Origin of the sequence: Bradyrhizobium sp. LCT2 (assembly GCF_009931255.1) — a bacterium.
Taxonomy (GTDB): domain Bacteria; phylum Pseudomonadota; class Alphaproteobacteria; order Rhizobiales; family Xanthobacteraceae; genus Bradyrhizobium; species Bradyrhizobium diazoefficiens.
The window spans coordinates 4,275,298-4,332,968 of the sequence record NZ_CP034432.1; the positions used below are offsets into that span (position 1 = coordinate 4,275,298).

The window sequence follows — 57,671 nt, forward strand, 5'->3', positions numbered from 1 at the left end:
TTCGTACCGGTGGCGATTGAATTGGAACCCACGGCCGTATTGCTCAAGTTGTTGCCATTGGCAGCGGCGTTCACGCCGATTGCGATGTTGGTCCCATTGTTGCCGCTGGCATTGGCATGGTCGCCCGTGGCGACGTTCTTTCCGCCGATTCCGGCGGCGTTGGCGCCGAAGCCGGTCGCCACGCTCGTGCCGGAATCGCCGGCGGCGCTGGCGCCGTTGCCGATTGCGACGTTGTTGCTGTTGTCGCCGGTCGCGCTTGCATTCACGCCCGCGGCGAAGTTCGAGCTGGCGTCTCCGCTGGCGTCGGAGTTGACGCCGGCGGCGAAATTGGCGCTAACGAGGCCAAAGGCGTTGGCGTTCGGTCCACAGGCGAAGTTGGTGCTGGCGAGACCGCCCGCGGAGGCGCCCATCGTCGCACCGCCGGACGTGTCGCAGACGAACTGCGCTGTCGCCGGCCGTTTTCCGGACAGCAGACAAAGCGCCGACAAAGCAAAGACCGCGACCAGGCGCACAATGCGGACCGGGCAGGATCGGCCTCGGGCATTGGATGCGCGCCACCTGCGATCCTCGGTTGATCGATACGCTGTCAGCCCCGCCCAATTCAACATCATGTCGCTCTCGCCCATGCCCGCAGCAGGGGCGTCGTCCTCGTTGCGGCACGCTATCGCGATGCGAATGTCGTGCTGCATCGGGCCGAGGCCTGCGACTGCAATGATTTGTGGCTGACGAAATTATCGCCCCGGCCGGTCCGCCTCTACCGCTTGGCACGCAACCACATTGCGTCTATTGCAAATTATTGCCGGAAGATGCGCCGTTCTTCTTCTTCCGTGTTATTTTTTCGTTTGCAACTGGGGCGGGGGGATGTCGGTCTTTCAGAGCCTGATTTTCGATACGACTGTGCTTGACGGCATTACCGATCCCGCCATTCGCGCTCGCGTGTGGGCCGAGTGTTTCGAGCAGATCGTCACCGGCATGGACATGGGGTTTGCCGAGGGGGATGCCCGCATCATCGGGACGCACAAATTCCTCATGAACGAGACGGTCGCGCTGGGGGAGATGTTCAGCTCCTCCTTTATCGGCGCGCGGACCAAAAAGCACATCAACCGCGACGACGAGGACCACGTCTATCTGAGCTTCAACATCGGCGCGACAACTCATATCGGCCGCCAGCTCGGGCGCGAGATCGATGTCCAGCCGGGACAGGCGGGGCTGCTCGTACTGGACGCGAGCACACAGGCCATTGCCCCGAACAACGGCCATTGCATCAGCCTGAAATTGCCGAACGCGATCTTCAGGGAGTGGGGCCTGTCCCCGGTCGACCTGGCCTGCCGCCCGCTCGATTGCACCGGTGCCGACTATCAGCTCCTGACCGGTTATGCGCGGCTGTTGATCGCGAACGGGGCGGGGCTGGACGAAGGCGGCGCTGCGGAGGCGACGCAGCACCTGATCAAACTCACTGGCCGCTGGCTCGGCGCCAGGGACGGCGTGCAGGGAGTGGACGGTGAGGAGGCCGTCTACCGCGCGCGGCTCGCCTTGGTTCGGCAGACGATCAGCAAGCAGGCGTTCGATCCCGAGGTCAGCCTCGAGCGGGTGGCGCGGCGGCTCGGCATGCCCTCGCGCACCGTGCAGCACATGCTTGCGAAGGCCGGCGAGAGCTTCTCGCAGGTGGTGATGGCGGCGCGGCTGCGGCGGGCTCGCGTCCATCTGCTCGATCCCGTCTACGCCGATCTGTCGGTCGCGGACATTGCGTTCCGCTGCGGCTTTCTCGACGTCTCGAGCTTCTACCGCGCGTTTCGCGCCGCCTATAACGTCACGCCGAAATCGCTGCGCGAGCAGGCCGGGACGATTCCACCGGAATAAGGCGGGCCGCCGGCGCCATCCGGGCTACGAGACCTTGCGTTGCCCGTCGGGCAAGACACGCAAGATGGCGGTCAACGCGCCTTGTCGAAAATATTCCACTTTACCGAAATTCGGAAACGGCGTATGTGTCGCCTCACTCCGGCCCAAGGAAGAGGGGCGTATCGCGATCGTCACGAACGCGGGCCGGGCGGCGGTGGACGCTAGTTGCATCGGCGCGAAGGGTTTCGCAGGGCGGGCAACCGTGAGCGAGGACGTCGCGCGCACGACCGGTGTGATCGGCGTACGGCCAAATCGTGTCGTCCTGGCGCCCGGGGTCTGTGCGCCAAGTCCTGCGGTGATGTGTGCGGCCCGACCGGACCGCGCGCGTCAGCCATCCGCAGGGCGACGGGGGCAATAGTGCATCGCTCCCCGGGGAGAGCACGACATAAGCCGTTCCAACCACTGCGCAGGGAAGGCCGGGATGTCTCCGGTTGCCCTGTTTCCCGCTGTGCATCGTAGCGCAATCCGCTTCTCGCATGGCGGTCAGTAGGAGCCAGCCGGCTCCCGGCCTTCCCTGCGCCCTCTTTCATCCGAGGGTGAGGTGACGAAGCAAAGCTCGGGCGAAACAAGCCGCGAGAGGGTGAAGGTGTGTCTGCGATGGGAATGCGAGTTGAAAGAGCGACGCCGTCTCCCACACTCCGTCATTGCGAGCGCAGCGAAGCAATCCAGAATCCCTCCGCACCCCGGTCAGCGTTGCCGAAGCGCGATGTGGCCACCAGCGTTCGCAGCAACCAAATTCGGCGGCTATGGGTCCTGGCTTGCGCCAGGACGACGGCGAGGGTGTTGCCGCGGTCTCGCGCAAAACGCCGGTCCGAAAATGGCCGGGCTCGCCCGGCCATTTTCAACGTAGAGAACGACTTTGCTAAACCGGCTTGCCCGCATACGGCATCGATGCCGTCAGACCGCCGTCCACCGGGAACGCCTGGCCGTTGACATACGAGGCTTCGTCGCTGGCCAGGAACAATCCCATCGCCGCGAGCTCGTGCGGCTGGCCGGGGCGCTTCAGCGGGTTGAGCTGGCCGATCTTGTCGGCGGTGCCGCGCTCCTTGGCGCGGTCGAAGATCGGTTTCGTCATGCCGGTTTCGATCAGGCCGGGGCAGACCGCGTTGATGCGCACGCCGGTGCCGGAGAGCGAATAGGCCGTGGTCTGCACCAGGCTGATCACGCCGGCCTTGCTCGCGGCATAGGGATGACCGCTGGCGCCGGCCTTGAGGCCGGCGACCGACGCCGTCAGCACGATTGCGCCGGACTGCTGCTTCACCATGTGCGGCATCGCGTGCTTCACCGCGAGGAACGGACCGATCAGGTTGACGCGCAGCACCTCCTGCCAGTGTTCCACGGTTTGCTCGCCGAGCGGGATGAGCCCGCCGGAGACGCCGGCATTGGCCCAGATCACGTCGAGCCGGCCGTGCGTCTTCACCGCCCTGTCGATGACGGCGATCACGTCCTTCTCGGAACCCGCATCCGCGACCATCGCTTCCACGACACCGCCGGCCTTCTTCACCTCCTCGACGGTCTCCTTCACCGCCTCGGTGCGATCGACCGCAATCAGCCTGGCGCCTTCCCTGGTGAACAACAGCGCAGCGGCGCGACCGATGCCGCTGCCGGCGCCGGTGATGATGACGGATTTGCCTTGCAGACGGCCCATGCGTTTCTCCCTTTGAGGCGTGCGCGACGCTTGCCGCGCGACGGAATTTCAAACAAGATTTCAAACGGTAAAGTGTCTTGAGACACGTTCACACCTGACGTACAGCGACATCACACGGGATGGAAGGGTTTCGATGGCAGGCGCAGACAAGCCGAATGTGGTCACGACACGGTGGTGGTGGGTCCGTCACGCGCCGGTGCGCAATGACGGCGGCAATATCTACGGTCAGAGCGACATCGCCTGCGACACCAGCGATACCTACGTGTTCAATGCTGTCGCCAAGGTGCTGCCACGCAAGGCGGTCTGGTATTCGAGCAATCTGATGCGGACGCATCAAACGGCCGAAGCGATCTGGGCGGCCGGCTTTCCAAGGCCTGCATCCATGACGTGGGAAGCGGACCTCGCCGAGCAGAATCTCGGCCGCTGGCAGGGCATGAACCGCGCCCAGTTCATCGCCAGCCGTCCGGTGGGCACGAGCTGGTTCGCCGACATCAATGAGCCCGCGCCCGGCGGCGAAAGCTTCATGGATCTCTACAGCCGCACGCGCCGCACCATCGAGCGGATCAACAGCGAGGCGGCGGGGCTGGACATCATCGCGGTCGCGCATGGCGGCACCATCAAGGCCGCGCTGGGACTCGCGCTCGACGGCCAGCCGGAGCGGGGGCTGTCGTTCGACATCGACAATTGCTCGGTCACGCGGCTCGACTATTTTGCGAGTCCCGAGCGCACGGTCTGGCGGCTGCCGATGGTCAATCAGCAGCCGTGGATCGCGGATGATGCGCACGCGGCGATGCATCAACTGGCGGGGCCGGAAGTCAAGAAGCTCGCCTGAGCAAGCTGTCATTCCGGGACGGTCCGCAGGACCGGACCGGGAATCTCGAGATTCTCAGGTGCGCAACCGCGCACCATAGTTCGATGCTTCGTATCGCCTCGGAACGACACTGAATACGTAAATCAATCTGGGAGAGAAACATGACCTTGTTCGACATGAAGGGGAAAGTTGCCGTCATCACCGGCTCGACGCGCGGCATCGGGCTCGCGATCGCCGAGCGCATGGCCGAGCACGGCGCCAAAGTCGTGATTTCCTCACGCAAGGCCGACGTCTGCGACCAGGTGGCCAAGGGCATCAACGACAGGTTCGGCAAGGGCACGGCGGTCGCGATCGCCGCCAACATCTCCTCGAAGGAAAATCTGCAAAACCTGATCGACGAGAGCAACCGAGCGTTCGGCAAGATCGACGTGCTGGTCTGCAACGCGGCGTCGAACCCGTATTACGGTCCGCTCGCCGGCATCTCCGACGATCAGTTCCGCAAGATCCTCGACAACAACATCGTCGCCAACAACTGGCTGATCTCGATGGTGGTGCCGCAGATGATCGAGCGCAAGGACGGCTCGATCATCATCGTGTCCTCGATCGGCGGCCTCAAAGGTTCGACCATCCTCGGCGCCTACGCGATCTCGAAAGCCGCCGACATGCAGCTCGCGCGCAACCTCGCCTGCGAATACGGCAAGCACAACATCCGCGTGAACTGCATCGCGCCCGGCCTGATCAAGACCGATTTCGCCAAGGCGCTGTGGGACAATCCGGAGAACCTGAAGGCCTCGACCTCGCGTTCGCCGCTGCTCCGCATCGGCATCCCCGACGAGATCGCCGGCGCGGCCGTGTTCCTGGGCTCGAAGGCCGGCGACTTCATGACCGGCCAGACCATGGTGATAGACGGCGGCGCAACGATCAGTTGACGCGATAGAGCGTCATCCCGGGGCGCGCTTAGCGCGAACCCGGGATTTCGAGATTCTCAGGTGCGCAATTGCGCACCATCGTTCGATGCTTTGTATCGCCCCGGAATGACCCTTCGGGTCAATCCACCGCCGCGTAAACCAGATCCCGCACCAGCGTGCGCGTGTAGTCGCGCTGGCCCGGACCCTGGCTCATGAACACCGCGAGCAGATCCTCCTTCGGGTCGATCCAGAAGAACGTTCCCGCAATGCCGCTCCAGAAATACTGGCCGACGCTGCCGGGGAAGGGCGCGATTCCGGCCTCGCGGCGCACGGCGAAGCCGAGGCCGAAGCCGTGGCCGGGCGAGAGCAGGGTGCCGTTGGTCTTCACCTCGGGCCCGAGGTGGTCGGAGGCCATCAGCTCCAGCGTCTTGCGGCCGATGATCCTGTTGCCGTCGAGCGTGCCGCCGTTGCGCAACATCAGCGCGAAACGGGCGTAGTCCATCGTGGTGGAGACGAGGCCGCCGCCGCCGGATTCCATCACCGGCTGCTCCAGCATGTTGAACAGCGCGACCTTGTCGCCGGTCCAGGGATCGGCCGCGAACGGTTCGGCGAGCCGGCCGGCTTTGGCCTCGGATGTCGAGAAGCCGGTCTCGGCCATCTGGAGCGGCGCAAGCACGCGTTCGGCGAGGAAGGTGCCGAGCGACTTGCCGCTGACGACCTCGATGATGTGGCCGAGGATGTCGGTGGAGCGGCTGTAGTTGAACTCGTCGCCGGGTTGGCAGACCAGCGGGAAGCTCGCCACCAGTGCGGCGTGCTCGGCATTGGTGATCTTGCGGCTGCGCACCCGCGAGTCCTGGTAGATCTTGTGCACGGGCCCGTCGCCCTGGTGCTCGTAGGTGAGGCCAGAGGTGTGGCGGAGCAGGTCCTGCACCGTCATCGGCCGCTTCGGCGGAACCAGGTCCAGCTTGCCACCGCTGACGATCCCAACCTTCTGGTCGGCAAACTCCGGAATGAACTTGGCGACGGGATCGCCGAGCATGAGGTGGCCGTCCTCGACCAGCGCCATGACGGCGACGGAGACGATCGGCTTGGTCATCGAGAAGATCCGGAAGATCGAATCGAGCGCCATCGGCGTTGATGCGGCTGGGCTCTGGCGGCCCAGCGCCTCGAACCAGCCGACCTGGCCGCGGCGGGCCACCAGCACGGTGATTCCGGGGACGGTGCCCTTGTCGATCTCGCGCTTGAAGGCGTCCGACATCGCCTGGAGGCGCGGTCGCGACAGGCCCAGTGTCTCGGGCTTGGCCTCGGGCAAAGGCGGTGTTTTCGGCGCGGTTGCGGGGCTAAGGGCGGCTGTCGCGGTCATGGTCACTCCCGGGGGCACATTATTATCGGGAGCGAAATGTGGCCCAGAAGGTGCGGCACAAACAAGCGAAGGGAGCGCGCTTCTCCCTTGCAATCCGGCCGTCCCCTGTGCTTGAAAGCGGCCGTGATCCTAAGGCGACGCAGGGTCCGTAGGAGTGTAGCTCAATTGGTAGAGCACCGGTCTCCAAAACCGGGGGTCGCAGGTTCGAGCCCTGCCACTCCTGCCAGCGAAATCAACCACTTAGACTAGATACTGGCGGGATGGGGCAAGATTGCCCCGGCAGGCGCTCGCGGCCGCCCGCAGCGATGAGGGCCTCGGCCGGGGACTAGCGTGCGGGGGTCCGTCCGGCGTCAACCGGAACCTGATCGCGATCGACATCCCGGATGGGAACGCGGCGGAGCAGCGAGACGATGGTCCCGATGAGCTCCAAATAGGTGCGCAGCCGCAGCGCGCGCGATGACCCCTTCAACTCCGCGTTCAGGCTCACGGGGACCTGGACATAGGTGAGGCCGAGTTGGAGCAGCGAGATCAACGCGCAGATCTGATAGCCGTAGCCGTCGGCCCTGACCGCGATCTGGCGCAGCCATTTCACGGGGTAGACGATCATGCTGTGGTAGTCGGACAGCCAGAAGCCGAACATGCAGTTCAGGACGAAGCGCAGCGAATGCGACTGGATCGAGCGGTTGACGGAACGGTCCGACTGGTTGTCACGATAGGTGATCACCATGTCGGCGGCGCCCAACGCCTTTAACATCCTGGCAATGCCTTCGTTCTGGAAGGCATGATCGCCGGGGATCAGGGTAATGGCATCGAACTTCGCGCGTGACAGGGCGTATTCGAAGCCGGCGCCGACGCCCCGCCGCTCGGCGTTATGATGAACGGTGATCCGCCGGTCGCTGGCTGCGAATTCGTCCATGATCGCGCCGGTGGCATCGGTGCTGCCGTCGTCGATCAGGAAAATCTCGAAATCGTCCAGCAATTCGCGGGCGAGCGGCAACACGCCGTCGATGGTGTCGGCGATCTTGTCCTGCTCGTTCAGCGCAGGGATGACGATCGTAAGACTTTTTTCCGCCCTGGAAGGTGTCATCACATACCGCCGTCGCCGGCCACTCAGTACTGTTGGAACCTCACCTGCAACGCTAGGTGATCAAAATCCGGCCAACAATATCGGTCCAGTCAATCAGGTCAACGCAACTGCGTTGCATTCGGGCAACTAGTCGGCAAAATCGTAGAGTCCGGTATCGCCGATGCCGAAGGCACGCCGTAGCCGCGCGATCCGTTTTGCCATGGTCTGTCCGGCCGCCGTCGCGGCAAACCGCGGATCGACCTGCTCGACCAGACCCCCGTCAATCAAGATCTTGGTCCGTCCGCGGAACAGTTCTGGAACTTGCCCTTCGACGACGTCCGACAGCGGAGCCGCCCGGTCGGGCCGCTCGGCAAGACCCAGCAGGATGTCCAGCGAGACCGATTTGTAGACTGCGCCGAAGGCGAAAACGTAACCCATGACGCCAAAGCCGAAAATCGATGCGGCGTCCCAATAGCGGAATTGCGGAAGGATCAGAACGCCGAGCAGCACGCCGAGAAGATGCGCAACGACTGCGGCGATCGCGAGCACGATCACCGGTGCCAGCGACCATGCCCGAGCGCGAGCGACGAACTGCAGGACAGGCGCCAGCACGGCAAATGCGACGGCAGCGATGAGACCGACAGCAAATGACATCGTGTCGCTATCCAAGACCCGTTGAGAAACGAACGAACTTGACGAGATGCGCCACCGCAAGTCCTTTGGCCGTCGGCGCCAATTTGCCGTCGGCTATCATCACCATCCCCGAACCGATCAGCAGCTTCAATCGATTGTGTGCGAAGGTGCCGAGATCACCCCCCTGCATGTAGGCCGCAGCCCATTGCTCCAAGGTGAGGGGAGATCCGGCCCGGACGAGTGCCGTGAGCAGCGTCAGGGTGAAGCCCCAGGCCAGCAGGCTGAACAGGACGTAGCAAAGCATCATCGCCGTCGCCAGAAGGAAGAGGCCGCTGACCACGTCGTCGAGAAGCCTTGGACCCGGAATTGCGATGCAGGCGATCACAAAGAGCACGACCACGCTGAGACAGCCCAGCCGAAAACGGCGGCCGGCACCTCGAATGGCGGCGATACGTGCATAGCAAAGCAAGAGCAGTGGAAGCGCGGCACTGAGACAAATCGCAGTGGTCTGCGCCGGGCCCGGTAGGAAATTCATCGCGGAAATCGCCTCGGACGCCTCTGTGGTGCCCAGCCTGTACGGCGTCTATAGGAGGTCGCATTTTGGGGGTCAATGCCCGTCATCCGGCCCTTGCGGCGGTCGGGTGGGCGTGCGAATTCTTGCCGTCGATGCCATCTCTCTCCCGTCCCAGCACATCCGCGACGCTGCGCGCGACAGTCGTTCTGCTGGCGCTGCTGCTGGTCGCGCATGCGCCGATGCTGCTGAACGACGGCCTCTTCATGGACGACTGGCTGGTGCTCAAGCCGCGTCCGGATTTCGTGATCGACATCGATTTTCTCCTGAGCGCTGCGGGCCATCCGATCTTCTTCAGCTACGACACCTTCGCCAACTGGACCGGCGCGCCCATCGCCGTGATGGTGGCGCTGGCGCTCGCCGGAATTCTCCTCGGTGCGATGTTCCTGGCTCTGACCGCAACGCGTCTCGGTCTGCTTGACCGTGCGGAGGCGGTCGGCTTCGCGCTGATCGTCTGGACCTATCCCGGCTATCAGCTCTGGGCTGGCAAGGCGAACGCGGTCTACGTGTTTAGTTTCGGGCTGCTGTTCACCGGTGCCTGGCTGTTGACGCTCGCCTTCACTGCTCGCGGCCTGCGACGTGTTCTGCTTCGTGTCGCCGCTGCGCTCGTGTTCCTGCTGAGCTTCGCGCTCAACTCGACGATCGTGCTCTATGCCTTCATGGTGCTCGGCCTCTTCGTCGCGATATGGCGGGGCGGGGATGCGGCGCATGGCTTCGTTCGCCGCACATGGCTCGCGGCCTGGCGCTGCGCTCTGGGCTATCCGGAATTGATGGTGCTCCCTCTGGTCTATTGGGGCACGCTCAATATCTGGTTCAAGCGGATCGGCGCGTACGCGCAGCACTATGGCGCCCATTTTCCGACGCTCGGCGAGTTGGCGAGCGGCTGGAAGGCGTTTTTCATCACGAGCTATTGGGACGTTGTGGCTGGCGCGCTCAAGATGACGATCGAGGTACCGGCGCCGCTCGGCGTTGCCGCACTTCTCGTCGGCGCCGCCCTATTGTTGTTGCGGTCCGAGACGGAGCCGACCACCGCGAAATATACGGTTGCCGCGCCGCTCCTGCTCGCCGTCGTGTTGTTTCTGGCCTTGTCGTTTCCCTATCTGGTCGCCGGCCTGCGGCCCTCCAGCTTGCACTTTTATGAGAGCCGTCATCTGCTGATGTTCGGCCTGCCATTGGCGTTGATCCTTCTCGGTCTCAAGCGATGGGTCGAACACGCGATCGGTCCGAAGGCAGCCTTCGCGGTCGTGCTGGGATTTGGATCGGTGCTGTCGATCGGCCTGCTGTGGGACACATACATCTTCATGCAGGCGAGAACCCTAAAACAAGAGGCCCTGGCGAACGAGCTCGTCAGCCGCGCCCAGCCGGCAGCAACGGTGTTCGCGCTCGATGACGGATTCGTCGACTACCCGTCGCGCCACGTGCCGTTCGGCTTCGCGGAGGTCACCGGCATGCTCCGCCTTGCCTGGGGCAATCAGCCATTTGTCGGCTTCGCCTTGCGCGGCGAGAGGTCGAGCGTTCTCCAGGACGTCGAACTGGCCCGGACAGCGCCAGGAAGTGCGTTTCATCATGTCGACCCGTCGGGCCCCCAGGCGACGATCTCGTTCCAGCCGGGGCCCGGCGCGGCGCCAAACTGGGTTCTGGTGCGCAAGTACTATGCATGCCGGCTGCTGGCGCGCTGCGACGTATCGCAGCTTCTGCGTCAACTTGCCGAGGTCACCATCAAGCCAGGGCCGATCGCGGGGATAACGCCGCTCGATCGCCCGAAAGCGGATGCGATGCCTAGCCGCTGACCTGCCGCTTCCAGATCGCCTCGGCGAGCGCGATGTCGGCCACCGAATCTTGGCCGGACGCCAGGGGCGTTCCTTGTTCGACAATATCGGCGACGAAAGCGTCGGCCTGGCGCCGAAACGCCCAACTCCCTTCGCGCACCAGCCGCGTGCGTTGTCCGCCTTGGTCGAGAATGACCTCCGCCTCCTGCTCGGCAAAGGGCGGGGGCAGTTCGATGGTCAATGCGCCCCGCTCGAAATCGATCGTCAATCCCTCGCGCCACGCACCTTCGGATCCATTCACCAGATCCAGCGCGCACGCGACGCCGTCGAAGTCGAGGGTTATGCGCGCCGCGCCCGCGATCTCGACGGTGCTTTCGGTGACTGCCGGCGACGATCCGAGCAGGTAGCGCGCCAGATTGATGATATGGCTGAACACGTTCAGAAAATTATCGTAGCCGGGCCGCATCGCGTTCGGCATCCAGTCGGGGCCATCCTGCCAGAGCTCGAGCCCGTCCGGCCGGGTTTCGCCGGTCATGACGAAATTGTCGTGCGATCGGCCAGTGTCGCCGCCGAAGCACCAGCCCCTTGCTCCGACAACGCATCCGAGCGAACCGTCTGTGTGCAAACGCGCCAGCTCGGCCAACGCGCGCGCTACGCCGGCGTCGTGACGCTTCATGTAGCCGATGCTGTAGACGAGGCGCTGCCGCCGCGCAGCCTCGACCAGCGACGCGGCCTGAACCGTCGTGTAGGCCATCGGCTTCTCCGACAGCACGTGCCGGCCGCTGTTTAACGCGTCCAGCACGATCGGGCCGGTGGCGCGACGCTTGGTCACGACGACGACGGCGGATACCTCGCTGTCCGCGAGCAATTCCAGGTGCGTGCCGTAGACCCGCGAGATGCCGAATTTCTGCGCCGCGGCGGTTGCCAGGTCAGGTCGGAGATCTGCTATCGCAACGACGCGGCAGGCCGGATTGGCGACGAAATTGGCGAGGTGGCACATCTGGCCGACCATGCCCGTTCCGATGATGCCAATGCCTGGCCTCACTTGCTACGATCCCTCGATGCGCTTCCGGACGACGAGGAAATGCGCCGGCTGCCCCCAGGTGTTGATGAACGCCTGGTCTGACTGGGTGAGGGCGGCGATCGCGGACGCATCGCGCCGTCCGATCGCGCTGAAGATGCGATGGAAACTGTCGAGCGTTGCGGTGATGGCTTCGATGTCGGAAGCATCGTCGGCGAGAATGTCCGTCGTCAGGATCGTCTCGCGTAACGAGGCGAGGCTGGTGATCACGCGGGGCAGGCTGTCGCCGAAGGGCTCGTCGATCATCCTGTCCACATCGAGCACCAGAGCTTCGATCGAAGCCGAGATCGCGCTCACCGCGTCGGCCTTGCCGACCAGATAAAGCTTTCGTCCCCCGAGGAAGCTCAGACGGCTGCGGTCGAGATGGCGCGTGGCGCGACGCAGTTTCTCGTCCGCCGACACGACCTTCTTGTGCCAGTAGACGTCCAGGCTGTCGCGATAGGCGGGCCATGCCGAATGGATGTCGAACCCCTGCTCATTCGCCGCCGTACAGAGGGCCTCCGCATCGAGGAAGTAGCGGTACCGGACGAACGGATTCTCGAGCACGTCCATCAACCAGGATTCGAAGCTGCGGGTGTGCGGAATGCTGTTCCACTTCGGCTCGAACAGCAGCTTCGCCGTCTCCAGCGCGGAGCGGCCCGTCAAGACCTTGCCGGCGGCATGGATCGCCTTGAGTGCGAGCTCGAAGAAGCCGCCGTAACGTTCGTAATAGGAAACGACGGCGTAACCGTCCGGATTGAGCAACCGATGGAAGATGCCGAGCCATTTTTCGCTCGGCTGCACCGTGTAGATGAACCCTTCGGCGTCGATGACGTCGAAACGGCGGTCGCTGCGAAACCCCTCGACGTCGGACAATGCGAGTTCGCGAAGACGTTCCGCCTGGCCGAAATGCGCGAAGTAAGCCTCAATCTTCGGGTGCGCATGCCGGTTCGGTTCGGCGAGCGTCATGTTCGCGCCCCAGCCGGCAAACACCAGGGCGTTCTCACCGGAGTCAGGACCGAATTCGAGAACCTCCGTATCGCGGAACAGCCGCGCAGGCAGCACCAGCTTGTCCGAAAAAAGCTCGCGACGCTGGCCGGCGTAGGCGGTGAGTTCGGCAGAGGATTTGAAATTGCCGAACGTCGGCAGGATGTCCTGGCGTTCGTAGTAGTTGAAGAGCTTGTCGTCAGCCATGCTGCGACCCTGCGGCCGCCTCGAGGCGATCGAGCTCGCTCCAGATATCAGACGGCGCGAAGATGGAGACTATGTGCAGCGGACGCTTCACGTTTTCGCGCAGCCGGCTGCTGACCTTGGCTTCGTTCTCCTGGTTCACGGCAAGAAGGCAGACGAGCGGTTCGGACTTGCCAGCGAGATCCTCGGGCGATCGGATCGGAATCCCGGTGCCGGGCAGGAACAGTCCCTGACGCTCCTTCTGATCGTCGACCGAGAGATCGACGAGATCCGCAAGTTCGTGGGCATTGGTGAAGGTGCAGGCGCGGCAGCCCGCGCCGTAGATGGCGATCTCGGCGCCGCTGGCGCGGGCCTTGGCGAGAATCGGTCGCAGGCGGGCGCCATACTCCCTCGCGCGCTGGCCGAATTTCTCGCCGACGCCGGCGGGGGCGGGCGGTGGCGTCACGTCGCGCGTCGCACGGCGGGCCGCGATCGCGAGGGTGCCGCCGCTGAAATTGTATTTCTTCACGGACACCGCCTCGAAGCCGTGGCGCGCCAGCAGCGCGACCAGGGTCGGCTCGGTGAAATAGCTGACGTGCTCCTCCCAGAGGACTGAGAGGTCGCCGGCCGTCGAGCCCGGCGCGAAATCCGGCACGTCGATGAACAGCAGCCCGTCGTCGCTGAGCGCGATCTTCACGCAATCGAAAAAGTTCTCGAAATCGACGATGTGCTCCAGCACCTGGCGCGAGACGACGAGATCGAACTTGCCGGCCTGCGCCACGGCGTCGTGACACATCGCAGGGCTGATCATGTCGGCATAGACCTTGATGCCGCGCTCGCGGGCGATCTTGCCCGACACCGGGTTGGGCTCCACGCCGACCAAAACCTTCGCGCCGCGCTCGCGAAGCTTGTCCATGAACAGGCCGTCGTTGCAGCCGATCTCGAACACGGATTGATGGCTCGAGAATTTCGCGATGGTATCGAGCTCGTCGACCTGGTGCGGCTCAGGCTTCCAGCTGCTGAAATTGTAGTTGAACTGGCGATACAGGATGTCGGGATCGATCGGCTTGACGATCTGCGGCAGACCGCAATCGCCGCAGGCGAGCACCTCGAACGGATACCGTTCCTCCTGCTCGTTCCGGCTGTGCCGGAGCCGATGCGCAATCGGCATCTGCCCGAGGTCGATGACCGGTCGAAGGTTGGTCGAATGGCAGAGGCGGCAATGGTCGGTCACTGGTTGTTCTCGCATTTGGCAGGTCTGACGAAGCGATGTTCAATGAAACCGGCGCGGCCCGCAATGAGATGGTCCCGGATACATCCAACCCGGGGTGCACGGCGCAGCCCTCTGGCCGTTGCGTCCTCAACCAATGCAGGTAGCAGTCGTCGGTAGGTCCCGCAAGACGCGCGGCAGTCCATTGAAGGGAAGCGGGTACGGCGTGGCTTCCGCCGTGTCGGCGGTCCCCAATGCGATCTTTCTGAAGTCGCGCGTAACGTAGGCAGCTTCATCGGGTAGGTCTTCCTCGAACGTTCAAGGCGGTATAGTCGAGTAGCGGTATCAGTCGAAATCTAACGTCCCGCCAGATGCTCCGCGGCGAGCACGCCAGTCTTCGCGACATAGTCCTGAACCGCGGCGGCATCGCTGCCATCCGGTGCCCAGTCGGGAAAAGCCGTGCGGGAGGGGTCGAAGGGACCGGCGGTGGTTTCGTGAAACACCAGCCACTCCGAGGTGATCAGGATCGAGTGGAAGACCTGTTCGGGCATCCGGTAGTAGCAGCGCTTGCCCTGGCCGTAGGGCGCCATCTCGAGCACGTCGCGAATGCGGCCGTCATCCTCGAAGATCACGACCTGCGCGGTGCCCTCGATCACGTGAAACGATTCAGGTTTGCCAAGATGCATGTGGGGTCGCACATAGGCCTCGCGATGATGCACGATCAGCATCTCATGCAGGCCGGACGAGGGATCGGGATGCGTGCACAGCCGGCTGCGCAGGCGCGGGTTGCCGGCGGCAATACGCTTCAGCTCCGCGATCGTGGCGTCGTCCGCCGTGACGATGGCGTCGTCCGAATAGTAGACTTCCGGATTTTGCGCGCGCAGCGAAGTCGGTGGGCGCGGACGCGCCGTCTCATTCGAAGAAGATGAACCCATGGTCGCCCCGATAGCCGCATTTATCGTAGATCCAGGCCCATGTGTCCGGGCCATGGAAGCTCAGGCAGGTGAGTTGCCAGTAGAGGAGATTTGCCTTCTCGCGCTCGTTGCGGAACGATTCCACCATCAGATATTTCGAGGTGCCGCGTCCGACACGCTCGATCTCCGACACCGCGCGGAAGACGTCCTCGAGTGGAAGGTTGTGCAGCACGCCGAGCGACACTACGAGATCGAAGCTGTGATCGGGGTAGGGCAGCTCGACGGCGCTGCCGACCCTCAACTGCGGCCGCACGTCCTCCTTGGCGTTGGCGATGCCATACTCGGAGACGTCGATGCCGGCGATCGTGAGGTCGGGGACGAGTTGGGTGAACTCGTAGAGCAGATAGCCCTTGCCGCAGCCGACATCGAGCACGCTCATGCCCGGCTTGATGCCGTAGCGGTCGATCAGGGTCTGGGCGAGCGGGCGCCACCGTCCGTCGTAGCGATAGCCGCCATAGCCGTAACGGCGGTCGCCGTCCCAATAGTCGCGCCCCCATTGCCGCGCCACGGCGGCGGATTCGGCCTTGTCATGCTCGAGCACGCGCTGAACGTAGTCCCGCTTGGTCGATGCGTGCATCGGCTGGAGCAGGTTGATCTCGGTCATGATCGTCAACCGGTCCGCGGCATCGTCACAGGATGGTCGCGAATTTATTGACGAGCAGGATGTCCTCGACGGCCTGGATGTCTTTCTGCGACGAGAGCGTGATCTCCTCCACGGCCGCGTGCAGATCGCAGCCCTCGCGCAGCACGCGGTCGTAGATCTCCCGCCGCCGTGCCTCGTCGGGCGGCAGCATGAAGATGCTGTAAAGGATCAGGCCACGCAGCCTCGGCAGCTCATCCAGGATATCCTCGAGCACCATGTAGCTGCCGGGCATGGTGTGCTCGGCGGCGCTGAGCAGATAGTGCAGGTTCTTCCGCCGGGCATAGTCGCGGATCACGATGTTCTGGACGTGCTGCGGGGTACGGCTGCCGTTCAGCGGGCGGGCGCCGATATAGCCGCGATGGCCGGCTCGCTCAGCCATGGAAGCCTCCGGGCAGCTTGTATTGCATGCCGACCCGTGTCGCCGGGCGCAGCAGGATCGGTTCGAAGAATTCGCCGAAGCGCTTGTCCGCGTAGGGGGACATGATGCTCTTGAAGCGGCAGTTCATGCTCCAGCGTGTGCCGGGCTCCTCGTTGATGCGATTGCCGTGCATCAGGGTCTGGTTGAACAGCATCACGTGGCCGTAGGGGATCTCGATGAAGGTCGCGTGCGGCTTGATCGTCTTGTACAGCTCCTCGGCGCTGCGCAGGCTGGCCATCCGGTCCTGCATCTCGCCGTTCAGGGACGGCGGCAGCAGGTACATCGACTTGGTGTGGCGGACGTCGACCAGCGGCACCCACACCACGACCTCGAACGGCGAGTCCCCCGACCAGACGTCGGAATGGGTGGCGAGCAGCGATGAGCTGTCGCCGGGAAGCTGGATGCTGAGATTGACGCGGCGCTGCATGCAGAGCTCGTTGCCGACGATGGTCTCGATCGTCGAGCGCGCCAGACGGAAATAGGTCGGCCGGAACCAGGGCTCGGCGTTGAGGCCGTTGAAGACGTGCAGCCGCAATCCGTTGAGATCATCCACGTTCACGCGCGTGTGGATGGTGTCGAGCATCGCATAGGGATCGTTGCTGTGCGGCAGCTTGAGATAGTCCGCCGCGAGTTCGGCGGCGCGCCGCTGGATGCGGTCGAGCCCGGCGCGGTCGTCGGCCGGCGTGGTGACAAAACCATCGTCGATGAAGCGCTGCGCCAGCGCCTGCTCATCGGCCTCGAGGAAGTCCGTATCCGTCATGCGAAGTACTCCCGGGCGGTCGCGCAGATATAGCTGATATCGGCGGCCGAGAGGAACTGGTTGATGGGAAGGGTGAGGATCTGGTTGGCCTGCTGCTCGGTCACCGGAAATGCGCCGCGACCATGACCCAGATGCGCTGCCGCCGGCTGCAGGTGGATCGGGACCGGATAATGGATCGCGGTCTCGATGCCGTTGTCGGCAAGATATTTCTGGAAGTCGTTGCGGCGGTCGGTCTGCACCACGAAGGTGTGGAACGTGTTGAACTCGATGTTGCGGCAGGGCGGAATGAACAGCGGCAGGCCTGCGAGCTCGGCGCGGTATTGCGCGGCGTTGCGCCGCCGGCGCTCGATCACCGAGGGCAGGTTGCGCAGGCGAATGCGAAGCAGCTCGGCCTGCAGCGTGTCGAGCCGCGATACGATGCCCCATTCCTGGACGTCGCTGCGGTTGATCAGACCGTGATTACGCAGGCGGCGAATTCGTGCGGCAAGCTCGGCGTCGGCGGTGACGAGGAAGCCGGCATCGCCCGCGGCATTGAGGTTCTTCAGCGGATGCGCGGAGAAGCAGCCGAAGGTTCCGATGGTGCCGCTCATTCGCCCGTCATAGGTCGAGCCGACGGCCTGCGCGCTATCCTCGATCACTGCGAGGGCGTGCTTGCTTGCGATCGCCATCAGCGGGTTCATGTCGGCCATGCGCCCGGTCAGGTGCACCGGCATGATCGCCTTGGTCCGCGGCGTGACGGCGGCCTCGACCGCGGCCGGATCGATGTTCTGGTCCGGCAGCACGTCCGCAAAGACCGGCGAGGCGCCGACTGCGATGATCGCGGCGGTCGATGCCACGAACGAATTCGGCGGGGTGATGACCTCGTCGCCGGGACCGATGTCGAGCGCCCTCATCGCGAGGATCAGCGCATCGGTGCCGGAATTCAGCGTCACGACATGCGGCGAGCCGAGATAGGCGGACAATTCCTCTTCGAGCTTTCCGACCGCCGCACCGCCGATGAAATCGCCGCGCTGGAACACGCCCTCGACCGCCTGCATGATCTCGGCGCGCTCTTCCTCGAATTGCGCCGGAAGGTTGACGTAACCGATGCGCCGGCGGCCGGTGTCAGCGTCCATGGCAGAACTTCCGAACAGTCTCGATGACGCGGTCCTGCTGCGCGCGTGTCAGGTGCTGGTCCACCGGGAAGCTGATGACTTCCTTGGCATGACGGTCGGTAACCGGGAACGTTCCGGGGGCGTAACCGAGATGCTTGAGGCCTTCCTGCTGATACAGCGGGATCGGATAGTGGATCTTGGCTTCGATGCCGTTGTCCAGGCAGTACTTGTAAAGCTCGTCGCGGCGTTCGGCGAACACCATGTAGAGGTGATAGACGTGCTTCACGTTGGGCCGGCGCGGCGGGACGCGCAGGCCGGGCAGGCCGGCGAGGCCTGCGTCGTAATAGGCCGCGTTCTCGATCCGGCGCCGCGTGATCTCGCTGGTCTGGCCGATCAGCCAGTTGCCGACGACGGCCTGCAAGGAATCGAGCCGCGAGTTGCAGCCGAGGATCGCGATCTCGTCGCGGTTCTTCATGCCGTGGTTGCGGATGAGCCGGAGCTTCTCGTTCATGCCGTCGTCATTGGTGACGACGACGCCGGCATCGCCCCAGACGTTCAGGTTCTTGAGCGGGTGCAGGGAAAAGCCGGCCGCGATGCCGTGGGTGCCGGAGCGCTTTCCCGCGAACTCAGACAGGATGCCCTGGCAGGCGTCCTCGACGACGGGGATGTTGTGGCGCTGCGCGATCGCCATCAGCTTGCCCATGTCGGTGACCTCGCCGGTCAACTGAACCGGCATGATCGCCTTGGTCTTCGCTGTGATCGCGGCTTCGACATAGTCGACGTTCATGCAGAACGAATCGTCGCAGTCGACCAGCACGGGCTTCGCCCCGGTCTCCGCGATGGCGCCGACGGTCGCGATGAACGTATTGGCGGCGGTGATGACTTCATCGCCATGGCCAATGCCGAGCGCCTTGAGCGGCAGTTTGAGCGCGTCGGTGCCCGATCCGACGCCGATGGCGTGGCGCACGCCGATCAGCTCGGCAAAGCGCTTCTCGAATTCGGCGACGGGCTTGCCAAGGGTGAAGTCCCCGGTCGCGACCAGCCGGCCGATCTCGGCCAGGATGGGGGCAGGATCGGAGAATTGCTCGAGCAGATAGGAATATCGAACGTCGTACATGTGGCCCGTCAGGTGGAATGGAGTTGAGGGGAGGCGGTGTGCGAGGCGGCAAGCGCGCGCTCGATCGAGGCGGCAATGGCGCCGGCGGAAAGCCCGTGCTTCTTCAGCAGCGAGTCCTGCGAGCCGTAATTGTGCATGAAGCTGTCCGGCAGCGACAGCCGCAGCATCGCCGGCAGGCCTGCCCCGAGCTTGTCGATCAGCGTCTCCGCGACCGCGCTGCCGAGGCCGCCGGACGGGACATGCTCCTCGAGAGTTGCCACAAGCTTGATGCCGCGGATCGCTTGCAGCAGCGCCTCGGTGTCGAGCGGCTTGACGGTATGCATGTGCAGGATGCCCGCGCGGACGCCTTGTGCCGCCAGCAGGTCGGCTGCAGCCAGCGCCCGCTGAAGCATGATTCCGGTGGTCACCATGAGGACGTCACCCGGCGGCCGCATCAGGATGGCCTTGCCGATCTCAAAGCCGTGCTCGGCCTTCGAGACGACGGCATCGCCGCCCTTGCCCAGGCGGATGTAGATCGGTCCCTTCCAGTCGAGGGTCTGCTCCATCATGCGCGCCGCCTCGTCGGCATCGCACGGGCAGACCACCGTCATGTTGGGCAGCGCCCGCATGATGGCGATGTCCTCGATCGCCTGGTGGGTGGGGCCGAGCGGCGCATAGACGAGCCCGCCGCCATTGGCGATCAGCCGCACCGGCAGATTGTGCAGGCAGAGGTCGACGGCGACCTGCTCGTAGCAGCGGCGAGTGAGGAATGTCGCGATTGTGTTGACGTAGGGCACGAAGCCTTCCATCGCGAGGCCAGCCGACATGCCGATGATGTGCGCTTCCGAGATGCCTTCGATCAGATGGCGCTTCGGAAACTCCTTGCTCATCGCGCGCAAGGTGCCCGCGCCGGGATCGGAGCCGATGTAAAGCACACGCTCGTCGCGCGCGGCGAGCTTGTGGACCATGTTCATGGCGGTGTTGCGCATGGGGTGCCGATCAAAAATCGCCGACAGCAACGCGTATCGCGTCGAGCTCGCTGTCGGTCAGCTTGTTCTTGTGATGCCAGTCGGCGTTGGATTCTGCGGCCGGCAGACCCTTGCCCTTGACGGTATGGCAGATGATCGCGGTGGGTTTCCCCGCAACGGGCGGGACTTGCTTCAGGACGGTGCGCAGGGCGCCGACGTCGTGGCCGTTGAGCTCCTGCACGGCAAAGCCGAAGCTGCGCCACTTGTCCGCAAGCGGCTCCAGCGGCAGCACGTAGTCGGTGGGTCCGTAGCTCTGGAGCTTGTTGTAGTCGATCAGCGCGACGAGGTTGTCGAGCCCGGGCTTGGCCGCGCCCATCGCCGCCTCCCACACCGATCCCTCGTTGATCTCGCCGTCGCCGAGCAGGACGAAGGTGCGGTAAGTGCGTTCGCGCATGCGTGCGGCGAGCGCAAGGCCGACACCGATCGACAGACCATGTCCAAGCGCGCCAGTCGAGGCCTCGACCCCAGGCACCATTCCGTATTCGGGATGTCCGCCCAGAATACTGTCCGGGCCGCAAAAGCCGTCCAGCTCCGACAGGGGGAAGAAGCCGCGATCGGCCAGGAGCGCGTAGAGCGCCAGACAACCGTGTCCCTTGCTGAGAATCGCGCGGTCGCGGTTCGGATCGCGCGGGTTCTTCGGATCGATCCGCAGCACATCGTCGTAGAGCACGCGGACCATCTCGATCAGCGACAGGGCCGGACCGACATGTCCGCGTCCCGCCGAACGGACAGAACCGAGGACCAGGCGGCGCAGGTAAAGGCTGCGCTCGTCGAGCGTGCAGGTGAGGGCGGCTTCAGCGTGGGGTGAGATCTGGATCACGTTGGCAAATCGTTTGATGGAGCTGGCGGGCTTTGTCGAGCTGACCGGCGAGGCGGACCGTCAGGTCGCCACCTTGCGCAGCCAAGGCGCGCCGGGAGCGGCTTTCCGGCAAATAGGCATTCAGGACAATCAGGCACCAAATCGCTCCAAAGAGAGGATACAGTACGTCAAGGCGGATCGCAAACGCGTCATCCCTAGCCGCGAAGGCTTGCGCGAGGCGTTCGGTCAATCGATTTGCTTTGGCTTCAGGCAGATTGCTACCGGGGTGAATCGCGGTGTCCGACACCAGCTTGACCGGATCGTCCCAGCCGAAATATTCGAAGTCGATGAAGCGCAGCCGGCCGTCCGCGGCGCGCAGCGCATTGTGTAGTCCGAAATCCGACGGGCTCAACGCGCGATGCGCGGGCGCAAGGTCCGCTGCGGGATCCCGGCCGAGTTCCGCATAGCGCTGGCGGAGCCGCCGAATCGCGATGGCAGTGCTGGGAACCAGGCTGTCGTCCATGAACGCGCGCAGGTCCGGATGATCATCCGAAGCGCGCCTCAGTCCGTCCAGGCGCTGCTCGTACTGGGCGACGGCTTCCTCGGGCGAGAAGATGCTGGCCGAAGCGTTCCGCAAAGTTTGCGCCCCGTCGGCGTTGCGCAGTTTCTGCAACGCGATCAGGAAATCAGCCAGTTGATCGGCATCGCCGTCCTGAGGGCGCAGCACCGCCGCTTCGCCGTCGAACCATTGATACAGCGCGCAGAACGCACCCGAATCCTTCGCGATCGGGCGCGGTGTCGACATGATGCCGTGGCGCGACAGAAACGACAGCGCGTCATATTCCTGTCCCAGGCGATCGCGCCCGTCGGACGGATAATGCTTGAGGGCGAGGGGCGGTCCCTCCGCCATCTCCAGCCGAAACACCCTGTTGTTGCCGCCGGCCCGCGCCGGTTGGGCGGCCGCGACCCGCGCTCCGGCCAGGCGGCTGCCGATCGCCATTGCATCCGGCTCGCTGATCTCGGGCTCGCTCATTCCGCAAACACCTCGTGGCGGATGCCGGTCCATGTCGCGATCGGCTTGCAGTGGTCGGGGTGGGGAGGCTGCGAACGCGTGAACAGGATCGATCGCGTGCCCTTCGGAAAATGCGGTTGCTCGAACACCTCGACGAGATCGTCGATGAAAATGTCGAGCTCCAGGCTCACGAGTCGCTCGACCTTGGCGGCCATCGTGTCCTCGAAATACACGTCGCCGGCAGCCACCGCCGCATCCGTAGCGTCGATCAGGCCGGCACCACGCAGCCAGCCGCGCGCGGCTTCACGCAGGTCGGTATGGTCGGGATCCTGATGACCGAATCGGGTCTTGTGGCTGACGATGTACACCTTCGCGCCAGCCTGTCTGCACGCCGCCAGGAATTCCCGCACGCCCGGATAGATTTCGGCGCCGCCAATGCCCTTGCCGTAGACGAAGCCTTGCAGCCCTTGCCAAGCGAGCTCGCCGCCAGTGCGGGATCGCAGATGATCCCGCACATCGGTCTTCGGCCCCTCCCAGCCCTCGGGCACCAGCCCGCGCTGACGCGCGACGGCGGCAAAGACCTTGTCGTAGCAGATGATTGTGTTGTCGAAATCGATGCCGATCCGCACGCCGCTCACTTCAGGCTGATATTCTGCATCATCTTGATGTTGAAGTACCGGGGGTCGTTGAGCGAGTTCGGCAGGCGGCCGGCCTTGAAGGCGTCCACCAGTCCGGACACGGCTTGTTCGATCGTGTGCGTCGGCGCAAATCCGAGTTCGCGGCGGATCTTCTCCGAGGACACATGGTAGGAGCGCAGGTCGTCGGTCGGCTCGACCGCGATGTCGACGTTGTTGCCCACCACCGATTTCACGATGTCGGCGATCTTCATGAGCGAGTGGTTTTCGTAGCCGATATTGTAGGTCTTTCCGTCGATCTTCGCGTCGTCCTGCTGAAGCAGGAACAGATAGGCCGCGGACATGTCCTCGATGTGCAGGTTGGGCCGGCGCTGCGTTCCGCCGAACACGCGGATGCGGCCGGTGTTGACCGCGAGATTGGTCAGGATGTTGACGACGACGTCGAGCCGCTGCCGCGGTGCGTAGCCGCAGACGGTGGCGGGACGAACGGTGCACGCGACGAACCCGGACGCCGCCTCGTCGGCAAGGTCGGTCTCGCACATCGCCTTGAACTTGGAGTAGTCCGTGAGCGGCTCGCAGGACAGCTCCTCGGTCACCTCGGCCTCGTCCTTGATGCCGTAGACGCTCGAGGAGGAGGCATAGATGAAGCGCTTGATGCCCGCCTTCTTCGCGGCGCGCACCATCGGCCGGAAACAGTCGTAGTTGATGGACTTGCCGAGCGCCGGATCCAGCTCGAACGAGGGGTCGTTGGAGATGCAGGCGAGGTGGATCACCGCGTTGTTGCCGCGCAGGGCCTCGTTGATCGCGGCCTCATCGCGGATGTCGCCCTTGATCAGCCGGAGATTCGGATTGTTGCGAACCGCGTCGAAGACGGATTCGCCATACATGAACAGGTCGAGCACGGTGACCTTGTGGCCCGCGGCCAGCAAGTGGGGAACCAGCACGCTGCCGACATAGCCGGCGCCACCGGTGACCATCACGTTCCATTTCTGATCAATCACTGTCGTTCTCCAGAATTCTTTGCGCTACTTCAGCAACGCGGTGACAAACTTGACCAGGGGGGCCTTTTCGACCGAGTTGCGGTGACCGACGATGCCGACCTTGATCGCGCCTGCGGCATTGCCGATGAAGGCGACGTCCTCGATATTGCCCCCCGCGGCAACCAGCGGCGCCGTGATCGTCAGGAAGGCATCGCCCGCGCCGACGGTGTCGACGACGGTCTTGGTGAAAGCGGGGACACGCGCGACACCCGTCTTCGACGAGAAGGGGTAGCAGCCGAAGGAGCCGTGCGTGATGATCATGTTGTTGCAGTCGATCTTGCGGTGCAGGCCGTTCTCGATCACCGATGCGATGTCGTTGAACTTGTCGGTGGCCGCCAGGCGCGCTTCCGGCGCGTCGATGCAGATGTAGTCGGCGCGCGGATACTTCGTGATCAGATTGTAGCCGTGGTTTCCGCTGTTGCTCTGGGCGTTGATCGCCAGGAACCTGGAGTTCGCGATCAGCGTGTCGATCGTGCTGGGTGCGATCATGCCGTGACCGAAGTCGGTGACGATCACCACATCCCCGCCGCGAACGCGCTCGGCGGTGATGCGGTCGATCTCCGTCCGCTCGGTCTCGTCGAGCGGCGTGTCGTCCATGGTGTAGACTTCGAAGAGCTTGTGCAGATAGCCCAGCTCGACGTATCGCAATTTGCGGGTCGTCGGACGGCCCTGAACGCGGATCGGCGTGAGCGTGACATTCGGGCGGACATGGGCGCGGATGAACTCTTCAGGGTAGTCGTTGCCACCCAGCGTCGTGACGATCTCCACCGACTTGCAGAAGCTCGCCACGTGATTGGCCGCGGCGATGACGCCGCCGGCAAATTGCTCGCCGTTCTTGAGCAGGGTGGCGACGATGTTTTCCTTCGAGGCCTTTCCGAGCGCCGTGACGTACTGGTATTCGTCGATGATGGTGTCGCCGACCAGCACGACGTGCATGTCCTGGATCTTGTCGATCAGCTTCAGCAGTCGTTCGGCGCCACCGCCTTCGCGCACCTTCTGGAGGTAGTCGCGCAGAGGGGGATCGTAGATGTCGAAGTAGCGGTTCATCAGCGACGACGAGCTGAAGGTCACGTCGCGCGTGAAGACGATGCGACCGCCATGACGTTCGACGGCCTCTCGCTCGGTGGCGATCTTGCCGGTGACGTCATCCTCGGGGTTTTCGTAGTCAGAACCCTTCACGTAGATGTCGGGGCGCACGGTATCGAGGATCGGCTCGGCGCTCGATGTCTGGTTGATGCCGACCCAGTCGACCGTGCCGAGCGCGGCCAGCATCTCGGCGCGCATGTTCTCCGGGAAGATCGGCCGCCCGGGGCCCTTGTTGACAAAACGGTCGGCCGTAACGGTCACGATGACGACGTCGGCCTCGTTGCGCGCCGCCAGGATGTGCCGGACGTGGCCGAGATGCACCAGATCGAACACGCCGTGGCAGAGCGCAACGGTGCGGCCCTCGGCCTGCGCGGCGCGCGCGACCGCTCCCAGTTCCTCGATCGTCTTGATCTTCTCGTGCGGCGCCGGATGGACGGCCGCCTTGTCTGTCGCAGAATTGCCCATGTGAGTTACCCAAAAGCGCCGGCCGGCCTCAGCCGGCTGGTCCGAAATTGATCGATTCGCGGTAATGATACCCGGCGAACCTGTTCAATAGCTTGCCTTCTGCGGGGTACCGGGCGCCGAATCGCTGTCGTCACCGAGATATTTGAACCAGTCCTTGGTGGCGTCGGCAATCTTGTCCACCGTCCACAGGGGAGCGTCCTTGTACTGGTCCATCGACTTCAGCATCGTCGCGACGCCGTCCTCGAATTTCACCTTCGGCGTCCACTTCAGGACCCGCTTGATCTTGGTGATGTCGGCGTAGGTGCAGTCGGGCTCGCCGGGGCGCTTGGGAATGTGGACCTTGTCGCCGCCGAGCAACTCGACCAGCCGGTTGACGCTGTAGGTGTTGTCCGAGCCGACGTTGAAGATCTCGTGCGAGACGTCGGAACGCGCTGCCGTGACGAAGGCGTCGGCGACATCGCTGACGAAGGTGAAATCGCGGGTCTGCTCGCCGTCGCCGACCACCGTGAAAGGCTTGCCGGCGAGCTTCTGCGCCATGAACACGCCGAACACGGCACCATAGGTCCCCGTGGTGCGATGGCGTGGCCCGAACACGTTGAACAGACGGAGCGCCACCGCCGGAAGCTTGTAGACCTGGCACCAGTGCATGACGCACTGCTCGCCGAGATTCTTGGTGAGCGCGTAGGGGTACATCGGCCGGATCTCGGCGCTCTCCGGCGTCGGATAGATGTCGGGGATGCCGTAGCAGGACGACGACGCCGCATACACGAAGCGGCTGACGCCTGCCTCCCGCGCAGCCTCGAGAACGTTGACCGTGCCGTCGACATTGGCGCGGTGATACGGGATCGGCGATTCGATCGAGGGAACGATGTCGGCGAGTGCCGCGAGGTGAAACACCCAATCGATACCGGAGAAATACGGGCTGATCGACTCGCGGTCAGTGACGTCGGCACGGACGATCTTCAGCCGGCTCGAATCGGCGCGCGACGACAGATTTTCGGAACGTCCGATGACGAAATTGTCGAGCGCGATCACCTCGTGGCCGTCATCGAGGAGGCGATCAACGAGGTGACTGCCGATGAAACCGGCGCCGCCAGTGACGATGCATTTCATAGGAACATCCGTAGCGCGAATGCCCTGCGGGCGTCGCCAATGTTGAGTGAAACCCTGAAGCCGACTAACAGTCGGTCGCAACTTTTGCAAGTATTATACCTTTGCAATCGCTAGTAATAGCCGGTATCAGGGCGTCATGTTGCAGTCGAGCCGTCACGCCATGCCCGCCGAATCTCTCGATCCCGATCACAAGGCTTTCCTCGACGATTACGTCGGACGCCTTCATCGCGCGACGGCGATTGACGACGGTGTTTTTGCCGGCATCTCTGCCACTCGCACGGCCTGGTTGCGCACGCGCGAGCAGGGCGGTCGAGTCATCTTCATCGGTAATGGCGGCTCGGCCGGCATCGCCTCGCATCTGGCGATCGACCTCGCAAAGAACGCATCGGTGCCTGCGCTGTGCTTCAGCGATGCAAGCATGATGTCGTGCCTCGCCAACGACTACGGTTTTGAGGACTGGATCGCGCACGCCGTGCGGCTGAGCGCCCGCGCCGGCGACTGCCTCGTTGCGATCAGTTCGTCGGGGCGCTCGAAGAACATTCTCAATGCGGTCGCGCAGGCGCGTTCGATGAAGCTCGATGTGATTACGATGTCGGGCATGAATGCGGACAATCCCCTGCGTAATCTCGGCGACGTCAATTTCTGGGTGGACAGCCGCAGCTACAACATTGTCGAGACCACGCACCAGTTCTGGATGATGGCAGCGATCGACCTCGTCATCGGTCGCGCGGAATACCCGGCGTCCTGAGGCGGGTATCGGATGCAGTCGCGCTTTAAACAGACAGCTTTGTTTTCGGTGAAGCTGTTGCTGTCGATCGCGGTGCTGGCCTATATCGCGCGCGGCCTCGATCTGGGCCGGTTGCGGACTCATCTCGTCTCCGTCGACCCCTTCCTGTTCGCTCTCGCGCTGGCGCTGATCTTCTTTCAGACCTTCGTGCTCAACGGCCGGTGGGAGCTGATCATGCGTGCGCTCGGCGTGTCGCTGGACTGGTTCGCCGGCTGGCGGATACTCATGATCAGCCTCTGGTTCAATCAGGTGCTGCCGTCGTCGGTAGGCGGTGACGCGGTTCGGATATGGCTGCTGCGCCAGCGTGGCGTGCAGTGGCCGGAGGCGGTCAAGGGGGTTGCCGCAGACCGTTTCACGGCGTTGATCGGGCTGATCGTGCTGATGGCGGCGGGATTGCCGCTCCTGATGTCGCGCGTGTCCAACGAGGCCGCGATCCTGGCGATCGGCGGGCTGACGCTGGCGGGTGTCGCCGGCACCGTGGTCCTGTTGACGCTCGATCGCCTGCCGAAGCGTTTCATCGCGCTTCCCGCGATCGCAAGCTTCGTCCGGTTCGGAACGCTCGTCAGGTTTCTTCTCGTGCGATCCGAATGCCGCGGTTTGCTGCTCGGATCGGCGCTCCTCATCCATCTCGCGACGGCAGCGGCCTGCTACGTCCTGGCGCGCGGCGTCGGAGCGCAGCTCTCGGTGCTGGACGCCGGCATCCTGATTCCGCCGGTGGTGCTGTTGACGGCCGTTCCGATCTCGATCAGCGGCTGGGGCGTTCGCGAGGGGGCCATGGTCGCCTGCCTTGGCCTTGCGGGCGTTCCTTCCGAGGAGGCGCTGTCGGTTTCGCTCCTGCTGGGTGCCGTCAGCGTGGTCATCGGTCTTGCAGGCGGCGTGATCTGGCTGGCAAGTCCGGAGCGCGGCTCGTATTCCGCGGACAAGGCGGCGAAGGCTGCGGAAGAATCACCGAACTACGGGCTGGCGAAGGCCGAGGAGGTATCGAGCCACCCTTGACCCGCTTGAACCAGTTCTGTCCATCTGATCTTCACAGGGTGGGATTGCCCCACCTGCGCGCATCTCTCCGTTTTCCGGTTCCACGATGAAAAACCTGTTCTACGTCCGTCATACCTGCCGCCTCTGTCACTCGGACAAGCAAGAGCTGGTCGTCCCGATGGCCGGCATGCCCATTGGCACGCCGAACTTCCAGGTGCCGGACGCCAGCGTTGACGATCCCGTCTTCAGGGCCGCGGTGCCGATGGCGCTGCATCTGTGCAGGGACTGCGGCCACCTCCAGATTCTCCATGTCGGCAATCCGGAGGTCCAGTACCGCAACTACGTCTACACGACCTCGCTCTCGCTCGGCCTGCGGCAGCATTTCGAAGGCTATGCCAGCGACGTCGTCAGCCGCTTCGGAATCGCGCCGGGCTCGCTGGTGGTCGAACTCGGCAGCAACGACGGATCGCTGCTCGGCTTCTTCAAGGAGCGTGGCATGCGGGTGCTGGGCGTCGATCCCGCCGTCGACATCGCGCGGCGCGCGACTGAGGCGGGCATCGAGACCATCGGCGATTTCTTCACCGACGCTGTCGGGCACCGCATCCTGAAAAGCCATGGTGCGGCGAGCGTCGTGATCGCCAACAACATGATCGCGAATGTCGACAATCTCGATCCGCTGGTGATCGGGGTTCGCGACGTGCTTGCGCCGGACGGGTTGTTCGTCTTCGAAACGCAATATGGCGTCGACGTCACCGAGAAGAACCTGCTCGACACCGTCTATCACGAGCATCTGTCGTATTTTAACATCAAGCCGCTGACGCGCTTCTTCGCGCGGCTCGGGATGGAAGTGATCGACGTCCAGCACATCTGGACCAAGGGCGGCTCGATCCGCGTGACGGTGCAGCGCGCGGGCGGCGCGAAGAAGCCGTCGGCGGAGGTCGCGCGGTTCATCGCCGAGGAAGACCGGCTCGGCGTCGATCAGCCGGCCTATTATGCGCCCTATGTGAAGCGGATCGCGGCGATTCGCGACGAGTTGGTCGCGATGGCCGATGCCGCCCATGCGCGCGGTCAATCTGTCGCCGGCTATGGCGTCTCCGTCGGCACCACGACGTTGCTTCCGCAGTTCGGCCTGGAGGGCAAGATCGACTTCCTGGTGGATGACGATCCCAAGAAGGGGAACGTGATGGCCGGCCCCGGCTACGACATCCCGATCCTGCCGCCCGCCGCCCTTTACGAGCGCAAGCCGGCGTTCGTCGTCGTGTTCGCCTGGCGCTACGTCGACCCGATCCGGGCCAAGCATGCCGGTTATTTCGCTGACGGCGGAAAGTTCGTGGTGCCGTTGCCGGGCATTTCCATGGTCGACCGGGCCGATTGACGCGCCTCCTGCGGGCGCCGTCAGCGTGAGGCGGGTGGTGAGGTCGGTCCGAGCGTCAGGAGGACGCTCGACCCGGCCCGGTAAACCGTTGATTCGCATGGGCTCTGCCGTAGTCCGTCCGGGGACGAGGGACGCTGGACGGGTGAGCCGTGACCTTGACGTTTGGCCCCGTTCGCAGTAGATACCCGCCACCTGCAGCCGGCCCGTTAGACGCGGATCTCCGGCGCGGCTTTGAAATCCCCCGAACAATCGAGCCCGGTTTCCGGCTCATCCTTCGAGACAGAGGGCTGGGCCAACGGCGGCTGTTCGGATCCCTGAAATTCATTCGCGTCTGTCGACGGACGTTGGACATCAAACGATGGCAGTCAGCCCGTTCAAGTTCTTGCAGGAAGTGCGCTCGGAGACCGCCAAGGTCACCTGGCCGACCCGTCGCGAGACCACGATCACCACCATCATGGTGTTCGTCATGGTCGCCGTGGCCTCGATCTTCTTCTTCGCCGCCGACCAGATCATCCGTTACCTCATTACCTTCCTCTTGGGCATTCACTGATGGCTACAGCAACCGCTCAATTGTCCGACAAGCGCTGGTACATCGTCCACGCCTATTCGAACTTCGAGAAGAAGGTCGCCGAATCGATCCGCGAGCAGGCCAAGCAGCGCGGGCTCGAGGAGCTGTTCGAGCTGGTGCTGGTTCCGACCGAGAAGGTCACGGAAGTGCGTCGCGGCCGCAAGATCGACGCCGAGCGCAAGTTCTTCCCGGGCTACGTGCTGGTGAAGATGAAGCTGACCGACGAGGCGTTTCATCTGATCAAGAACACGCCGAAGGTGACCGGCTTCCTCGGCGCGGAAAACAAGCCGATGCCGATCTCGGAAGCCGAGGCCATGCGCATCCTGCACCAGGTGCAGGAAGGCGTGGAACGGCCGAAGGCGTCGGTGTCGTTCGAGATCGGCGAGAACGTGCGCGTGGCCGACGGCCCGTTCGCCTCGTTCTCGGGTGTGGTCGAGGAAATCGACGAGGCGCGCTCGCGCGTGAAGGTCGCGGTGTCGATCTTCGGCCGCGCCACGCCGGTCGAGCTGGAATTCGGTCAGGTCGAGAAGGTCTGATCGGGTCGCGCGTGAAGCCGAAGGCTTCGCGCAAAGAGAGGCCGTGGGAGGGAGAGGGCGGTTGCCAGCCGCATCCGACCCAGACCACGAACCTGAAACCGCCGGCGACATGCCGGCACAACAGGAGTGATACATGGCAAAGAAAGTGACCGGATACCTGAAGCTTCAGGTCCCGGCCGGTGCGGCGAATCCTTCGCCCCCGATCGGTCCCGCGCTTGGTCAGCGCGGTCTCAACATCATGGAGTTCTGCAAGGCGTTCAACGCCCAGACCCAGAAGGAAGAGAAGAACACCCCGATCCCGGTGATCATCACCATCTATGCGGACCGCTCCTTCACCTTCGAGATGAAGACGCCGCCGATGTCCTACTTCCTCAAGCAGGCCGCCAAGATCCAGTCCGGCTCGAAGGCGCCGGGCCGCGACAAGGCCGGCAAGGTGACCAAGGCGCAGGTGCGCGAGATCGCCGAGAAGAAGATGAAGGACCTGAATTGCGACACCATCGAATCGGCCATGAAGATGGTCGAGGGCTCTGCCCGTTCGATGGGTCTGGAAGTGGCGGGGTAAGCGGTCATGGCAATCGGAAAGCGTTTGAACAAAGCCCGCGAAGGTGTTGACCGCGAAAAGCTTTACCCGCTCGCGGAAGCCATCAAGATGGTCAAGGAACGCGCGAAGGCGAAGTTCGACGAGACCATCGAGGTCGCGATCAATCTCGGCGTCGATCCCCGTCACGCCGACCAGATGGTCCGTGGCGTCGTAACCCTGCCGAACGGCACCGGCCGTACGCTGCGCGTCGGCGTGTTCGCCCGTGGCGCCAAGGCCGATGAGGCCAAGGCGGCAGGTGCCGATGTCGTCGGCGCCGAAGACCTGGTCGAGAAGGTGCAGAACGGCTCGATCGATTTCGACCGCTGTATCGCCACCCCCGACATGATGCCGCTGGTCGGCCGTCTCGGTAAGGTGCTGGGCCCGCGCGGCCTGATGCCGAACCCTAAGATCGGTACCGTGACCATGGACGTCACCGGTGCGGTGAAGGGTGCCAAGGGCGGCTCGGTCGAGTTCCGCGTCGAGAAGGCCGGCATCCTGCAGGCCGGCGTCGGCAAGGCCTCGTTCTCCGAGGAGAAGCTGGTCGAGAACATCAAGGCCCTGGCTGACGCTGTCTCCAAGGCGAAGCCGGCCGGTTCCAAGGGGACCTACATCCAGCGCGTTGCGGTGTCCTCGACGATGGGCCCCGGCGTGAAGGTCGAGCCGGGCACCATTCTCGGCTAAGGTTTGCCTCGGCTAGAGGTTTGGAAATTGCACGAGGCGAGGGGCGGAATTGGGCAACCGATTCCGCCCCTCTTCGTTTGTGGCGGCGTTCACTGGAAACGAGAACAATGGCTGACAAGGTCCTGATCTACTCGCGCTTCCCCAAGACGATGATGGCGCGCTTCGCCGAGCGGTTCGAGCTGCTCGACACCGGCGGCAAGCCCGTGCGGGAGGTGTTTTCGGCGGACGAGCTCGGCGGCATTCGCGCGATGCTGACTGGGGGCGGCACCCCGCTCGGGGCCGAGGCGATGGACCTGTTTCCGAATCTCGGCGCCATCGTCTGCTACGGCACCGGCTATGATGGCGTCGACCTGAAAGCGGCCGCCGCGCGTGACATCGCGGTCGGCCACAGCCCGGGGGCCAATGCGGCCTCGGTTGCCGATATCGCGATGACCCTGATGCTGGCGACGACGCGGCGGATCCTGGTCGCCGACCAGTATGTCCGCAGTGGCGATTGGGCCGCGTCAAAGCCCTCGCAGATGATGCGTCCGCAGGCCGGCATGCCCGGCCGCCGTATCGGCGTCTACGGCATGGGCGAGATCGGCCGCAAGATCGCCGCGCGCTGCGCCGCCTTCGAGAGCGAGGTCGGCTATTTCAGCCGCAGCAAATACGATCTGGCCTATCAATATTTCCCGACGCTGGAGGCGCTCGCCGACTGGTGCAGCGTGCTGATGATCGCGGTCCGGGCAGGGGCCGAGACCCAGCACGTCGTCAACGCCGATATCCTGGGGCGCCTCGGGGCGGACGGCTATGTCGTCAACATCTCCCGCGGCTCCGTCATCGACGAGAAGGCCCTGGTTGCGGCGCTGACCGACAAGACCATCGCCGGCGCCGGCCTCGACGTCTTCGAGCAGGAACCGCACACGCCCGACGCGCTGACCGCGCTCCCGAACGTCGTGTTCGCCCCCCATATCGGCGGCCACACCCTGGACTCGCACGTCGCCATGCAGAACTGTGTACTTGCGAACTTGACCGCGTTCTTCGCGGGCAAGCCGCTGCCTTACGCGGTCAAATCGGCCTGAATCGGTCCTTGTTGGGCCATCTCAAGCCCGCCCGGCAACGGATTGGAACTGGTGTGAATTTTGCTCTTGGCAAGCAGGCCCGGAGCGGTTAAAGAACCGCCTCCGGACGTGCCGGCCTCGGCTGGCGCGTTCGTGCACGCATTCCGAAAACCCGACAAGACAGGAGATCATTCCTTTTCAGGACGTCCGCAAGGATTTGCCGGAAAAGGAAGGAAAACCCGTCGGTTGGTGGAATGCGGGCAGGGGTCGGGCGGTTCGCCGGCTGACCTTGTCCTGTCCAAGACTGCAGGCGCCCGCGGGAAATTTCGATTTCTCAACGGCTTAATCGCATGGCCTGCATAGACGGGTGAAGACCGGATTTCACTTCGCATCCAGCTTTAAGGGCTGGCTTGCGGAACGGGTCTGGTTCGGACCTCGACACGCCGTGGGCTCTAGCGGGCTCCCGGAGGGCAGGCTTTGAATTGTCGTCTTGCCCGGCGTGTCCGAAGGGTTTGCCCCCTGAGGTTCAGGTTTGGGCGGGACGATGGGTGCAACCCGGCGGTCCCGCTTTCGCGATGACCGCCAACCGGAAAGAGCTTGCTGTGGAACGAGCGGCAAAAAAAGAAGCGGTCGAACAGCTCAATGGGGTCTTCAAGACCACGAGCGTCGCGGTCGTTGCTCAATATTCCGGCCTCACCGTCGCCCAGATGCAGAAGCTGCGCCAGCAGATGAAGCAGGCGGGTGCCTCGGTGAAGGTCTCGAAGAACCGTCTCGCCAAAATTGCTCTTGAAGGCACTGACGTCGTTGCCATCGGCCCCATGCTGAAGGGACCGACCGTGATCGCCACTTCGAACGATCCGGTAGCGGCGCCAAAGGTCGCCATCGAATTCGCCAAGGCGAACGAAAAGTTCGTCATCGTCGGCGGCTCGATGGGGAAGACCGTCCTGAATGTCGACGGCGTGAAGGCGCTTGCCTCGCTGCCGTCGCTTGACGAACTGCGCGGCAAGATCGTCGGCCTGATTGTGGCCCCGGCGACCAAGCTCGCTCAGCTCGCCAACGCGCCCGCGGGCAAGCTCGCGCGTGTCATCCAGGCTCATGCCTCAAAGGGCGAAGCGGCCTGACGCCCTTCGCAAAACTCAAACCCGAACCAGACTTACACGTAAGGAAACTGAACAATGGCTGACTTGCAGAAGATCGTTGACGACCTCTCGAGCCTCACCGTGCTCGAAGCTGCCGAACTCGCGAAGCTCCTCGAAGAGAAGTGGGGCGTTTCGGCTGCCGCGGCTGTCGCCGTGGCCGGCCCGGCTGGTGGTGGCGCTGCCGCCGCTCCGGCGGAAGAGAAGACCGAGTTCACGGTCGTTCTCGCCAGCGCCGGCGACAAGAAGATCGAGGTCATCAAGGAAGTCCGCGCCATCACCGGTCTCGGCCTGAAGGAAGCAAAGGACCTCGTCGAGGGTGCTCCGAAGCCGGTCAAGGAAGGCGTGAACAAGGAAGAAGCCGACAAGATCAAGGCCCAGCTCGAGAAGGCTGGCGCGAAGGTCGAGCTCAAGTAAGCGCAAGCTTGCTGGCATGAGATCCCGGGCGAGCGCCAAGCGAGGCCCGGGATCTTGGTCCACCCTTACGAGGGCGGGCCAGATGCAAAAGGCGTGCGACGGAACGTCCCGACGCGGGCCGAACACGAAAAAGTGTGGGGATTTGAGGGTTTACCCCTCGAATCTGCACTATTGTCGCCCCATATCGGGTCGGCAGCACGAAAGCGCGGTGGGCAGGGATGCGGGATTTCCCTGTAAGCCGTTGGGAGAGCAGGCTATTTCGGGCTTTTGCAGTCCGTGAAGACAATCGTTGTGACGGGCGGGCGTGCCTATGCGCCCCGCGCGTCGTTTTGCGTTTTGAAGGTCTGAAGAACAGATTCAGGACATGACGGCCTGAAACTGGATTTTTGGTCCCCAAAACGGGTTCGAAAAATTCAACCCGGGGAGCGGCGGCAGCTGCGTCCTGGACGGCGCGCCCAGAGCGGGCGACGAAATGAGAGGCCACGATGGCGCAGCAGACATTCACCGGTCGCAAACGCGTTCGCAAGTTCTTCGGACACATCAAGGAAGTCGCCGAGATGCCGAACCTCATCGAGGTTCAAAAGGCGTCCTATGATCAGTTCCTGATGGTCGACGAACCCCAGGGCGGGCGTCTCGACGAGGGTCTGCAGGCGGTGTTCCGCTCGGTGTTTCCGATCTCCGACTTCTCGGGCACCTCGATGCTGGAATTCGTCCGCTACGAGTTCGAGCAGCCGAAGTATGACGTCGACGAGTGCCGCCAGCGCGGCATGACCTTCGCGGCGCCCCTCAAGGTGACGCTGCGCCTCATCGTGTTCGATATCGACGAGGAAACCGGCGCCAAGTCGGTGAAGGACATCAAGGAGCAGGACGTCTACATGGGCGACATCCCGCTCATGACGATGAACGGCACCTTCATCGTCAACGGCACCGAGCGCGTGATCGTCTCGCAGATGCACCGTTCGCCCGGCGTGTTCTTCGACCACGACAAGGGCAAGACCCATTCCTCGGGCAAGCTGCTGTTCGCCGCCCGCGTGATTCCGTATCGCGGCTCCTGGCTCGACATCGAGTTCGACGCCAAGGACATCGTCTATGCGCGTATCGACCGTCGCCGCAAGATTCCGGTGACGTCGCTGATGTTCGCGCTCGGCCTTGACGGCGAGGCGATCCTGTCCACGTTCTACAAGAAGATCCTCTACAAGCGGACCAAGGAAGGCTGGCGCGTTCCGTTCGACGCCAACCGTTTCCGCGGCTACTCGACCATCAACGACCTGATCGACGCCGACACCGGCAAGGTCGTGCTCGAGGCCGGCAAGAAGCTCACCGTCCGTGCCGCCCGCCAGCTCCAGGAGAAGGGGCTGAAGGCGCTGCGCCTGTCGGATGAGGAACTCGTCGGCAACTACCTCGCCGAGGATCTCGTCAATCCGAAGACCGGCGAGATCCACGCCGAGGCCGGCGAGGAGATCACCGACAAGAACATGAAGGCCCTCAACGAGCAGGGCTACAAGGAGCTGCCGCTGCTCGACATCGACCACGTCAATGTCGGCGCCTACATCCGCAACACGCTCTCGGCCGACAAGAACATGACGCGCGAGGACGCGCTGTTCGACATCTACCGCGTGATGCGTCCGGGCGAGCCGCCGACGCTGGATTCGGCGCAGGCCATGTTCCAGTCGCTGTTCTTCGACGCCGAGCGCTATGACCTTTCCGCGGTCGGCCGCGTCAAGATGAACATGCGCCTCGACCTCGATGCGCCGGACACCCAGCGCACGCTGCGCAAGGAAGACATCCTCTCCGTCATCAAGACGCTGGTGGACCTTCGCGACGGCAAGGGCGAGATCGACGACATCGACCATCTCGGCAACCGCCGTGTGCGTTCGGTCGGCGAGCTCATGGAGAATCAGTACCGTATCGGCCTGCTGCGTATGGAGCGCGCGATCAAGGAGCGCATGTCCTCGGTCGACATCGACACGGTCATGCCCCAGGACCTGATCAACGCGAAGCCCGCGGCTGCCGCGGTGCGCGAGTTCTTCGGCTCCTCGCAGCTTTCGCAGTTCATGGACCAGACCAACCCGCTGTCGGAGATCACCCACAAGCGCCGCCTGTCGGCGCTTGGACCGGGCGGTCTGACCCGCGAGCGCGCCGGCTTCGAGGTGCGCGACGTGCATCCGACGCATTACGGCCGCATCTGCCCGATCGAGACGCCGGAAGGTCCGAACATCGGCCTGATCAACTCGCTCGCGACCTTCGCGCGCGTGAACAAGTACGGCTTCGTCGAGACGCCGTACCGCAAGGTCAAGGACGGCCGCGTCACCGACGAGGTCGTGTACCTCTCGGCGATGGAGGAGGGCCGCTACACGGTCGCGCAGGCCAACGTGCCGCTCGACCCGAAGGGCCGCTTCACCGAAGACCTCGTGGTCTGCCGTCACGCCGGCGAAGTCTTGCCGGTGACGCCGGACAAGGTCGACTACATGGACGTGTCGCCGAAGCAGCTCGTTTCGGTCGCCGCGGCGTTGATCCCGTTCCTCGAGAACGACGACGCCAACCGCGCGCTGATGGGCTCGAACATGCAGCGCCAGGCGGTGCCGCTGGTTCGCGCCGAGGCGCCGTTCGTCGGCACCGGCATGGAAGGCGTCGTTGCCCGTGACTCGGGCGCCGCGATCGCGGCGCGCCGCTCGGGCGTGATCGACCAGATCGACGCCACCCGCGTCGTGATCCGCGCCACCGAAGATCTCGATCCGACCAAGTCGGGCGTCGATATCTACCGGCTGATGAAGTACCAGCGCTCCAACCAGTCGACCTGCATCAACCAGCGTCCGCTGGTGAAGGTCGGCGACATCGTCAAGAAGGGCGACATCATCGCGGACGGTCCGTCGACCGATCTCGGCGAGCTCGCGCTCGGCCGGAACGTGCTGGTCGCGTTCATGCCGTGGAACGGCTACAACTTCGAAGACTCGATCCTGCTCTCCGAGCGGATCGTGAAGGAAGACGTCTTCACCTCGATCCACATCGAGGAGTTCGAGGTGATGGCCCGCGACACCAAGCTCGGGCCTGAGGAAATCACCCGCGACATTCCGAACGTCTCGGAAGAAGCGCTCAAGAACCTCGACGAAGCCGGTATCGTCTACATCGGCGCGGAAGTGCGCGCCGGCGACATCCTGGTCGGCAAGATCACGCCGAAGGGTGAAAGCCCGATGACGCCGGAAGAAAAGCTCCTGCGCGCCATCTTCGGCGAGAAGGCCTCCGACGTTCGCGACACCTCGCTGCGCGTTCCTCCGGGCGTGCAGGGCACGATCGTGGAAGTGCGCGTGTTCAACCGTCACGGCGTCGACAAGGACGAACGTGCGCTGGCGATCGAGCGGGAAGAGATCGAGCGTCTGGCCAAGGACCGCGACGACGAGCAGGCGATCCTGGACCGCAACGTCTACAACCGTCTTGCCGAGCTCCTCGAGGGGCGGCAGGGCATTGCGGGTCCGAAGGGCTTCAAGAAGGACACCAAGATCACCCGTGCGGTGCTCGAGGAGTACCCGAAGTCGCAGTGGTGGCTGTTCGCGTCGCCGAACGACAAGCTGATGGCCGAGATCGAGGCCATGCGGAAGCAGTACGACGAGTCGAAGAAGGGGCTCGAGCAGCGCTTTCTCGACAAGGTCGAGAAGCTCCAGCGCGGTGACGAATTGCCGCCCGGCGTGATGAAGATGGTCAAGGTCTTCGTCGCGGTGAAGCGCAAGATCCAGCCCGGCGACAAGATGGCTGGCCGCCACGGCAACAAGGGCGTGGTGTCGAAGATCGTGCCGATCGAGGACATGCCGTTCCTCGAAGACGGCACGCACGCCGACATCGTGCTCAATCCGCTCGGCGTGCCCTCGCGCATGAACGTCGGACAGATCCTCGAGACCCATCTCGGCTGGGCTTGCGCCGGCCTCGGCAAGCGCATCGGCCAGACGGTCGATGCCTACCTGTCGAAGCAGGACATCAAGCCGCTGAAGGAAACCTTGAAGAAGGTCTACGGCGAGGACGAGACGATCAAGTCGCTCAACGACAACGAACTGATCGAGCTCGGCCACAATCTGAGCCGCGGCGTGCCGATCGCGACGCCGGTGTTCGACGGCGCCAAGGAAGCCGACATCGAGGAGATGCTGAAGCTTGCCGGTCTCGACGCTTCGGGTCAGTCGACCGTCTATGACGGCCGCACCGGCGATCCGTTCGATCGCAAGGTGACGGTGGGCTACATCTACATGCTCAAGCTGCACCATCTGGTCGACGACAAGATCCATGCGCGTTCGATCGGTCCGTACTCGCTCGTTACCCAGCAACCGCTGGGCGGCAAGGCGCAGTTCGGCGGCCAGCGCTTCGGCGAAATGGAGGTGTGGGCGCTCGAGGCTTACGGCGCGGCGTACACGCTCCAGGAGATGCTGACGGTGAAGTCGGACGACGTCGCCGGCCGCACCAAGGTGTACGAGGCGATCGTGCGCGGCGACGACACGTTCGAGGCCGGTATTCCGGAATCGTTCAACGTGCTGGTCAAGGAAATGCGCTCGCTCGGCCTCAACGTCGACCTGCACAACTCCAAGATGGGACCGGCGCCGACGTCGGAAGCGGCCGAGTAATTCGACCTTTCATGCCCGGCCTTTAGCGGCCGGGCATCGGTGCCCCTTCCCAATGCCTTGAGGGCAGGGCGCCCCGCTTGAGTGATTTTCGAATTTGCGGCCGGAGGCGACCGGCACGCGAGGAGAAGACGATGAACCAAGAAATTATGAATCTCTTCAATCCGACGACTCCGGCTCAGGTCTTCGACCAGATCCGGATCTCGATCGCGTCTCCAGAGAAGATTCTGTCCTGGTCCTACGGCGAGATCAAGAAGCCGGAGACCATCAACTACCGTACCTTCAAGCCCGAGCGCGACGGCCTGTTCTGCGCCCGCATCTTCGGGCCGATCAAGGACTACGAGTGCTTGTGCGGCAAGTACAAGCGCATGAAGTACAAGGGCATCATCTGCGAGAAGTGCTCGGTCGAGGTCACGCTGTCGCGCGTGCGGCGCGAGCGCATGGGCCATATCGAGCTCGCAGCCCCGGTCGCCCACATCTGGTTCCTGAAGTCGCTGCCCTCGCGCATCGGCCTCCTGCTCGACATGACGCTGAAGGATCTCGAGCGGATCCTCTACTTCGAATACTACGTCGTGCTGGAGCCGGGCCTCACCGCGCTGAAGGACCGTCAGCTGCTGTCGGAAGACGAGTATCTGAAGGCGCAGGACGAGTACGGCCAGGATTCCTTCACCGCCATGATCGGCGCCGAAGCGATCCGCGAGCTGCTCAAGGGCATGGACCTCGAGAAGCTCGAGGCCTCCTTGCGCGTCGAGATGCAGGAGACCGACTCCGACATCAAGCACAAGAAGCTCGCAAAGCGCCTGAAGATCGTCGAAGCGTTCCGCCACTCCGGCAACAAGCCGGAATGGATGATCATGACCGTGGTTCCGGTGATCCCGCCGGACCTGCGTCCGCTGGTGCCGCTGGACGGCGGCCGCTTCGCGACCTCGGACCTCAACGACCTCTACCGCCGCGTCATCAACCGCAACAACCGCTTGAAGCGGCTGATGGAGCTGCGCGCGCCCGACATCATCATCCGCAACGAGAAGCGCATGCTTCAGGAAGCGGTCGATGCTCTGTTCGACAACGGCCGCCGCGGCCGCGTCATCACGGGCGCCAACAAGCGCCCGCTGAAGTCGCTCGCCGACATGCTCAAGGGCAAGCAGGGCCGCTTCCGCCAGAACCTGCTCGGCAAGCGCGTCGACTATTCGGGCCGTTCGGTGATCGTGGTCGGTCCCGAGCTGCGCCTGCATCAGTGCGGCCTGCCGAAGAAGATGGCGCTCGAGCTGTTCAAGCCGTTCATCTATTCGCGGCTTGACGCCAAGGGCCTGTCCACCACCGTGAAGCAGGCCAAGAAGCTGGTCGAGAAGGAGCGGCCCGAGGTCTGGGACATCCTGGACGAGGTGATCCGCGAGCATCCGGTGCTGCTCAACCGCGCGCCGACGCTGCATCGTCTCGGCATTCAGGCGTTCGAGCCCGTGCTGATCGAGGGTAAGGCGATCCAACTGCATCCGCTGGTCTGCGCCGCGTTCAACGCCGACTTCGACGGCGACCAGATGGCCGTGCACGTTCCGCTGTCGCTTGAAGCGCAGCTGGAAGCGCGCGTCCTGATGATGTCGACCAACAACATCCTGCATCCCGCGAACGGCCAGCCGATCATCGTGCCGTCGCAGGACATCGTGCTCGGTCTCTACTACGTCTCGATCATGCGCGAAGGCCTGCCCGGCGAGGGCAAGATCTTCGGCGACATGGCCGAGCTCGAGCACGCGCTGCACGCGAAGGTCATCCACCTCCACACCAAGATCAAGTACCGGTGGCAGGGCATGGACGAGACCGGCAAGGTCTCGACGCGCTGGATCGAGACCACCGCGGGCCGCGTCATGCTCGGCAACCTGCTGCCGAAAAACCCGCGGATTTCGTACGAGATCATCAACAAGCTGATGACCAAGCGCGAGATCTCGGGTGTGATCGACCAGGTCTATCGTCACTGCGGCCAAAAGGAGACGGTGATCTTCTGCGACCGCATCATGGCGCTCGGCTTCTACAACGCGTTCAAGGCCGGCATCTCGTTCGGCAAGGACGACATGGTCGTGCCGCACGGCAAGTGGAAGATCGTCGACACCACCCGTACGCTGGCGAAGGACTTCGAGCAGCAGTACAACGACGGCCTGATCACCCATGGCGAGAAGTACAACAAGGTCGTCGACGCCTGGTCGAAGGCCACGGAAGAAATCGCCAAGGCGATGATGAAGGAGATCTCCGCCACCAAGAAGACGGCGAGCGGAGCCGATGCCGACATCAACTCGATCTACATGATGGCTCACTCCGGCGCCCGCGGTTCGCCGGCCCAGATGCGCCAGCTCGCCGGCATGCGCGGCCTGATGGCCAAGCCGTCGGGCGAGATCATCGAGACGCCGATCATCTCGAACTTCAAGGAAGGCCTCTCGGTGCTCGAGTACTTCAACTCGACCCACGGCGCCCGCAAGGGCCTCGCGGACACCGCGTTGAAGACCGCGAACTCGGGCTACCTGACCCGTCGTCTCGTCGACGTCGCGCAGGACTGCATCATCACGCAGGACGACTGCGGCACCAAGCTCGGCATCAAGATGCGCGCCATCGTCGATGCCGGCACCGTGGTCGCTTCGCTCGGCTCGCGCATCCTCGGACGCACGGCCTGCGAAGACGTGCGTGACAGCTCGGGCAAGGTGATCATCAAGCGCGGTACGCTGATGGAAGAGAGCCACCTCGATGCCATCCACCAGGGTGGCGTCCAGGAGGTGAAGATCCGCTCGGCACTGACCTGCGAACTCGTCAACGGCATCTGCGGCAAGTGCTACGGCCGCGACCTCGCCCGCGGCACGCCGGTCAACCACGGCGAAGCGGTCGGCGTCATCGCGGCGCAGTCGATCGGCGAGCCGGGCACCCAGCTCACCATGCGCACCTTCCACATCGGTGGTGCGGCGCAGCTCAACGAGCAGTCGTTCGTCGAATCCAACTTCGACGGCAAGATCGTGATCCGGAACAAGGCCATCGCCCGCAACAGCGAAGGCCACCTGATCGCGATGGTGCGCAACATGGTGGTGGCGATCGTCGATGCCGACGGCACCGAGCGCGCGACGCACCGTATCCAGTACGGCTCGCGCCTGCACGTCGACGAGGGCGACACGGTCAAGCGTGGCCAGCGCATCGTCGAGTGGGATCCCTACACCCGTCCGCTGCTCACCGAAGTCGAAGGTACCATCGGCTTCGAGGATCTGGTCGAGGGGCAGTCGATCTCGGAAACGCTCGACGAAGCCACCGGCATCGCCAAGCGCGTGGTCATCGACTGGCGCTCGACCCGCGGCGGCTCGGACCTGCGTCCGGCCATCGTGGTCAAGGGCAAGGACGGCAAGGTGCTCAAGCTCGCCCGTGGCGGCGATGCCCGCTACATGCTGTCGGTCGACGCCATTCTCTCGGTCGACATCGGAGCCAAGGTTGCGCCGGGCGACATCCTCGCTCGTGTCTCGACCGAAAGCGCCAAGACGCGTGACATCACCGGCGGTCTGCCGCGGGTGGCGGAACTGTTCGAGGCACGGCGTCCGAAGGATGCGGCGATCATCGCCGAAATCGCGGGCACCATCCGGTTCGGGCGCGACTACAAGAACAAGCGTCGCATCTCGATCGAGCCGATGGACAAGACCGACGAACCGCGCGAGTACCTGATCCCGAAGGGCAAGCACATCCACCTTCAGGACGGCGACGTCGTCGAAAAGGGCGACTTCATCGTGGAAGGCAACCCGGCGCCGCACGACATCCTGGCGGTCAAGGGCATCGAGGAACTCGCGGCCTATCTGGTCAACGAGATCCAGGAGGTCTACCGGCTCCAGGGCGTGCTCATCAACGACAAGCACATCGAGGTGATTGTCCGTCAGATGCTCCAGAAGGTGGAAGTCACCGACCAGGGCGACACGGACATGATCTCCGGCGAGCAGGTCGACAAGATCGAGTTCGACGCGCTCAACGAGAAGGCCAAGGAAGAGGGCAAGAAGATCGCCACGGGTACGCCGGTTCTGCTCGGCATCACCAAGGCGAGCCTCCAGACCCGCTCCTTCTTCTCGGCGGCCTCGTTCCAGGAGACCACCCGCGTCCTCACGGAAGCGGCGGTCAACGGCAAGGTCGATCCGCTCGAAGGCCTCAAGGAGAACGTCATCGTCGGCCGGTTGATCCCGGCGGGCACCGGCGCCTCCATGGCCAAGATCCGCGAAGTCGCGATGAAGCGCGACAAGCTGATCCTGGACGAGCGCGAGAAGCAGGCGGCCGTCGTGTCGCCGGCGCCGGAAGCGGAGCTTCCTGCGCTGCCGCCTGCGGAATGATCGTTCATCCGTAGGAATACCGAGGACAATGAAAAGGCCGGCGCAAGCCGGCCTTTTTGCTGCTTTGTTTCCCTGTTGCGGTGCAGGATCAACCTTTGTTCATCTTTCCTTCAGGCGTAAAAGCGCTTCTGCTAGGGGAGTTTAGACCGGTGGTCCCGTGACGGGGGCAGGGCCGGAGACCACGGAACTCACATGCTTGATCTCGCAATCGTAGGCGGCGGCCCCGGCGGGCTGATGAGCGCCTGGTATCTGAAGCGTAAGCTCGGCGACCTCTGCCGCGTCACCATCTACGAGGCGTCCGATCGGCTCGGCGGCAAGATCGTCACCCGCAAATTCGATTCGGCGCCGGCGATGTACGAGGCCGGCGTTGCCGAGATCTACGACTACTCGATGACCGGTCCGGATCCGCTGCGCGAGCTGATCCAGCATTTCGGGCTTCAGACCATTCCGATGGATGCCGAGCAGGTGCAGTTCGGCGGCGAGCTGCTGAACGACGTGCCGGGCATGCGCCGCAAATATGGCGCCAAGACCGCGGCCGCGATCGAGGCGTTCCGCAAGCGCTGCACCGAGGCGATGTCGCCGATCGAATATTACGAGGGCGTCGGCGCGCACGACAACGAGAATCCCTGGGCCTACAAGACCGCCGAGCAGGTGCTCGACGAGGAGGTCGAGGACGAGACCGCAAAGCGCTTCTTCAAGGTGATGGCGCGCTCCGACATCGCGACCGAGAGCCACAACACCAATGGCCTCAACGCGCTCAAGAACTACCTGATGGATGTCGACGGCTATATCGGCCTCTATTCGATCCAGAACGGCAACGAGCAGTTGATCGAGTGCCTGCAGTCGGAGGTCAATGCCGACATCCAGCTCAATCACCGCGTGCTCGCCGTCGGCAAGGCGCCGACCGGCCGCTACCAGCTCAAGATGATGAACGGCAAGGGGCCGGAGACGCGCGATTTCGATCTCGTGCTGGTCTGCCTGCCGCATTCCTGGCTCGCGACCATGGGCTGGGAAGGCGAGCAGCTCCGCAAGTCGATGGTCAAGCACGTCTCGTATTTCGACCGTCCGGCGCATTATCTGCGCGTCTCGATCCTGTTCGACACGCCGTTCTGGGGCGACAAGATTGCCGGCGCCTGGTTCATGTCGGAGGCCTTCGGCGGTTGCTGCGTCTACAACGAGGGCGCGCGCCACGACGTCGGCAAGCACGGCGTGTTGAACTGGCTCATTCCCGGCTCCGACGCGCTGGCCTTCGCCAACCTGTCGGACCAGGAGTTGATCGACGCCGCGCTGAAATCGCTGCCGGCCTCGCTCGGCGATGCGCGCGCGCATTTCATGGAAGGCAAGATCCACCGCTGGCTGTCGTCGGTGAACGCGATTCCCGGCGGCCTGCCGGTGCGCGACGTCATGACCAACCACCGGCCCGAGCCGAAGGAGCATCCCGGCATCGTCGTGGTCGGCGACTATCTGTTCGACTCGACGCTGAACGGCTTGCTCGACTCCTCGGACGCGGCGACCGACATTATCCTCACCGAGATGATGCGCCTGCGCCGCGAGCGCGCGCAGGACGACAAGCCGCTCTCCGACAGGATCGATCGCGACTATTTCGAGAACTATCGCGGCCTCGGCCCCTATAGCGAGGCATGGCGCCATTTCACCGATCCCGATTACCTCACCAAGCTGATCGGTATCGTCTGGGGCAAGGCCAAGGGCGCGAAGCTGCTGATCGCGGGCTCGGCCAGTGGCGAGCTGGTTGGCGCGCTGCGCGAGCGCGGCATCGATGCCTTCGGCATCGAGAACAACCGCGCCATCCACGCCAAAACGCCGAAGGCGCTGAAGAAATACAACAAGCTCGGCTCGATCACCGACATGCCGTTCAAGGACGGCGCCTTCGACTTCGTGTTCGAGACCAGTCTTTGCCACGTTTCCCCGAAGCAGGTAGTCCGCGCGATCCGCGAGCTCAACCGCGTCGTCAAGACCGGCCTCGTGTTCGGCTCGATCACCTCGGACATGGCCTCGGCCGTGATCGACCGCTACGACCTCCTGCGCGGGGTCAAGAAGCTCGGCACCTGGTGGGAGTGGTCCGAACTGTTCTTCGGCAATGGGTTCGATCTGTCGATGCACCGCAGGGACTGCACCGATGCGCTCTGGGAGGCGACGCTCGCCGCCAACAAGGGGCCGGGCCAGTGGTATGCCGACGCCGACAGTCTGCGCTACTCCTTCTTCGACAAGGTCGAAAACGAGGACGACGACTAGCCGCAACGATCGGACCGGATTCGCCAATTGCTTTGCCGAATTCATTCTGATCGCATAGAATCAGTGCAATAGCGGTTGCCGCTATTTCCTGCTTTCTCTGCGGTCATGCCGGCCGTCAGCATCCGTTGGTTTCATGGCGTCCAAGCCTCCTTCTCCCGACAAACAGAAGCCCCCCGTGGAAGAGGCGGCCGAGCTCGACAAGCTTGCCCCCACCGCCAAGCCGGACCTCGAAGACGACGAGGACGACGAAGGCGAGGAGGATGACGAGCTGGAGCTCGATGACGACGACGAGGACGAGGACCTCGTCGTCTTTACCGCGCGCGAGGCCGCCGGCGCGCTCGCCACCATCCTGGGTTTCGTCAAGCCCTATCTGGCCAACTACAAGCGGATGCTGTCATTCGTGGCGTTCGGCGTCGTCGTCGAGACGCTGTTCAACGTCATCATGCCGCTCAGCCTGAAGTTCCTGATCGACGACGCGCTCGGCGAGGAGGATTTCCAGGCGCTGTACAAGATCCTCGGCGTGCTCGCGGCCGCCGGCATCTTCACCTCGATCGTGGCGGTCTGGTATGAGCGCTGGGATGCGCGGCTCGCGGCCTGCATCATCTCCGACGTCCGCAAGCACCTGTTCGAGCACGTCCAGGACCTGCCGGCGGCCTATTTCGGCCGCACCAAGCGCGGCGAGATCCTGTCGCGCTTTTCCGTCGACCTCGCGGCCTTCGAGGGCTCGGTCAAGACCTTCGCCAACAGCGCGGCGCTGCCGTTCCTGGAGTTGTTCGCCGGCATCATCCTGATGGTGTTCCTGAACTGGCAGCTCGCGGTGGTCGCGCTCCTGGTGTTTCCGATCACGCTGATCGGGCCGCGCATGCTCACGCCGAAGGCGGTGCAGGCCAATTACGAGCAGAAGCTCAATGAATCCGCGCTGCTCGGCATGGTGCAGGAGAACGTGGCTGCGCAGGCCGTGATCAAGGCGTTCAGCCTGCAACGCCGGATGTTCGGCTTCTTCACCTTCCGCAACGACGAAACCCGCAACAGGATCGCCTCAGCCGCGTTCCTGTCGACCATGGTGGAGCGGACGGTCACCATCTCGGTGCTGCTCCTGCATCTCGTTGTGCTGGCAATCGGTGCGTATCTGGCGACCAAGGGCCAGATCACCATCGGCACCTTCGTCACCTTCGAGAGCGCGTTCTGGGAGGTCTCCTACAACATCGCCCATGTGATGCATTTCATCCCGGTGTCGATCTCCTCGGCCGCCGCGATCCGGCACATCCAGGAGCTGCTCGACGAGCCGACGCGCGGGGCCGATCGTGCCGGCGCGCCCGATCTGCCGCGCATTACCCACGACATCACCTTCGACCGCGTCACCTTCCAGTACGAAGGCAGCCAGACGCCGGTGCTGGACAATCTCAGCCTCAAGCTCAATGTCGGCAAGAGCATCGCCATCGTCGGCCCCTCGGGCTCCGGCAAGAGCACGCTGCTCAACCTGATCCTGCGGCTCTACGTGCCCGACGAGGGGCGCGTCACCATCGACGGCGTCGACGTCCGCAAGGTGACGCTGGATTCGCTGCGCCGGAGCATGGCGGTGGTGTTCCAGGAGAACATGCTCTTCAACATGTCGATCCGCGAGAACATCCGGCTCGGCAAGGAGGGCGCGACCGACGCGGAGGTGGAGGAGGCGGCCAAGAAGGCCGAGATCCATCGCTACATCATGAGCCTGCCGCAACGCTACGACACGCCGGTCGGCGAGCGCGGCGATACTCTGTCGGGCGGCCAGCGCCAGCGCATCGCGATCGCGCGCGCGATCATCCGCAACCCGTCCGTGCTGCTGCTGGACGAAGCCACCTCGGCGCTCGACCAGACCACGGAGGCCGCGATCAACCGCACGTTGCTCAAGGTCGCCAAGGGCCGCACCATGATCTGGTCGACCCACCGCCTGACCTCGGTGGTCGAGATGGACGAGATCATCGTGATTTCAGGGGGCAGGGCGATCGAGCGCGGGTCGCATGCCGAACTGCTCGCCAGGAACGGTACCTATCGCAAGCTGTGGAACGACCAGATCCACCAGCCGCATGGCGCTGTGGCTCAGGCCGACGACGACAGCGACGATGACGAGGATGAAGACGACCTCGAGGATGATGAGGACGAGGACGACGAGGAGGAGTGACCGAGGAAGTTCGGCTCCAGATGGAACGCTCCTCCAAGCGGCCGCAGCAGCCCTTGAGCCGACCAGGCGATGAAGCGCGCCCAGCGCTGCGCCGTCCAGTAAGGGCTCGTCGCGATCGAGACTGAGCGGAAGTCGAACGCCTTCGCCGCCGACCATTGATCGCAAGCTTGCTTGACCGGATCGGCGTAGAAGCCGGCGATCTTGGCCGCATTCATCCCGTCGGAGGAAAGCCACTGCGGGATGTAGACGTTGCAGAGCCGCTCGACGTCGGTGAAGACCTTGTCGCAGCCGGTGCCGGCGACGGGGCACGAGGTCGCGAAGGCATCCCCGACCAGCACGATTCCCGGCTGGCTGCGAGGGTCGTTCACGTAGAGATCGACCGGGCGGACCTTCAGCTCACCGGGGATGTCGAAGGCGCCGGTGATGCGCTTGAGCCGGGGCAGGGTGGCGTCCAGCGTCTCAGCTGGTGCACGGCGCAGCTCGCGCAGCCAGGGATCGTCGAAGCTTCGGTAGACGAACAGATTGGCGCGCATCCGCGTGCCGACCGGAAACAGCGAGATGTAGGGGGTGCGGTCGCTCGGCCGCTCCGAGAAATAGGTCAGCGCCGGGAAATCGAACGAATTCCGACCTGCCGGCATCACGTCGAACCCGATCGAGATCGAATGGCAGGCGCTGACGACCTTGCGGGCGATGCCGAGCTGGTGGCGCAGGCCGACGTTCAGGCCGTTGGCGAGCACGACCAGGCGGGCCGAGATCGTCTCGCCGTTGGCGAGCGTGATCCTCTGCCGCTCCGGACTGGTCTCGACCGCCAGGGCCTTGACGCAGACGCGCTCGACGGTGGCGGGGATTTCGTCGCGGACGGCGTTGACCAGCGAATCGTAGAGGATGTTGAACTGCCGGCTCGGCGCCTTGTCGAGCAGGCGGCCGAATCGGGCGATCCAGTTCTCACCGGCGAAGGTCGCGCGGCGCAGCACTGATTCTGCGATTCCGGTCTTCAGGAATCGCTCGACTTGCACGTGACCGCTGAGTTTTTCGACTCGAAAGTCCGCCGGATAGCTCTCATGCGGATCGATCAGCACCGTCGAAATGCCGGCGCGGCCGAGCATTGCGGCGGCGGTTGAGCCGGACAATCCCCCGCCGATAATGGCAATGTCGGTGTACCGCATGGCGCCAATCCCCGCCGAAGGCGGCAGTTTGACGCATCAACAGGAAAAAAAGCCTTAGCGCGGGTTATAAAAGTATATTTCACCCGGGCACAAATGGATCTAGGGCTAGCGGAATGGGCTCGTCGTTCCCACATCGTGGAAGCGCGGTGAGGGCGGCAAACGGGCGAATTCCATAGGCGCGAGAAGCGCTTTGTGACTGTCGTTTCGCCTTGACTTGATCGATTCCCACTTATAGAAAGCGCCTCACTTAACGACAGGCGGTGAGCATCGCCAACGTCGGAACGGGCCACCCGTTGATCCCCAAGGATTAGATCCACAAGGGGTCGTTGAAGACGGGCACCAACCTCGACGAATGCCGCTCAAACGCTGTCGATCATAGCTAGGCAATGCCAGTGCGATTCTAGTTCTCTTGAGCTTGTTCTCTTGAGATCGAATTCGGATGCATGACCTCGGTGCGCGGGCCACAGCTTTACGCTGATTGACCCGGAAACTGCGGTCCTCTGTGGCGTCGTAACGCTTTCCGCTCGGTGATGGAGCGGTTGGCGCAATTTCGCTTTGTGCGGATTGTTCCGCGGAAGGCGGGTCCATCGAGCGGGTGGCTCGAAACGAATTTGCGGTTCCGGCAACGGGCCGCGGCAAGACAGCGGGCCCGGAAGGGGCCGCGGCAGAACAAAGGGTAAGGCCAGGATGCCGACGATCAACCAGCTGATCGCTCAACCACGGGAAGTGCAGAAGTCGCGCAAGAAGGTGCCGGCGCTGCAGCAGTCGCCTCAGAAGCGTGGTGTTTGCACCCGCGTCTACACCACGACCCCGAAGAAGCCGAACTCGGCGCTTCGTAAGGTTGCCAAGGTGCGCCTGACCAACGGCTTCGAGGTGATCGGCTACATCCCCGGCGAGGGCCATAACCTCCAGGAGCACTCGGTGGTCATGATCCGCGGCGGTCGCGTCAAGGATTTGCCCGGCGTGCGCTACCACATCCTCCGCGGCGTTCTGGATACCCAGGGCGTCAAGAACCGTAAGCAGCGCCGTTCGAAGTACGGCGCCAAGCGTCCGAAGTAAGCGGGAACCACGTCCATGTCTCGTCGCCACTCAGCGGAAAAGCGCGAAGTTCTCCCGGATCCGAAGTTCGGGAACATTGTGATCACGAAGTTCATGAACTCGGTGATGTACGCCGGCAAGAAGTCGGTCGCCGAAGGCATCGTCTACGGTGCGCTCGGCATCATCGAAACCAAGACCAAGCAGAACCCGCTCGGCGTGTTCGAGCAGGCGCTCGAGAACGTCATGCCGACGATCGAGGTTCGCTCCCGCCGCGTCGGCGGCGCGACCTACCAGGTCCCGGTCGAGGTTCGTTCGACCCGCCGGCAGGCCCTGGGCATTCGCTGGCTGATCTCGGCCGCGCGCGAGCGCAACGAGAAGACGATGACCGAGCGGCTCTCGGCGGAGCTCTTGGACGCATCGAATAACCGGGGGAACGCCGTCAAGAAGCGTGAAGACGTGCACCGGATGGCGGAAGCCAACCGCGCCTTCTCGCACTATCGCTGGTAACGGCGACACACTCGGACTCGCAAGGAACGACCCATGCCCCGCCAACATGCCATCGAGGACTACCGTAATTTCGGTATCATGGCGCATATCGACGCCGGCAAGACCACGACGACCGAGCGCATCCTCTATTACACCGGCAAGAGCCACAAGATCGGCGAAGTGCACGAAGGTGCCGCGACGATGGACTGGATGGAGCAGGAGCAGGAGCGTGGCATCACGATCACCTCGGCTGCGACCACCGCCTTCTGGGCCGGCAAGCGCCTGAACATCATCGACACTCCCGGCCACGTCGACTTCACCATCGAAGTCGAGCGTTCGCTGCGCGTGCTCGACGGCGCCGTCTGCGTGCTGGACTCGAACCAGGGCGTCGAGCCCCAGACCGAGACCGTCTGGCGCCAGGGCGACAAGTACAAGGTTCCGCGCATCGTCTTCGCCAACAAGATGGACAAGACCGGCGCCGACTTCTTCAAGTGTCTGGCCGACATCGTTGACCGCCTCGGCGCCAAGCCGATCGCAATCCAGCTTCCGATCGGTGCCGAGAACAACTTCAAGGGTCTCGTCGACCTCGTGAAGATGAAGGGCATCGTCTGGAACGATGAATCGCTCGGCGCGAAGTTCGACTATGTCGACATTCCGGAAGACATCGTCGAGCAGGCCAAGGAATACCGCGAGAAGATGGTGGAAGCCGCAGTCGAGCTCGACGACGACGCATTGGCCGCCTTCCTCGACGGCAACGAGCCGGACGAAGCGACCCTGAAGCGCCTGATCCGCAAGGCGGTGCTGACCGGCGCGTTCTATCCCGTGCTGTGCGGCTCGGCCTTCAAGAACAAGGGCGTGCAGCCGCTGCTCGACGCCGTCGTCGACTACCTGCCGTCGCCGATCGACGTGCCCGCGATCAAGGGCACCGACGACCGCGGCAACGAGGTCGTGCGCAAGGCCGACGACAAGGAGCCGCTCGCGCTGCTCGCGTTCAAGATCATGGACGACCCGTTCGTCGGCACCATCACCTTCTGCCGCATCTACTCCGGCATTCTCCAGAGCGGCACCGGCGTCGTGAACTCGACCCGCGAGAAGAAGGAGCGCATCGGGCGCATGCTGCTGATGCATGCGAACAACCGCGAAGACATCAAGGAAGCCTATGCCGGCGACATCGTCGCCCTGGCCGGCCTGAAGGAAGCGCGCACCGGTGACACGCTGTGCGATCCCGACAAGCAGGTGATCCTGGAGAAGATGGAATTCCCCGAGCCGGTCATCGAGATCGCGATCGAGCCGAAGTCCAAGGCCGACCAGGAGAAGCTGGGCGTGGCGCTGGCCAAGCTCGCCGCGGAGGATCCGTCCTTCCGCGTGTCGACCGACCAGGAGTCCGGCCAGACCATCCTCAAGGGCATGGGCGAACTCCATCTCGACATCAAGGTCGACATCCTCAAGCGCACCTACAAGGTCGACGCCAACATCGGCGCGCCGCAGGTTGCGTTCCGTGAGCGCGTCACCAAGAAGGCCGAGGTCAAGTACACCCACAAGAAGCAGACCGGCGGTACCGGTCAGTTCGCGGAAGTGTCGATCGTGGTCGAGCCGAACGAGCCCGGCAAGGGCTACGAGTTCGAGTCCAAGATCGTCGGCGGTGCGGTTCCGAAGGAATACATCCCCGGCGTCGAAAAGGGCCTCAACAGCGTGATGAGCTCTGGTGTCGTCGCGGGCTTCCCCGTGGTCGACGTCAAGGTTCAGCTCGTCGACGGCAAGTACCACGACGTCGACTCGTCGGCGCTCGCCTTCGAAATCGCATCGCGCGCGGCATTCCGCGAAGCCTTGCAGAAGGGCAAGTCCGTGCTGCTCGAGCCGATCATGAAGGTCGAAGTGGTGACCCCGGAAGACTATACCGGCTCGGTCATCGGCGACCTGAATTCCCGGCGCGGTCAGATCCAGGGTCAAGACATGCGCGGCAACGCCAACGTCATCAACGCGATGGTGCCGCTCATGAACATGTTCGGTTACGTGAATAACCTGCGCTCGATGAGCCAGGGTCGCGCAACCTTCACCATGCAGTTCGATCACTACGCAGAAGCGCCGGCCAACGTGTCGGCAGAAGTCCAAAAGAAGTTTGCCTGATTGTCGTCGGTCTCAAGCTGACGATTGAACGGAGAGTCAAATGGCCAAAGCAAAGTTTGAACGTAACAAGCCGCACTGCAACATCGGCACCATCGGTCACGTCGACCATGGCAAGACGTCGCTGACCGCGGCGATCACCAAGATCCTCGCCGAGACCGGCGGTGCGACGTTCACCGCGTACGACCAGATCGACAAGGCGCCGGAAGAGAAGGCGCGCGGCATCACGATCTCGACCGCGCACGTCGAGTACGAGACCAAGAACCGCCACTACGCCCACGTCGACTGCCCCGGCCACGCCGACTACGTGAAGAACATGATCACCGGCGCCGCCCAGATGGACGGTGCGATCCTGGTCGTGTCGGCCGCTGACGGCCCGATGCCGCAGACCCGCGAGCACATCCTGCTCGCCCGCCAGGTCGGCGTGCCCGCGCTCGTCGTGTTCCTCAACAAGTGCGACATGGTCGACGATCCGGAGCTGCTCGAGCTCGTCGAGCTCGAAGTCCGCGAACTGCTCTCGAAGTACGAATTCCCGGGCGACAAGATCCCGATCATCAAGGGCTCGGCGCTCGCCGCTCTCGAAGATTCGGACAAGAAGCTCGGCCACGACGCCATCCTCGAGCTGATGCGCAACGTCGACGAGTACATCCCGCAGCCGGAGCGTCCGATCGACCAGCCGTTCCTGATGCCGGTTGAAGACGTGTTCTCGATCTCGGGCCGCGGCACCGTGGTGACCGGCCGTGTCGAGCGCGGCATCGTCAAGGTCGGCGAGGAAATCGAGATCGTCGGTCTGCGTGCGACCCAGAAGACCACCGTCACCGGCGTCGAAATGTTCCGCAAGCTGCTCGATCAGGGCCAGGCCGGCGACAACATCGGCGCTCTGCTCCGCGGCACCAAGCGCGAGGACGTCGAGCGCGGCCAGGTGCTGGCGAAGCCGGGTTCGGTCAAGCCGCACACCAAGTTCAAGGCTGAGGCCTACATCCTCACCAAGGAAGAGGGCGGTCGCCACACCCCGTTCTTCACCAACTACCGTCCGCAGTTCTACTTCCGCACCACCGACGTGACCGGTGTCGTGCATCTGCCGGAAGGTACCGAGATGGTGATGCCGGGCGACAACATCGCGATGGAAGTGCACCTGATTGTGCCGATCGCGATGGAAGAGAAGCTCCGCTTCGCGATCCGCGAGGGCGGTCGTACCGTCGGCGCCGGCGTCGTCGCCTCGATCATCGAGTAATACGAGAATAGGGATCGGCGAGTAGCGAATGGTGACATTCGCTATTCGCTATTCGCCACCCACTGAAGAGAGACCACGGCAATGAACGGCCAAAACATTCGTATCCGTCTCAAGGCGTTCGACCATCGTATCCTCGATACGTCGACCCGCGAGATCGTGAACACGGCGAAGCGCACCGGCGCGCAGGTCCGCGGACCCATTCCGCTGCCCACCCGCATCGAGAAGTTCACCGTCAACCGTTCGCCCCACGTCGACAAGAAGAGCCGCGAACAGTTCGAGATGCGCACTCACAAGCGCCTGCTCGACATCGTCGATCCGACCCCGCAGACCGTCGATGCTTTGATGAAGCTCGATCTGGCCGCCGGTGTCGACGTCGAGATCAAGCTCTAAGATTTTTGGATCCCGTTCGCGTAAGCGGACAGAAAGAACAGGAAGCAAGCCGATGCGCTCCGGAGTGATCGCACAAAAGGTCGGGATGACGCGGGTCTTCACGGAGGCCGGCGAACATATCCCCGTGACCGTGCTGAAGCTCGGCAATTGCCAGGTCGTAGGCCACCGTACCGAAGAGAAGAACGGCTACGTCGCGCTCCAGCTCGGTTCTGGCAGCCGCAAGACCGTTTACATGCCCAAGGCGGAGCGCGGCCAGTTCGCGGTCGCCAAGGTCGAGCCGAAGCGCCGGGTCGAGGAATTCCGCGTCACCGCGGATGCCATGATCCCGGTCGGCGCCGAGATCCAGGCCGATCATTTCGTCGTCGGCCAGTTCGTCGACGTCACCGGCACCTCGGTCGGTAAGGGCTTCGCCGGCGGCATGAAGCGTTGGAACTTCGGCGGTCTGCGCGCCACGCACGGTGTGTCGATCTCGCACCGTTCGATCGGTTCGACCGGTGGTCGTCAGGATCCCGGCAAGACCTGGAAGAACAAGAAGATGCCCGGCCACATGGGTGTCGACCGCATCACCACGCTCAATCTTCGAGTCGTTCAGCTCGACGTCGAGCGCGGCCTGATCCTCGTCGAAGGCGCCGTTCCCGGCTCCAAGGGCGGCTGGATCCGCGTGCGCGACGCCGTCAAGAAGCCGCTGCCGAAGGAAGCTCCGAAGCCCGGCAAGTTCAAGGTTGCGGGCGGCGAAGCCGAGGCTGCGGCCCAGCAGGAGGGTGCGTGAGATGGAATTGAAGGTCACCACCCTCGAAGGTAAGGAAGCCGGCTCGGTCCAGCTTTCCGACGCCATTTTCGGTCTCGAGCCGCGCCAGGACATCATTGCGCGTTGCGTGCAGTGGCAGCTCAACAAGCGCCAGGCCGGCACCCACAAGGCCAAGGGCCGCGCCGAGATCTGGCGCACCGGCAAGAAGATGTACAAGCAGAAGGGCACCGGCGGTGCTCGTCACGGCTCGGCCCGCGTGCCGCAGTTCCGTGGCGGTGGCCGCGCCTTCGGTCCGGTGGTGCGTTCGCACGCCACCGACCTGCCGAAGAAGGTCCGCGCGCTGGCTCTCAAGCATGCGCTGTCGGCCAAGGCCAAGGACGGTGATCTGCTGGTGATCGACAAGGCCGCGCTGGAAGCCGCCAAGACCAAGGCGCTGCTCGGTCACTTCTCGGGTCTGGGCTTGACCAACGCGCTGATCATCGACGGCGCCGAGCTCAATAACGGCTTTGCCGCCGCGGCTCGCAACATCCCGAACATGGACGTGCTGCCGATCCAGGGCATCAACGTCTATGACATCCTGCGCCGTCAGAAGCTCGTTCTGACCAAGGCCGCCATCGATGCGCTGGAGGCGCGCTTCAAATGACGAAGAACATTGAGCCTCGCCACTACGACGTGATCGTTGCTCCGGTCGTCACCGAAAAGGCGACGCTGGCGTCCGAGCACAACAAGGTACTGTTCAAGGTGGCCGCGAAGGCGACTAAGCCGCAGATCAAGGAGGCGATCGAGAAGCTGTTCGACGTCAAGGTCAAGAGCGTCAACACGCTGGTCCGCAAGGGCAAGACCAAGGTCTTCCGCGGCAACCTCGGTTCGCAGTCGAACACCAAGCGCGCGATCGTGACCCTCGAAGAGGGCCACCGGATCGACGTAACCACCGGTCTGTAAGGTCGTACGACGATGGCACTGAAGACATTCAATCCCACGACGCCGGGCCAGCGCCAGCTGGTCATGGTCGATCGTTCGGCCCTGTACAAGGGAAAGCCGGTCAAGGCCCTCACCGAAGGCAAGCATTCCTCCGGCGGTCGCAACAACACCGGTCGCATCACCGTGCGCTTCCGCGGCGGCGGTCACAAGCAGACCCTGCGCATCGTCGACTTCAAGCGCGACAAGGTCGATGCGCCCGCGACCGTCGAGCGGTTGGAATACGATCCGAACCGCACTGCGTTCATCGCACTGGTCAAGTACGAAGACGGCACCCAGGCCTATATCCTGGCGCCGCAGCGCCTTGCGGTCGGCGATTCCGTGGTGGCTGGCAACTATGTCGACGTGAAGCCGGGTAACGTCATGCCGCTCGGCAACATGCCGGTCGGCACGATCATCCACAACATCGAGGTCAAGATCGGGAAGGGCGGCCAGCTCGCCCGTTCCGCGGGCACCTACGCCCAGCTCGTCGGTCGCGACCAGGACTACGTCATCATCCGCCTGAACTCGGGTGAGCAGCGCCTGGTGCACGGCCGTTGCCGCGGCACGATCGGCGCGGTGTCGAACCCGGATCACATGAACACCTCGATCGGCAAGGCCGGCCGCAACCGTTGGCTGGGTCGCAAGCCGCACAACCGCGGTGTTTCGATGAACCCGATCGACCATCCGCACGGCGGTGGTGAAGGTCGTACCTCGGGCGGTCGCCACCCGGTTACTCCGTGGGGCAAGCCGACCAAGGGCAAGAAGACCCGCTCCAACAAGTCGACCAACAAATTCATTCTCCTAAGCCGCCACAAGCGGAAGAAGTAAGGAACGCCGGACATGGTTCGTTCAGTCTGGAAAGGCCCGTTCGTCGAGGGTTCTCTGCTCAAGAAGGCAGATGCCGCGCGCGCGTCCGGCCGTCACGACGTCATCAAGATCTGGAGCCGTCGTTCGACGATCCTGCCGCAGTTCGTCGGTCTGACCTTCGGGGTCTACAACGGTCAGAAGCACGTGCCGGTGGCCGTCAACGAGGAAATGGTCGGTCACAAGTTCGGCGAGTTCTCGCCGACCCGGACCTTCCATGGCCACTCCGGTGACAAGAAAGCCAAGAAGGCTTGAGGATTAAACGATGAGCAAACCTAAGCGCGAACGGAGCCTCGCCGAGAACGAGGCCAAGGCGGTCGCCCGGATGCTGCGGGTGAGCCCGCAGAAGCTCAACCTGGTCGCCCAGCTCATTCGCGGCCGGAAGGCGGCTGCTGCGCTCGCCGACCTGCAGTTTTCGCGCAAGCGGATCGCGGTTGACGTGAAGAAGTGCCTGGAATCGGCTATCGCCAATGCCGAGAACAACCACGACCTCGATGTTGACGATCTCGTCGTGGCGCAGGCTTTCGTCGGCAACGGCCTCGTGATGAAGCGCTTTGCCGCCCGCGGCCGTGGCCGCTCGGGCCGTGTCTACAAACCATTTTCGCAGCTGACGATCATTGTTCGTCAGGTCGAAGCCGAAGCAGCAGCGGCTTAAGGGTCGCAGGAGAAAACGATGGGTCAAAAGATCAATCCGATCGGTCTGCGTCTCGGCATCAACCGGACCTGGGATTCCCGCTGGTTCGCCGGCAAGCAGGAATACGGCAAGCTGCTGCACGAGGACGTCAAGATCCGTGAGATCCTGCACAAGGAGCTCAAGCAGGCGGCCGTCGCCCGCATCGTGATCGAGCGTCCGCACAAGAAGTGCCGCGTCACCATCCACTCGGCCCGTCCGGGCGTGGTGATCGGCAAGAAGGGCGCCGACATCGACAAGCTGCGTAAGCGGGTCGCG

53 protein-coding genes and 1 tRNA gene (2 of these 54 only partly in view) are annotated in these 57,671 nt (G+C 63.7%); 31 read left to right on the forward strand and 23 right to left on the reverse strand.

Annotated features, from left to right (window positions below):
• Positions 1–689: the start of a YadA-like family protein gene (locus tag EI171_RS20530; RefSeq protein ID WP_161534543.1), read on the reverse strand. 1,288 nt of this gene lie to the left of the window's left edge; only the first 689 of its 1,977 coding nucleotides appear in the window; its start codon is at positions 687–689; its stop codon lies off the left edge, out of view.
• Between the two features lie 172 nt (positions 690–861).
• Between EI171_RS20530 and EI171_RS20535 the strand changes: the two genes are divergently transcribed.
• Positions 862–1,860, forward strand: a complete 999-nt coding sequence (locus EI171_RS20535) for an AraC family transcriptional regulator (RefSeq protein ID WP_161534544.1) — start codon at positions 862–864, stop codon at positions 1,858–1,860.
• A gap of 901 nt (positions 1,861–2,761) precedes the next feature.
• On the opposite strand, the gene EI171_RS20540 is transcribed toward EI171_RS20535, so the two are convergent.
• The gene (locus EI171_RS20540; protein ID WP_161534545.1) at positions 2,762–3,547 is read right to left on the reverse strand and encodes an SDR family NAD(P)-dependent oxidoreductase; all 786 of its coding nucleotides are present in this window, start codon (positions 3,545–3,547) and stop codon (positions 2,762–2,764) included.
• Between the two features lie 133 nt (positions 3,548–3,680).
• On the opposite strand from EI171_RS20540, the gene EI171_RS20545 reads away from it, so the two are divergent.
• Together EI171_RS20545 and EI171_RS20550 are read left to right on the forward strand one after the other, a co-directional pair.
• Complete coding sequence (locus EI171_RS20545; RefSeq protein WP_038967049.1) at positions 3,681–4,379, forward strand: histidine phosphatase family protein; 699 nt, start codon at positions 3,681–3,683, stop codon at positions 4,377–4,379.
• A gap of 140 nt (positions 4,380–4,519) precedes the next feature.
• Positions 4,520–5,287 carry an SDR family NAD(P)-dependent oxidoreductase gene (locus EI171_RS20550; protein ID WP_161534546.1) on the forward strand — a complete coding sequence of 256 codons (768 nt, stop codon included), beginning with the start codon at positions 4,520–4,522 and terminating at the stop codon, positions 5,285–5,287.
• Between the two features lie 118 nt (positions 5,288–5,405).
• On the opposite strand, the gene EI171_RS20555 is transcribed toward EI171_RS20550, so the two are convergent.
• Positions 5,406–6,629: a serine hydrolase gene (locus EI171_RS20555; RefSeq protein WP_161534547.1), complete on the reverse strand. Its 1,224-nt coding sequence runs from the start codon at positions 6,627–6,629 to the stop codon at positions 5,406–5,408.
• Between the two features lie 150 nt (positions 6,630–6,779).
• On the opposite strand from EI171_RS20555, the gene EI171_RS20560 reads away from it, so the two are divergent.
• Positions 6,780–6,855, forward strand: a tRNA-Trp gene (locus EI171_RS20560).
• A 99-nt stretch (positions 6,856–6,954) separates the two neighbouring features.
• On the opposite strand, the gene EI171_RS20565 is transcribed toward EI171_RS20560, so the two are convergent.
• The 3 genes from EI171_RS20565 to EI171_RS20575 all read right to left on the reverse strand — a co-directional run bounded on the left by EI171_RS20565 (position 6,955) and on the right by EI171_RS20575 (position 8,863).
• Positions 6,955–7,716 carry a glycosyltransferase family 2 protein gene (locus EI171_RS20565; protein WP_039184768.1) on the reverse strand — a complete coding sequence of 254 codons (762 nt, stop codon included), beginning with the start codon at positions 7,714–7,716 and terminating at the stop codon, positions 6,955–6,957.
• 126 nt (positions 7,717–7,842) lie between these two features.
• Entirely contained in the window at positions 7,843–8,349 is a 507-nt protein-coding gene (locus EI171_RS20570; RefSeq protein WP_161534548.1) for a hypothetical protein, read from the reverse strand.
• Positions 8,350–8,356: 7 nt separating this feature from the next.
• Positions 8,357–8,863, reverse strand: coding sequence for a hypothetical protein (locus EI171_RS20575; RefSeq protein WP_011088186.1), 507 nt, complete (start codon positions 8,861–8,863; stop codon positions 8,357–8,359).
• Between the two features lie 131 nt (positions 8,864–8,994).
• On the opposite strand from EI171_RS20575, the gene EI171_RS20580 reads away from it, so the two are divergent.
• Positions 8,995–10,689 (forward strand): hypothetical protein, encoded by a 1,695-nt coding sequence (locus EI171_RS20580; protein WP_161534549.1) that lies wholly within the window; start codon positions 8,995–8,997, stop codon positions 10,687–10,689.
• Here the strand turns inward: EI171_RS20580 and EI171_RS20585 are convergent.
• The 16 genes from EI171_RS20585 to EI171_RS20660 form a co-directional block, all read right to left on the reverse strand.
• Entirely contained in the window at positions 10,679–11,713 is a 1,035-nt protein-coding gene (locus EI171_RS20585) for a Gfo/Idh/MocA family protein (protein ID WP_161534550.1), read from the reverse strand. The two genes, EI171_RS20580 and EI171_RS20585, sit on opposite strands and share 11 nt — an antisense overlap.
• Before the next feature lie 3 nt (positions 11,714–11,716).
• Positions 11,717–12,922 (reverse strand): class I SAM-dependent methyltransferase, encoded by a 1,206-nt coding sequence (locus EI171_RS20590; protein ID WP_161534551.1) that lies wholly within the window; start codon positions 12,920–12,922, stop codon positions 11,717–11,719.
• On the reverse strand, positions 12,915–14,132 hold the full coding sequence (locus EI171_RS20595; RefSeq protein ID WP_161534552.1) for a class I SAM-dependent methyltransferase: 1,218 nt from the start codon (positions 14,130–14,132) through the stop codon (positions 12,915–12,917). Before EI171_RS20595 ends, EI171_RS20590 begins: the two co-directional genes overlap by 8 nt.
• Before the next feature lie 332 nt (positions 14,133–14,464).
• Positions 14,465–15,043 carry a WbuC family cupin fold metalloprotein gene (locus tag EI171_RS20600; protein ID WP_161534553.1) on the reverse strand — a complete coding sequence of 193 codons (579 nt, stop codon included), beginning with the start codon at positions 15,041–15,043 and terminating at the stop codon, positions 14,465–14,467.
• Complete coding sequence (locus EI171_RS20605) at positions 15,021–15,686, reverse strand: class I SAM-dependent methyltransferase (RefSeq protein ID WP_161534554.1); 666 nt, start codon at positions 15,684–15,686, stop codon at positions 15,021–15,023. The genes EI171_RS20600 and EI171_RS20605 overlap by 23 nt, the downstream gene beginning before the upstream one ends.
• A gap of 25 nt (positions 15,687–15,711) precedes the next feature.
• The gene (locus EI171_RS20610; protein ID WP_011088179.1) at positions 15,712–16,104 is read right to left on the reverse strand and encodes an LIC12192 family sporadic carbohydrate cluster protein; all 393 of its coding nucleotides are present in this window, start codon (positions 16,102–16,104) and stop codon (positions 15,712–15,714) included.
• Positions 16,097–16,903 (reverse strand): sporadic carbohydrate cluster 2OG-Fe(II) oxygenase, encoded by an 807-nt coding sequence (locus tag EI171_RS20615; protein WP_161534555.1) that lies wholly within the window; start codon positions 16,901–16,903, stop codon positions 16,097–16,099. Before EI171_RS20615 ends, EI171_RS20610 begins: the two co-directional genes overlap by 8 nt.
• Complete coding sequence (locus EI171_RS20620) at positions 16,900–18,018, reverse strand: DegT/DnrJ/EryC1/StrS aminotransferase family protein (protein WP_161534556.1); 1,119 nt, start codon at positions 18,016–18,018, stop codon at positions 16,900–16,902. The genes EI171_RS20615 and EI171_RS20620 overlap by 4 nt, the downstream gene beginning before the upstream one ends.
• Positions 18,008–19,114 carry a DegT/DnrJ/EryC1/StrS aminotransferase family protein gene (locus EI171_RS20625; protein WP_011088176.1) on the reverse strand — a complete coding sequence of 369 codons (1,107 nt, stop codon included), beginning with the start codon at positions 19,112–19,114 and terminating at the stop codon, positions 18,008–18,010. The genes EI171_RS20620 and EI171_RS20625 overlap by 11 nt, the downstream gene beginning before the upstream one ends.
• Positions 19,115–19,122: 8 nt before the next feature.
• Entirely contained in the window at positions 19,123–20,082 is a 960-nt protein-coding gene (locus EI171_RS20630; RefSeq protein WP_060907973.1) for a transketolase family protein, read from the reverse strand.
• A 10-nt stretch (positions 20,083–20,092) separates the two neighbouring features.
• The gene (locus EI171_RS20635) at positions 20,093–20,941 is read right to left on the reverse strand and encodes a transketolase (RefSeq protein WP_161534557.1); all 849 of its coding nucleotides are present in this window, start codon (positions 20,939–20,941) and stop codon (positions 20,093–20,095) included.
• Positions 20,916–21,953, reverse strand: a complete 1,038-nt coding sequence (locus EI171_RS20640; RefSeq protein ID WP_161534558.1) for an aminoglycoside phosphotransferase family protein — start codon at positions 21,951–21,953, stop codon at positions 20,916–20,918. Before EI171_RS20640 ends, EI171_RS20635 begins: the two co-directional genes overlap by 26 nt.
• Entirely contained in the window at positions 21,950–22,561 is a 612-nt protein-coding gene (locus tag EI171_RS20645; protein WP_246740594.1) for a hypothetical protein, read from the reverse strand. Before EI171_RS20645 ends, EI171_RS20640 begins: the two co-directional genes overlap by 4 nt.
• Before the next feature lie 5 nt (positions 22,562–22,566).
• On the reverse strand, positions 22,567–23,568 hold the full coding sequence (locus tag EI171_RS20650; protein WP_028171385.1) for an NAD(P)-dependent oxidoreductase: 1,002 nt from the start codon (positions 23,566–23,568) through the stop codon (positions 22,567–22,569).
• Between the two features lie 24 nt (positions 23,569–23,592).
• A complete protein-coding gene (locus tag EI171_RS20655) occupies positions 23,593–25,158 on the reverse strand; it encodes a PfkB family carbohydrate kinase (protein ID WP_011088170.1) in 1,566 nt (521 codons plus the stop codon).
• Between the two features lie 84 nt (positions 25,159–25,242).
• Positions 25,243–26,271, reverse strand: a complete 1,029-nt coding sequence (locus tag EI171_RS20660; RefSeq protein WP_011088169.1) for an SDR family oxidoreductase — start codon at positions 26,269–26,271, stop codon at positions 25,243–25,245.
• Between the two features lie 160 nt (positions 26,272–26,431).
• Here EI171_RS20660 and EI171_RS20665 point away from each other — a divergent pair, with 160 nt between their 5' ends.
• The 14 genes from EI171_RS20665 (at position 26,432) to EI171_RS20730 (ending at position 47,712) form a co-directional block, all read left to right on the forward strand.
• Positions 26,432–27,019: an SIS domain-containing protein gene (locus EI171_RS20665; protein ID WP_231166508.1), complete on the forward strand. Its 588-nt coding sequence runs from the start codon at positions 26,432–26,434 to the stop codon at positions 27,017–27,019.
• Between the two features lie 48 nt (positions 27,020–27,067).
• Complete coding sequence (locus EI171_RS20670; protein WP_246740636.1) at positions 27,068–28,054, forward strand: lysylphosphatidylglycerol synthase transmembrane domain-containing protein; 987 nt, start codon at positions 27,068–27,070, stop codon at positions 28,052–28,054.
• Between the two features lie 85 nt (positions 28,055–28,139).
• Positions 28,140–29,408: a class I SAM-dependent methyltransferase gene (locus EI171_RS20675; protein ID WP_110116377.1), complete on the forward strand. Its 1,269-nt coding sequence runs from the start codon at positions 28,140–28,142 to the stop codon at positions 29,406–29,408.
• Positions 29,409–29,766: 358 nt separating this feature from the next.
• Positions 29,767–29,958, forward strand: coding sequence for a preprotein translocase subunit SecE (gene secE, locus EI171_RS20680; protein ID WP_007611620.1), 192 nt, complete (start codon positions 29,767–29,769; stop codon positions 29,956–29,958).
• Positions 29,958–30,512, forward strand: coding sequence for a transcription termination/antitermination protein NusG (nusG, locus tag EI171_RS20685; protein WP_007602985.1), 555 nt, complete (start codon positions 29,958–29,960; stop codon positions 30,510–30,512). Before secE ends, nusG begins: the two co-directional genes overlap by 1 nt.
• A 133-nt stretch (positions 30,513–30,645) precedes the next feature.
• A complete protein-coding gene (rplK, locus tag EI171_RS20690) occupies positions 30,646–31,074 on the forward strand; it encodes a 50S ribosomal protein L11 (protein WP_011088164.1) in 429 nt (142 codons plus the stop codon).
• A 6-nt stretch (positions 31,075–31,080) separates the two neighbouring features.
• Entirely contained in the window at positions 31,081–31,773 is a 693-nt protein-coding gene (gene rplA, locus EI171_RS20695; RefSeq protein WP_011088163.1) for a 50S ribosomal protein L1, read from the forward strand.
• A 107-nt stretch (positions 31,774–31,880) separates the two neighbouring features.
• Positions 31,881–32,834: a 2-hydroxyacid dehydrogenase gene (locus EI171_RS20700; RefSeq protein WP_161534561.1), complete on the forward strand. Its 954-nt coding sequence runs from the start codon at positions 31,881–31,883 to the stop codon at positions 32,832–32,834.
• A gap of 581 nt (positions 32,835–33,415) precedes the next feature.
• On the forward strand, positions 33,416–33,934 hold the full coding sequence (gene rplJ, locus EI171_RS20705) for a 50S ribosomal protein L10 (protein ID WP_011088161.1): 519 nt from the start codon (positions 33,416–33,418) through the stop codon (positions 33,932–33,934).
• A 54-nt stretch (positions 33,935–33,988) separates the two neighbouring features.
• Positions 33,989–34,366, forward strand: a complete 378-nt coding sequence (gene rplL / locus EI171_RS20710) for a 50S ribosomal protein L7/L12 (RefSeq protein WP_027549190.1) — start codon at positions 33,989–33,991, stop codon at positions 34,364–34,366.
• 485 nt (positions 34,367–34,851) lie between these two features.
• Positions 34,852–38,970 carry a DNA-directed RNA polymerase subunit beta gene (gene rpoB / locus EI171_RS20715; protein ID WP_011088159.1) on the forward strand — a complete coding sequence of 1,373 codons (4,119 nt, stop codon included), beginning with the start codon at positions 34,852–34,854 and terminating at the stop codon, positions 38,968–38,970.
• A gap of 131 nt (positions 38,971–39,101) precedes the next feature.
• The gene (gene rpoC, locus EI171_RS20720) at positions 39,102–43,298 is read left to right on the forward strand and encodes a DNA-directed RNA polymerase subunit beta' (protein WP_011088158.1); all 4,197 of its coding nucleotides are present in this window, start codon (positions 39,102–39,104) and stop codon (positions 43,296–43,298) included.
• A gap of 192 nt (positions 43,299–43,490) precedes the next feature.
• Positions 43,491–45,551 carry an FAD-dependent oxidoreductase gene (locus tag EI171_RS20725; RefSeq protein WP_011088157.1) on the forward strand — a complete coding sequence of 687 codons (2,061 nt, stop codon included), beginning with the start codon at positions 43,491–43,493 and terminating at the stop codon, positions 45,549–45,551.
• Between the two features lie 133 nt (positions 45,552–45,684).
• On the forward strand, positions 45,685–47,712 hold the full coding sequence (locus EI171_RS20730; protein ID WP_011088156.1) for an ABC transporter ATP-binding protein: 2,028 nt from the start codon (positions 45,685–45,687) through the stop codon (positions 47,710–47,712).
• On the opposite strand, the gene EI171_RS20735 is transcribed toward EI171_RS20730, so the two are convergent.
• A complete protein-coding gene (locus EI171_RS20735) occupies positions 47,631–48,878 on the reverse strand; it encodes an NAD(P)/FAD-dependent oxidoreductase (protein ID WP_161534562.1) in 1,248 nt (415 codons plus the stop codon). The genes EI171_RS20730 and EI171_RS20735 overlap by 82 nt on opposite strands.
• 687 nt (positions 48,879–49,565) lie before the next feature.
• On the opposite strand from EI171_RS20735, the gene rpsL reads away from it, so the two are divergent.
• From rpsL to rpsC, 12 genes are all read left to right on the forward strand, one after another.
• Positions 49,566–49,937: a 30S ribosomal protein S12 gene (gene rpsL, locus EI171_RS20740; RefSeq protein WP_007603006.1), complete on the forward strand. Its 372-nt coding sequence runs from the start codon at positions 49,566–49,568 to the stop codon at positions 49,935–49,937.
• A gap of 15 nt (positions 49,938–49,952) precedes the next feature.
• Positions 49,953–50,423, forward strand: coding sequence for a 30S ribosomal protein S7 (rpsG, locus tag EI171_RS20745; protein ID WP_011088154.1), 471 nt, complete (start codon positions 49,953–49,955; stop codon positions 50,421–50,423).
• A gap of 33 nt (positions 50,424–50,456) precedes the next feature.
• Positions 50,457–52,529 carry an elongation factor G gene (fusA, locus tag EI171_RS20750; protein WP_161534563.1) on the forward strand — a complete coding sequence of 691 codons (2,073 nt, stop codon included), beginning with the start codon at positions 50,457–50,459 and terminating at the stop codon, positions 52,527–52,529.
• 40 nt (positions 52,530–52,569) lie between these two features.
• Positions 52,570–53,760 (forward strand): elongation factor Tu, encoded by a 1,191-nt coding sequence (gene tuf / locus EI171_RS20755; protein ID WP_011088152.1) that lies wholly within the window; start codon positions 52,570–52,572, stop codon positions 53,758–53,760.
• Positions 53,761–53,841: 81 nt separating this feature from the next.
• Complete coding sequence (rpsJ, locus tag EI171_RS20760; protein WP_002712302.1) at positions 53,842–54,150, forward strand: 30S ribosomal protein S10; 309 nt, start codon at positions 53,842–53,844, stop codon at positions 54,148–54,150.
• A 52-nt stretch (positions 54,151–54,202) separates the two neighbouring features.
• Positions 54,203–54,919, forward strand: coding sequence for a 50S ribosomal protein L3 (gene rplC, locus EI171_RS20765; RefSeq protein ID WP_011088151.1), 717 nt, complete (start codon positions 54,203–54,205; stop codon positions 54,917–54,919).
• A 1-nt stretch (position 54,920) separates the two neighbouring features.
• Positions 54,921–55,541 carry a 50S ribosomal protein L4 gene (gene rplD, locus EI171_RS20770; protein WP_011088150.1) on the forward strand — a complete coding sequence of 207 codons (621 nt, stop codon included), beginning with the start codon at positions 54,921–54,923 and terminating at the stop codon, positions 55,539–55,541.
• A complete protein-coding gene (locus EI171_RS20775; RefSeq protein WP_011088149.1) occupies positions 55,538–55,840 on the forward strand; it encodes a 50S ribosomal protein L23 in 303 nt (100 codons plus the stop codon). The genes rplD and EI171_RS20775 overlap by 4 nt, the downstream gene beginning before the upstream one ends.
• A 12-nt stretch (positions 55,841–55,852) precedes the next feature.
• Entirely contained in the window at positions 55,853–56,686 is an 834-nt protein-coding gene (rplB, locus tag EI171_RS20780) for a 50S ribosomal protein L2 (protein WP_011088148.1), read from the forward strand.
• Between the two features lie 12 nt (positions 56,687–56,698).
• A complete protein-coding gene (gene rpsS / locus EI171_RS20785; RefSeq protein WP_008136357.1) occupies positions 56,699–56,977 on the forward strand; it encodes a 30S ribosomal protein S19 in 279 nt (92 codons plus the stop codon).
• Between the two features lie 10 nt (positions 56,978–56,987).
• Positions 56,988–57,377: a 50S ribosomal protein L22 gene (gene rplV, locus EI171_RS20790; RefSeq protein WP_011088147.1), complete on the forward strand. Its 390-nt coding sequence runs from the start codon at positions 56,988–56,990 to the stop codon at positions 57,375–57,377.
• An 18-nt stretch (positions 57,378–57,395) separates the two neighbouring features.
• Positions 57,396–57,671: the 5' end (the start) of a 30S ribosomal protein S3 gene (gene rpsC / locus EI171_RS20795; RefSeq protein WP_011088146.1), read on the forward strand. 450 nt of this gene lie beyond the right edge of the window; only the first 276 of its 726 coding nucleotides appear in the window; it begins with the start codon at positions 57,396–57,398; the stop codon falls past the right edge of the window.

Coding starts and splice junctions, on each gene's coding strand:
- EI171_RS20730 (WP_011088156.1), top strand. CDS start 45,685: ATGGCGTCCAAGCCTCCTTCTCCCGACAAACAGAAGCCCCCCGTGGAA.
- rpsL (WP_007603006.1), top strand. CDS start 49,566: ATGCCGACGATCAACCAGCTGATCGCTCAACCACGGGAAGTGCAGAAG.
- EI171_RS20545 (WP_038967049.1), top strand. CDS start 3,681: ATGGCAGGCGCAGACAAGCCGAATGTGGTCACGACACGGTGGTGGTGG.
- EI171_RS20600 (WP_161534553.1), bottom strand. CDS start 15,043: ATGGGTTCATCTTCTTCGAATGAGACGGCGCGTCCGCGCCCACCGACT.
- EI171_RS20605 (WP_161534554.1), bottom strand. CDS start 15,686: ATGACCGAGATCAACCTGCTCCAGCCGATGCACGCATCGACCAAGCGG.
- EI171_RS20590 (WP_161534551.1), bottom strand. CDS start 12,922: ATGGCTGACGACAAGCTCTTCAACTACTACGAACGCCAGGACATCCTG.
- fusA (WP_161534563.1), top strand. CDS start 50,457: ATGCCCCGCCAACATGCCATCGAGGACTACCGTAATTTCGGTATCATG.
- EI171_RS20620 (WP_161534556.1), bottom strand. CDS start 18,018: ATGGACGCTGACACCGGCCGCCGGCGCATCGGTTACGTCAACCTTCCG.
- EI171_RS20660 (WP_011088169.1), bottom strand. CDS start 26,271: ATGAAATGCATCGTCACTGGCGGCGCCGGTTTCATCGGCAGTCACCTC.
- EI171_RS20725 (WP_011088157.1), top strand. CDS start 43,491: ATGCTTGATCTCGCAATCGTAGGCGGCGGCCCCGGCGGGCTGATGAGC.
- EI171_RS20675 (WP_110116377.1), top strand. CDS start 28,140: ATGAAAAACCTGTTCTACGTCCGTCATACCTGCCGCCTCTGTCACTCG.
- rpoC (WP_011088158.1), top strand. CDS start 39,102: ATGAACCAAGAAATTATGAATCTCTTCAATCCGACGACTCCGGCTCAG.
- rplA (WP_011088163.1), top strand. CDS start 31,081: ATGGCAATCGGAAAGCGTTTGAACAAAGCCCGCGAAGGTGTTGACCGC.
- rplL (WP_027549190.1), top strand. CDS start 33,989: ATGGCTGACTTGCAGAAGATCGTTGACGACCTCTCGAGCCTCACCGTG.
- nusG (WP_007602985.1), top strand. CDS start 29,958: ATGGCTACAGCAACCGCTCAATTGTCCGACAAGCGCTGGTACATCGTC.
- EI171_RS20630 (WP_060907973.1), bottom strand. CDS start 20,082: ATGCGCAACACCGCCATGAACATGGTCCACAAGCTCGCCGCGCGCGAC.
- tuf (WP_011088152.1), top strand. CDS start 52,570: ATGGCCAAAGCAAAGTTTGAACGTAACAAGCCGCACTGCAACATCGGC.
- rpsJ (WP_002712302.1), top strand. CDS start 53,842: ATGAACGGCCAAAACATTCGTATCCGTCTCAAGGCGTTCGACCATCGT.
- EI171_RS20610 (WP_011088179.1), bottom strand. CDS start 16,104: ATGGCTGAGCGAGCCGGCCATCGCGGCTATATCGGCGCCCGCCCGCTG.
- EI171_RS20700 (WP_161534561.1), top strand. CDS start 31,881: ATGGCTGACAAGGTCCTGATCTACTCGCGCTTCCCCAAGACGATGATG.
- rpsG (WP_011088154.1), top strand. CDS start 49,953: ATGTCTCGTCGCCACTCAGCGGAAAAGCGCGAAGTTCTCCCGGATCCG.
- secE (WP_007611620.1), top strand. CDS start 29,767: ATGGCAGTCAGCCCGTTCAAGTTCTTGCAGGAAGTGCGCTCGGAGACC.
- EI171_RS20665 (WP_231166508.1), top strand. CDS start 26,432: ATGCCCGCCGAATCTCTCGATCCCGATCACAAGGCTTTCCTCGACGAT.
- EI171_RS20555 (WP_161534547.1), bottom strand. CDS start 6,629: ATGACCGCGACAGCCGCCCTTAGCCCCGCAACCGCGCCGAAAACACCG.
- rplC (WP_011088151.1), top strand. CDS start 54,203: ATGCGCTCCGGAGTGATCGCACAAAAGGTCGGGATGACGCGGGTCTTC.
- rplV (WP_011088147.1), top strand. CDS start 56,988: ATGAGCAAACCTAAGCGCGAACGGAGCCTCGCCGAGAACGAGGCCAAG.
- EI171_RS20570 (WP_161534548.1), bottom strand. CDS start 8,349: ATGTCATTTGCTGTCGGTCTCATCGCTGCCGTCGCATTTGCCGTGCTG.
- EI171_RS20655 (WP_011088170.1), bottom strand. CDS start 25,158: ATGGGCAATTCTGCGACAGACAAGGCGGCCGTCCATCCGGCGCCGCAC.
- EI171_RS20580 (WP_161534549.1), top strand. CDS start 8,995: ATGCCATCTCTCTCCCGTCCCAGCACATCCGCGACGCTGCGCGCGACA.
- EI171_RS20735 (WP_161534562.1), bottom strand. CDS start 48,878: ATGCGGTACACCGACATTGCCATTATCGGCGGGGGATTGTCCGGCTCA.
- EI171_RS20575 (WP_011088186.1), bottom strand. CDS start 8,863: ATGAATTTCCTACCGGGCCCGGCGCAGACCACTGCGATTTGTCTCAGT.
- rplD (WP_011088150.1), top strand. CDS start 54,921: ATGGAATTGAAGGTCACCACCCTCGAAGGTAAGGAAGCCGGCTCGGTC.
- EI171_RS20535 (WP_161534544.1), top strand. CDS start 862: ATGTCGGTCTTTCAGAGCCTGATTTTCGATACGACTGTGCTTGACGGC.
- EI171_RS20550 (WP_161534546.1), top strand. CDS start 4,520: ATGACCTTGTTCGACATGAAGGGGAAAGTTGCCGTCATCACCGGCTCG.
- EI171_RS20640 (WP_161534558.1), bottom strand. CDS start 21,953: ATGAGCGAGCCCGAGATCAGCGAGCCGGATGCAATGGCGATCGGCAGC.
- rplB (WP_011088148.1), top strand. CDS start 55,853: ATGGCACTGAAGACATTCAATCCCACGACGCCGGGCCAGCGCCAGCTG.
- EI171_RS20540 (WP_161534545.1), bottom strand. CDS start 3,547: ATGGGCCGTCTGCAAGGCAAATCCGTCATCATCACCGGCGCCGGCAGC.
- EI171_RS20775 (WP_011088149.1), top strand. CDS start 55,538: ATGACGAAGAACATTGAGCCTCGCCACTACGACGTGATCGTTGCTCCG.
- rpoB (WP_011088159.1), top strand. CDS start 34,852: ATGGCGCAGCAGACATTCACCGGTCGCAAACGCGTTCGCAAGTTCTTC.
- EI171_RS20625 (WP_011088176.1), bottom strand. CDS start 19,114: ATGTACGACGTTCGATATTCCTATCTGCTCGAGCAATTCTCCGATCCT.
- EI171_RS20615 (WP_161534555.1), bottom strand. CDS start 16,903: ATGACGGATACGGACTTCCTCGAGGCCGATGAGCAGGCGCTGGCGCAG.
- EI171_RS20565 (WP_039184768.1), bottom strand. CDS start 7,716: ATGACACCTTCCAGGGCGGAAAAAAGTCTTACGATCGTCATCCCTGCG.
- rplK (WP_011088164.1), top strand. CDS start 30,646: ATGGCAAAGAAAGTGACCGGATACCTGAAGCTTCAGGTCCCGGCCGGT.
- rpsS (WP_008136357.1), top strand. CDS start 56,699: ATGGTTCGTTCAGTCTGGAAAGGCCCGTTCGTCGAGGGTTCTCTGCTC.